Origin of the sequence: Actinomadura macra NBRC 14102, from assembly GCF_001552215.1 — a bacterium.
In the GTDB taxonomy this organism is placed as follows: domain Bacteria; phylum Actinomycetota; class Actinomycetes; order Streptosporangiales; family Streptosporangiaceae; genus Spirillospora; species Spirillospora macra.
In genome coordinates this window covers 171,339-228,120 of the sequence record NZ_BCQT01000015.1, presented here as the reverse complement: position 1 = coordinate 228,120, position 56,782 = coordinate 171,339, and the positions used below count along the sequence as shown (strand labels likewise).

Genomic DNA, 56,782 nt, shown 5'->3' with positions numbered 1-56,782 from the left:
TCTGGACGACGGCGCGCGGGAACCCGGCGTCGGCGACGGCGGAGCGGGCGGCGTCGATGTCCACCGGACGGGTCGTGGAGTACTCGACGAGCCGTCCGCCGGTGAACTCCACGCCGTAGTCGAGGCCGCGCGAGAAGATCCCCGCCACGGCGAGGATGACCGCGAGGGCCGAGACGCCGAGCCAGAGCCGGCGTCGTCTCATCAGGTCGGGCTCGCGTTCCTCCAGCCATCGGCGGATCCGGCCGGACGTTCCGAGCCCGCCCGCCCTCGATCGGCCCAGCCCGGGCATCCGCGCGAGGGCGGCGTCGGTGAGGACGCGGCTGAGCAGCATCGCGGACACGAGGGAGGCGAGGACGCCGATGGTCAGCGTGACGCCGAAGCCCCGCACGGGCCCGGAGGCCAGGAAGAACAGCAGCCCGCCCGCCAGCAGCGTCGTGACGGCGGAGTCCGCGATGGCCGACCACGCCTTCGTGAACCCGGTCGACAGGGCCGCCCGCGGGCCGCGTCCCGGTGCTGCGGCGCGTTCCTCCCGGGCACGTTCGAAGGCCAGCACGTTCGCATCGATCGCCATTCCGACGGCCAGCACGAATCCGGCGAGACCGGGCAGGGTCAGCGTCGCACCGACCACGACGAGCGCGGCGTAGGAGATGAGGGCGTAGCCGGCGAGCGCCACCGTGGCCAGCAGGCCGACGAGCCGGTACACGGCGACGATGAACAGCCCGGTCAGCAGCACGCCGATGACCGCGGCCCGCGCGCTCGCGTCGATCGCGGCGTCGCCGAGCGTCGGCCCCACCACCCGCTGCTCGATGATCTTCACCGGTACCGGCAGGGAACCGCCCTCCACCAGCGCGGCGAGGTCCTTGGCCTCCTGCGGCCCGAAGTCCCCGGTGATCTGCGTGGACCCGCCGGTGATGCCGATCCCGCAGGCCACACCGGTGGTGACCTGCGGCGAAGAGATCACTTCGCCGTCCAGGACGATCGCGATGCGCCGCTCGTTCCCGGTGGCGCAGGCCGCCTTGGCGGTGAGCCGCTCCCAGATCTTGCCGCCGTCGCCCCGGAACCGGATATCGACGGCCCAGCCGCCGAGGCCCTGCGGGTCGTAGGAGGCGGACGCGGAGCCGACGCCGTCTCCGGTGAGCGCGGCCGGGCCGATCGTGATCGGGCGGCCGGACTCGTCCGGAACCGTCCGTTCTGCGACGGTTCGACCTCCGCCGGAGGTGCTGCCAGAAACGCTGCGGGAAGCGCCGCCGGAAGCGGTGACGGGGTGGGCGGTGAGCTGGGCTGTCTTGTCGATCACCGCGGCGGCGCGGGCCGGATCCTGAACGTCGGGCAGTTCGAGGATCAGGCGGCGGTCGCCGGACCGGGTGATCGACGATTCGGCGACGCCCAGCGCGTCGACGCGGCGGTACAGCACCTCCCGTGCGCGGTCGGTGGACTGCCTGCCGGCCTTCACGGTGGGCGAATCCTGCGTTTCCAGGACGATCTGGGTGCCGCCGCGCAGGTCGAGGCCGAGGCGGGCGGGTTTGGACAGGGCGAAGTACAGCGATGCGGCGAGCACGGCGAATGCCAGTACCGCCCGCACCACGTTGGCGCGAGACAAAGGGAGGACCTCCACACGGAATCCGGCGCCGCCGCCTCCGGGCGCGCGGCACCGCGAACAGGAACGTCAGATCCGTGTGGAAAGGGGCGGGGCGCGCCCGCGTGGCACGGCCCGCGGCGCGACGACGGGCGGTGCGGGGGCCATGACCGGACGGACGATCCGCCCGGCCGGCGGCCGAATCGGACTGCCAGACTCTGGCAGCGCCGCCTGCGGGACCTGCGCGGGCGTTCCCGTGATCTGGCGAGCCGCGGCGACCACGCCGGCGGCCGTTTCGAGGCGGGGATCCGGTCGCGGGCTCGACACCCGACCCCGGACGGGCGCGTTCTGGGCCGTCCCCGCCCGTACGCCGATCCCCGCGCTCGCCGTCGCCGCCGAGGCGGTCGTGGCGGCGGGCGTGACCATGAAGCCGACCAGCCCGAATGCGACGACCAGCAACCGGGCCAGCCGCCCGGCGGGCACCGTCGGACGGTCCGGGGCGCGCAGGTCAACCACGCGGAGCCCTCCCGTCGGTGATCGTCACTGATCGTCGCTGTCCGGGTTCACCCTCGCTGGAGCGAGGGTGCCCGTCCGGCCAACCTACGCGCAAAGCGCCGCGCGTCAAGGAAAAGGCGGGCCGCCCCCCTCGGGGACGGCCTGCCACAGGCGCGGGGTGCGGTCAGCAGCCGACGAGCTGAGCCGCCAGGAAGGACTCGACCTGGCCGATCGAGATGCGCTCCTGGCTCATCGAGTCGCGCTCCCGGACGGTCACCGCGTCGTCCTCCAGGGTGTCGAAGTCGACCGTGACGCAGAACGGGGTGCCGATCTCGTCCTGGCGGCGGTAGCGGCGGCCGATGGCCCCGGCGTCGTCGAAGTCGACGTTCCAGTTGCGGCGCAGCCGGGCGGCCAGGTCGCGGGCCTTCGGGGACAGGTCGGCGTTGCGCGACAGCGGCAGCACCGCGACCTTGACCGGGGCGAGGCGCCGGTCCAGCCGCATGACGGTGCGCTTCTCCAGCTTGCCCTTGGCGTTGGGCGCCTCGTCCTCGGCGTAGGCGTCCATCATGAACGTGAGGGTGCAGCGGTCGACGCCGGCGGCCGGTTCGATCACGTACGGGGTGAACCGCTCCCCCGACTCCTGGTCGAAGAACGACAGATCGGTGCCGGACGCCTTGGAGTGGGTCGTCAGGTCGAAGTCGGTACGGTTGGCGACGCCCTCCAGCTCGCCCCATTCGGTGCCGACGAAGTCGAAGCGGTACTCCACGTCGACGGTGCGCTTGGAGTAGTGGGACAGCTTGTCGGCGGGGTGCTCGTACAGCCGCAGGTTCTCCTTGCGGATGCCGAGGTCGACGTACCACTGGAGGCGCTCGTCGATCCAGTACTGGTGCCATTCCTCGTCGCTGCCGGGCTTGACGAAGAACTCCATCTCCATCTGCTCGAACTCGCGGGTCCGGAAGATGAAGTTGCCGGGCGTGATCTCGTTGCGGAACGACTTGCCGACCTGCCCGATGCCGAACGGCACCTTGCGGCGCGCGGACTGCTGGACGTTCAGGTAGTTGATGAAGATGCCCTGCGCCGTCTCGGGGCGCAGGTAGGCCAGCCCCGACTCGTCCTCGACGGGGCCGAGGTAGGTCTTGAGCAGGCCGTTGAACATCTTCGGCTCGGTGAAGGAGCCCTTGACGCCGCAGTTGGGACAGGAGATGTCAGCGAGCCCGTTCGCCGGCGGGCGGCCGTGCTTCTCCTCGTACGCCTCCGCCAGGTGGTCGGCCCGGAAGCGCTTGTGGCACGACTGGCACTCGGTCAGCGGGTCGACGAAGGCCTGGACGTGGCCGCTGGCCTCCCAGACCTCACGCGCGAGGATCACGCACGAGTCGAGTCCGACCACGTCGTCGCGGCCCTGCACCATGGACTTCCACCACTGGCGCTTGACGTTGTTCTTCAGCTCGACTCCGAGCGGGCCGTAGTCCCAGGAGGCGCGGAGCCCGCCATAGATCTCGCTCGACGGGTAGACCAGGCCCCGGCGCTTGGCGAGGTTGACGATCGTGTCGAGCACATCGGAACGGCGTGCCATGAATCTTCTCCATCCGGCTGGCGGTCGGCGGGACAGTGAGTGCGCCTCCGGTCCCCGCGAAAGCGGCGCGCGGCGGCGAATGCGATCCCCGGTGATGACGCATCACGGCAGTTCGGCGCCATGATGCCGCCGTGGGGCGCGGTCATCGCCGGCGCCCCCCAGGCATTCCCCAGCTTAGGGCACCGTGCCGGGTCAGTAGACGCTGCCGTCGGCGATGTTGCTGTCGATGTTGAGCGTCACGCCGCCGTGCCGCTCCTTGTGCCCTCCGCGGTACTGCTTGATCCGCCGGTGTGGGGGCCACCAGTCGTCCGGCAGGTGCGGGTCACCGTAGACGCGCGCCCTGCCATCCCAGTTGGCGAACCAGATGCACCCGGGCTTGCTGTACCCGTCCGCCCGGCCCACGTCGCGGATGCCGGATTGGGCGCTGCTGTACAGGCACGGCTTGTATTCCTGTTCTCTCAGCCCGCGGACCCACGCGTCGACGAACCTCAGCACGGCCTTCCTACAGGAGGCGTTCTTACCGCCGTAGGCCTCCATGTCGAAGTAGATCGGCCTGTACCGCGGGATCCCGAGCCTTGCGGCCCGGCGGGCGGCGTCCACGGCGGCCTTACCGCCTTCGGAGGCGGCGTTCCTGGCGGTGAAGCGCTGCCGTCGGTGGCCGCAAGGTGCCTGGAGGCCGACGTAGGTGGGCGTGATGCGGTAGCCCATCTGGCGCACCTCCCTCACCCAGCCCCTGGTCAGGTTGGGCTGCGCGCAACCGCGCGCCGCGCCGCCGATGTAGATGTTGGTGACCTTGAACGAGGGCCGCCACGCCCTCATCGAGGCGAGCGCGGGCGCCGTGCAGGTGTCGAAGCCCTTGCCGGAGACCCACGCCCCTTCGGTCTCCTCCACGCCGTCGGGGGCATCCGGCGTGTCGACGGGCGGGCCGATGAGCGACGGCAGGTTGAGGGAAGGCCCGTCTGTCGGCTCGTCTGTCGGGCCCGGCCCCGCCCCTCGCCGGGTGGGCCGACGGTCCGGAGACGCGGGCTGGCCGGGCCGGCCAGGCTCCTCGGGCCACGCCGAGGTCAGCCGGGCTCCCCTGAGGATCCGCTGAAGCCGCGCCGGGTCCGTCCCGTACACGCCGGTGATGCTGACACCGGCCTCGGGCAGCGTGAGCCGTGTCTCATGGCCCGTGGTCGGCCGGACCGTGACCGAGGCGAGTTTGTCGCCTTTCACGACCGTCCGGGAGGCCCTACCGCCGCCCAGGGGCGCGACGTGAACGGCCTCGGTGCGGCCGACCAGACGGGCCGGGCAGTCAGGCTGCGGCCCGGGACGGCCGAGGTAGACGGCCTGCCGGTCGTAGCGGACGCAGCGGGACGGGTCGCGGTCGAGCCGGTGGACCGTCCAGCCCGCCGGGACGGGCACGCGCACCCCCCGGTACTGGACGACCCGGGCCCGGCCGGAGTCCGCCTCGGCGGCACGGCTCAGCGCGGCGGCCTCGTCTGCCGGGGCCCCCGCGGCGGCCGGCCAGAGGCAGGCGACGAGGGGAGCGATGGCCGCCACCCCGAAGACTCCGCCGAGCAGCACGGCATGGCGCATCACATCTCCCCCGAAGACTCCCCCGGCCGGCCGGCGATCCTGTCCCCGCGGCACGGCATGATCGTGATGCGGCAAAGATGACCATGGACGGGTAGGGCGAAACCGGGCCCGGCCGCTTCTTGCCCGGCGGTTGCCCTTATCTGGACCGGCCGGTCCCGGACGGGCCGGATCCGGACGCACCGGACACCGGCAGGGGCGCGGGCAGAGACACACCGGCAGGGACCGGGGCAGGGGTCGAGGACCGTACGCCGGGGCGCCGGTCACCCACCCGGGGCGCCGCTCAGGCGGAGCTGACGATCTCGTACGCGCCGGGCTCGTCCACCGCCAGCGCGGCGAGCGGAATGAACTCCAGGCGCACCTCGTAGGTGCCGAGGGCGCGCCGGTAATAGCCCGCGCCGTCCCACTCGGTGACGAGCGCCCAGAGGCTCGGGTCGTCCACCGTCCTGGCGAGCCGTCCGGAGCGGAAGCCGGGGCTCGCCGACAGCGTCCCGAGCACCGCCGTCATGCGTGCGGCGAAGCCGTCGGCGTCCTCACCAGGCACGCGGTACCGGGTTATCGCGATCATCGGTCCATCCTGGCAGTACCTTGGGCGCGTGAGCACACGAGGCGAGCGGCCGGGGCCGCCGGCATCGCGCAGGAGATCCGGTACGGCATCAAGCAAGGCGTCGGGCACGGCGTCGGGCACGGCGTCGGGGGTGCGGGCGGCGGTCGAGCGCTGGAGCGCCGCGCCGGTGGTCTACCTGCACCGGATGCCACGCGGCCTGCTGCTGGCGGTGGTGTTCGTCCTGCTGGCGATCGGCATGGTCGGGACCGGCTGGGTGGCGGCCGCCGGGCTGCTGGTGCTCGCGGTCGCGCTGGGCTGGTTCGCCTACCTCAACTGGCCCGCGCTGGAAGTCCCGGGACGGGTGTTGCGCATGGTGGCTCTGGCGGCTCTAGCCGGGTTTGCCCTGGCCCGAGGCATTGGCCGGTTTTGACAATCATTTTCATCTTCATCCATAATTAGTGTGTGCTGACCTCCCGGAATACCGCTCCACGCCCGCTGTCCACCACGACCGCCGCACTCGCCGTCGCGGGTCTCATCGGTCTCACCGGACTGACCGCCTGCGGCGGCGCCGACGCCGACGGCTCCGGCAAGGCGGAGGTCGTCGCGTCCTTCTACCCGGTCGCCTGGCTGGCGCGGGAGATCGGCGGCAACGACGCCACGGTCCGCACGCTCACCAAGCCCGGGTCCGAGCCGCACGACCTGGAGCTGACGCCCCGGCAGATCGCCGACGTGGGGAAAGCCGACTTCGCCGTCTACGTCAAGGGCGTCCAGCCGGCCGTTGACGAGGCCGTCGCCAAGCACGCGAAAGACAAGTCGCTGGACGCCGCGAGCGTGGTGAAGACGCTCCCGCCGCCCGCCGAGGGCGAGGAGGAGCACGAGGGCGACCAGGGGCACGCCGATGTTGAGTACGATCCGCACGTCTGGCTGGACCCGAGCCGCATGGCCACCATCGCCACCGCGCTCGGCGACAGGCTCGGCGCCGCGGACTCCGCGCACGCCTCCGCGTACAAGGAGCGCGCCCAGGCCGTCACGGCCAAGCTGACCGCACTCGACCAACAGTTCCGGGACGGCCTGAAGACCTGCAAGCACAAGTCGATCGTCACCGCACACGCCGCCTTCGGCTACCTGTCCGAACGCTACGGCCTCCAGCAGGTCTCCATCGCCGGCGTGGACCCGACCAACGAGCCCTCGCCCAAACGTCTGGCGGAGCTGACCGGGCAGATCAGGTCGGCGGGCGCGACGACGGTCTTCACCGAGACGCTGGTCAGCCCCAAGATCGGGCAGACCCTCGCGCGGGAAGCCGGGGTGAAGACGGCCGTCCTGGATCCGGTGGAGGGCGTCGCGGACGGCTCGTCGGACAACTACCTGACGATCATGCAGAAGAACCTGGGGACCCTGCGCCCCGCGCTGGAGTGCTCATGACGACATCCGCACCACCGTTCGCGATGACGGCCGGTCTCGTCCGACGGGACAGCCGCGCGGTGCTCGCGGGTGTCGACCTGCGGGTCGACTCCGGCGACGTGCTCGCCGTGCTGGGTCCGAACGGCGCCGGAAAGTCCACGCTGGTCAAAGCGCTGCTGGGGCTGATACCACTCGCCGCGGGCAGCACCGAGATCTACGGGGCGCCACCCGCCCGATTCCGCGGCTGGGAGCGGATCGGGTACGTACCGCAGCGGCTGCCGATGGGCGGCGGCGTCCCCGCCACCGTCCGGGAGGTCGTCGCGTCGGGGCGCGTCGCCCGGCAGTCCCGCTGGCGGCCCACCTCCTCCGCCGACCGTGCCGCCGTCGACCGCGCGCTGGAGGCGACCGGCCTCACGGGCCTGGCCCGCGACTCGGCGCACCTGCTGTCGGGCGGCCAGCAGCAGCGGGTGCTGATCGCCCGCGCGCTGGCCGGCGAGCCCGACGTGTTCGTCATGGACGAGCCGACCGCGGGCGTGGACGTCGGCAGCCAGGCGGCGCTCGCCGAGACGCTGCGCGAGCTGGCCGGGTCAGGCCGCACCGTGGTCCTCGTGGCGCACGAGCTCGGCCCGATGGAGCCGCTCATCACCCGCACCGTCGAGCTGGAGCACGGCCGGATCGTCCGCGAGACCGCGCTCGACGCGACCGCGAGAAAGACGGCATGAGCCCCCCGCACGGGCATGGCAGGCACACCGCGGACCGAACGGGGAACACGGCATGATCGAGATGCTGCAGTACGACTTCATGCGGATCGCGCTGCTCATGGCGGTGCTGATCGGGCTGACCGCCCCGGCCGTGGGCACGTTCATCGTGCAGCGCAGGCTGTCGCTGCTCGGCGACGGCATCGGCCACATCGCGCTGACCGGGATCGGGATCGGGCTGCTGACCAGCACCTCGCCCGTCCTCGGAGCGCTGGTGGTGTCGGTGCTGGGCGCGGTGACCATCGAGGTGCTGCGGGAACGCAGCCGCAGCGGCGCCGACGTCGCGCTGGCGCTGCTGTTCTACGGCGGGCTCGCGGGCGGTGTGCTGCTGACCAACGCCCAGGGCGGCGGGACGAGCCTGCAGTCCTACCTGTTCGGCTCGATCAGCAGCGTGGCGGTCGGCGACCTGTACGTCGTGGTGGGACTGGCCGTCGTGGTGCTCGGGATCGTCGCGCTGTTCGGACGCGAGCTGTTCCTGCTGTGCCAGGACGAGGAGGTTGCGCGGGCCGCGGGACTGCCCGTCCGGTTCCTCAGCGTGCTGATCGCCGTCACGGCGGCGGTCACCGTCGTGATCGCGATGCGCGCGATCGGGCTGCTGCTGGTCAGCGCGCTGATGATCGTGCCGGTCGCGGCGGCGCAGCAGCTGACGCGCGGTTTCCGGAGCACGATGCTGCTGGCGATGGGAGTCGGTGTACTGTCGGCCGTATCGGGACTGGCGGGCTCCTTCCAGTACGATCTTCCCCCGGGACCCTCGATCGTGCTGCTCGCGCTGGTCCTGTTCGTCGTCGCCGTCGCCGGGGGGACACTGGTGCGGCGCAGACGTGCACGGGCTGCTGCGGCAGGGGGGAGGATCCCCGCCGTACGGCCCGGAGTGGACGCCGAAGCGGAGGTGCTGAGGGGATGACGACGGCGCGCCGGGACGCGGTGCGGGAGATGCTGGCAGGCTGCGACGGTTTCCGCAGCGCGCAGGACATCTACGCCGACCTGCGCGCGGACGGTTCCAAAATCGGCCTCACCACGGTCTACCGGGCGCTCCAGGCGCTCAGCGACTCCGGTGAGGTCGACGTGCTGCGCACCGACGAGGGCGAAGCCGTGTACCGGGCCTGCCGCACCGAGGAGCACCACCACCATCTCGTCTGCCGCGACTGCGGCCGGACGGTCGAGGTCGAGGGTCCCGCCGTGGAGCGCTGGGCCGAAGCGATCGGCGCCGAGCACGGGTTCGTGAACATCACGCACACTGTCGAGGTCTTCGGCACCTGCGCCGACTGCGCGACACGCTCTGTTTAACGCAACCCGGCCCAAGGGCTCGCCTGGCGGCTCACCCTTGACCGTGCTTGTGCGGTGGCTGAGGCGTCCTGTGTACAGGGCCCGTACACAGGACGGGGCTGAGGCCGTTTAGGCGGCCGGTGATCCGTCCACCCGCGCGATGGGGAAGAATCGGGGCCATGGCTACGACACGTACCGCTAACGCGCACTGGGAAGGGCCGCTCCTCAGCGGCCAGGGCACGGTCTCCCTGGACTCTTCGAAGACCGGCACGTTCGACGTCACCTGGGCGTCGCGCGCCGAGGAGCCGAGCGGCCGGACGAGCCCCGAGGAGCTCATCGCCGCCGCCCACTCCACCTGCTACTCGATGGCCCTCTCCCACGGCCTCGCCGGCGCCGGGACGCCCCCGGAGAAGGTCGACACCAAGGCCGAGGTCACCTTCCAGCCCGGCGAGGGCATCACCGGCATCCACCTGACGGTCCGGGCGACCGTACCGGGCCTGTCCGCGGCCGACTTCGAGAAGGCCGCCCAGGCCGCCAAGGAAGGCTGCCCCGTGAGCCAGGCCCTCACCGGCACCACCATCACCTTGGACGCCGCGCTGGTCTGACCCCAGAACCGCTGCGATCGCTGCGATCGCGTGCGAAGCCGGTTGGCGAGCCTGCGAGCAACTGATCGCACAGCGAGCCCCTGGGCGAGCCGGACCGATGCAGCGATCGCCGCGGTGCCCGTTGAAGGAAGACCCCCAGGGCCCGACGCCAACGGCAGCGATTCAAACAACAGCTCCGCCGTAGCGGCGGTCGCGGGAGGCGTACAGTTCGCAGGCTTGCCACAGATGGCGGCGGTCGAAGTCGGGCCAGAGCGTGTCCAGGAAGACCATCTCCGCGTACGCCGACTGCCACAGCAGGAAGTTGGACGTGCGCTGCTCCCCCGAGGAGCGCAGGAAGAGGTCCACATCCGGGATGCCGGGCTCGTCGAGGTAGCGGGCGAACACCTTCTCGTTGATCTTGTCGGGGTTGAGGCGGCCGTCGCGGACGTCGCGGGCGATGGCCGCCGCCGCGTCCGCGATCTCGGCGCGACCGCCGTAGTTCACGCAGAACTGCAACGTGAGGACGTCGTTGTCGCGCGTCATCTCCTCGGCGGTCTCCAGTTCCTTGATGACGCTGCGCCACAGCTTCGGTCGCCGGCCGGCCCACCGGACGCGGACGCCCATCGAGTCGAGCTGGTCGCGGCGGCGGCGGATCACGTCCCGGTTGAAGCCCATGAGGAAGCGGACCTCGTCCGGCGAGCGCTTCCAGTTCTCCGTCGAGAACGCGTACGCCGACAGGTACGGGACGCCGAGCTCGATCGCACCCATGATCACGTCGAAGAGCGAGTCCTCGCCGCGTTTGTGCCCCTCGGTGCGCGGCAGCCCGCGCCCCTTGGCCCAGCGGCCGTTGCCGTCCATGACGATGGCGACGTGCCGCGGTACCAGGTCCGCGGGGATCGGGGGCGGCTTGGCGCCGTCCCGATGCGGTTCCGGAGGCAGAACGGCCCTTCTCAAACTCTCTCCCTGTTGGTGTCGTCGTTGTCGCGCTCCACATGGCGCAAGGAGCGGATTCCGTGCTCCAGGTGCCACTGGAGATAGGCGGCCACAAGGCCGCTGCACTCCACACGGTGGCGCGACTCGCTGTCGTCGGCGTACTCCCAGTCGCCGCGCAGCAGCGCCAGCATCAGCGCGAACGTCGGCGGCGCCGGGGTGGCGGCGCCCGGCTGACGGCAGCCCGCGCAGACCGCGCCGCCCGCCGCGATGGCGAACCCGCGCAGGCCGCCACGGGTGCCGCAGCGGCAGCATTCGTCCAGCGCCGGGGCCCACCCGGCGACCGACAGCGAGCGCAGCAGGTAGGCGTCCAGGACGAGCCGGGGGTCGTGGTCGCGCTCCACCAGCGTCCGCAGCCCGCCCACGATCAGCAGGAACTGCCGCAGCGCGGGCTCGCCCTCCTCGCTGGTGAGCCGCTCGGCGGTCTCCAGCATCGCCGTCCCCGCCGTGTAGCGCGGATAGTCGGAGACCAGCGCCTCCCCGTAGGGGCGAATCGTCTCGGCCTGGGTGATCAGATCGAGCGAGCGCCGCTCGTACAACTGAAGGTCAACATGGGTGAAGGGCTCCAGCCGCGCCCCGAAACGGGACTTGGTCTTGCGGACCCCCTTCGCCGCGGCGCGGATCCGGCCGGTGCGCCGGGTCAGCACCGTCACGATGCGGTCGGCCTCGCCCAGCTTCTGGGTGCGCAGGACGATGCCTTCGTCGCGGTAGAGGGTCACCCGTTCATTCTCGCGCACTCCGCCACGTGCCTCGATGCCCGTCCCCGGCATCTCCGCAGGATCTTCACATGTCACCCGAGAGCTCTCCCTCCGCTCTGTTGCCATTACGTAACGTGACCGGATTCGGCCGCCACAGCGCCCCCGAAAACTGTGGTCTGGCTCACGTCAAACTGGCAACGTTGAGACATGAGATGCCACATCGTGCCGCCGCACATGCTGGAACGGATCGCCGGCGGCGCCGGAGACCCGGCCCTTCGTGACCGGGCCCGCCGTACCCTGGCCCTCTCGTCCGCCGCGCGCTCCGAGCGGCGGACGCTCCTGGTCACACCGCCCTCTCCCAACGAGGACTTCGTCCCCAACCGGACCATCCGGGACGCAGGGAACCGCGAGGAACTTCCCGGCAAAGCCGTCCGCGCCGAGGGCGCCCCCGCCACCGGCGACAAGGTCGTCGACCAGTCCTACGACTGGCTGGGCGCGACCTTCGACTTCTTCGAGGCCGCCTACCGCCGCAACTCCATCGACGGCGCGGGGCTGCCGTTGATCTCCACCGTCCACTACGGCGACAGGTACGACAACGCCTTCTGGAACGGCGAGCAGATGGTCTACGGCGACGGCGACGGCACCCTCTTCACCGAGTTCACCGGCCCCCTCGACGTCACCGGTCACGAGCTCACCCACGGGATCACCCAGTACACCGCCAACCTGGAGTACTACAGCCAACCGGGTGCGCTCAACGAGTCGGTCTCGGACGTGTTCGGCTCCCTGATCAAACAGTGGCATCTCGGCCAGACCGCCGACCAGGCCGATTGGCTCATCGGCCAGGGTCTGCTCGCCGAGGGAGTCAACGGCGTGGCGCTGCGCTCGATGAAGGAACCCGGCACCGCCTACGACGACCCCCAGCTCGGCAAGGATCCCCAACCAGGCCACATGGACCACTACGTCGAGACCTACCGCGACAACGGCGGCGTCCACATCAACTCTGGTATCCCCAACCACGCCTTCTACCTGGCGGCGACCGCCATCGGCGGCAATGCCTGGGAGAAGGCCGGCCGCGTCTGGTACGACACGCTGACCGGTGGCACTCTGAAGACCGACACCGATTTCAAGGGCTTCGCGGCCGCCACCCTCGAGACCGCGGCCCGCCTCTACGGTGCGGACGGCGCCGAGACCAGCGCGGTACGCCAGGCGTGGACGGGGGTAGGCGTCTCACCGTGAGTGGGCCGGAACGGAAACAGCAGTGAAGGTGACAGTCGTCCGCAGCGGAGGCTTCGCCGGCATCGAACAGCGGGCCGAGTCCGACAGCGCCCACGACCCCGTGCTGGCCCGGCTCGTCGACCGGGTTGATCTCGAACGCGTCCCACCGCCCGGCCGGATCCCCGACCAGTTCCTGTACGAGATAGCCATCGACGGGGAGCGCACCACCGTAGGAGAGGCCCAGCTCAACGGCCCCCTACGTGAACTGGTCCACCACGTCCTGGGCCGCGCCCGCTGAACCGGGGGCGGCCCCGCCCGACCGGGGCCGCCCCCTCTAGATCACGAGACCCTGTTGACGGCGGACAGGATTGCCTTGAGGGAGGCGGTGACGATGTTGCCGTCTATACCCACACCCCAGACCGTGGTGCCGTTGACGTCGCATTCCACATAAGCAGCGGCGCGGGCGTCGCCGCCGGCGCTCATGGCGTGCTCGGCGTAGTCGAGGACGCGGACGTTGACGCCGACCGAGGTGAGGGCGTCCTCGAAGGCCGAGACGGGGCCGTTGCCGACGCCCTCGATCTCGCGGATCTCGCCGTCCACACGGATGTCGCAGCTGAGCGCGTCCTTCTCGTCCACGCGGGAGGTCGCGCGGTGCGCCAGGAGGCCCACGCGGGGGCCGTTGTTCAGGAACTCGGCCTGGAAGATCTCCCACATGCGCTCGGCGGTGACCTCGCCGCCCTCGCTGTCGGTGTGCTCCTGGACGACCCGGGAGAACTCGATCTGGAGGCGGCGGGGCAGTTCCAGGGAGTGCTCGGCCTTCATGATGTAGGCGACGCCGCCCTTGCCGGACTGGCTGTTGACCCTGATGACGGCCTCGTACGTGCGGCCGACGTCGTGCGGGTCGATCGGCAGGTACGGGACCTCCCAGCGGTAGGCGTCGACGGGCGTTCCGGCGGCCTGGGCGTCACGCTTGAGGTGGTCGAAGCCCTTGTTGATGGCGTCCTGGTGGGAGCCGGAGAAGGCGGTGTAGACCAGGTCGCCGCCGTAGGGATGCCGTTCGTGGACGGGCAGCTGGTTGCAGTACTCGACCGTCCGGCGGATCTCGTCGATGTCGGCGAAGCTGATCTGCGGGTCGATACCCTGGGTGAACAGGTTCAGGCCCAGGGTGACCAGGCACACGTTGCCGGTGCGCTCGCCGTTTCCGAACAGGCAGCCCTCGATGCGGTCGGCGCCCGCCATGTAGCCCAGCTCGGCGGCGGCGACGGCCGTGCCGCGGTCATTGTGCGGGTGCAGAGAGAGAATCACCGAGTCGCGGTAGGCCAGGTGCCGGTGCATCCACTCGATCTGGTCGGCGTACACGTTGGGGGTGGCCATCTCGACGGTCGCCGGCAGGTTGACGATCACCTTCCGGTCCGGGGTCGGGCGCCACACCTCGTTGACGGCGTTGCAGACCTCGACCGCGTACTCCAGTTCGGTGCCGGTGAACGACTCGGGCGAGTACTGGAAGTAGATCTCGGTGTCGCCCATGTCCTCGGCGAGCTTCGCGCACAGCTTGGCGCCCTCGACGGCGATGGCGGTGATCCCGGCCCGGTCCTGCCCGAACACCACGCGGCGCTGCAGCGTGCTGGTGGAGTTGTACAGGTGGACGATCGCCTGCTTCGCGCCGCGCACCGACTCGAAGGTCCGTTCGATCAGCTCGGGGCGCGCCTGTGTCAGCACCTGGATCACGACGTCGTCGGGGATCCGGCCCTCGTCGATGATCTGCCGGACGAAGTCGTAGTCGGTCTGGCTGGCCGCCGGGAACCCGACCTCGATCTCCTTGTAGCCCATCTGTACCAGCAGCTCGAACATCTTGAGCTTGCGGTGGGAATCCATCGGGTCGATCAGTGCCTGGTTGCCGTCGCGCAGATCGACCGCGCACCAGCGGGGGGCCTCGGTGATGACGCGGTCGGGCCAGGTGCGGTCGGTCAGCCGGACCGGCTCGAACGGGCGGTAGCGCTGGAAGGGCATGCCAGAGGGCTGCTGTTGCGGATACATCCGTGGTGATCTCTCTGCTTCGATCCTGCGGCCGACGTCCGACACGTCAAAGCCCCGCAGCGAGGGAGCCGACCGGTTACAGGCCCCCGCTGCGGCCGCTAAGGAGGAGCAGCTCACGCAACACGCCTGCCAAGTTAACAGATCCCATCCGGGTTTCGGAAACGACGTCCCGCATCATGAGACACTCGGGCCGCGGATCAGCGGACGAGCACGGACAGGCAGGTCACGCACCCTTCGAGGGCCTCGAACTCGCTGATGTCGACGCTGGTGACGTGCAGGCCGTCCGCGGCGAGCTGGGCGGCGGTGCGGGGCGCGGACGCCGACAGCAGGACGTGCCCCGGTCCGAGGACGACCACGTGCGCGCCGGCCGGTTCCGGGACGACCCGCATGCAGGGCAGCACCGAGGTGTCCACCAGGTCCGGGACGCCGATGATCGTGCCGTCGGGCAGTGCGGTGATCGCCGACTTCAGGTGCAGGCAGCCGCTGGTGTCGACCGGGACGACCTTCCGCCCGCCCAGCAGGTGGGCGAGCTGGCAGATGCCCTCCTCGTTGGTGCGGGCGCCGCGCCCGACGTAGACGGTGTCGCCGACGCGCAGGACGTCCCCGCCGTCCAGGGTGCCGGGTTCCTTGATCCGTTCGATCCGCAGGCCCAGTTCGCGGACGACCTGCTCGGCGCCGCAGATCTCGCCGCGGCGGCGTGTCTCACCGGACCGGCCGAGGACCGCGAGGTCTCCGCAGACGACCACGGCGTCCTCGACGAACACGGCGTCGGGGTGGGCGTCGGCGGGCGCGACGGCGCGGACCCGCCAGTCCGCCGCGCGCAGCGCCGCGACGTAGGCGCCGTGCTGGCGCGCCGCGAGCGCGGTGTCCACCGGGCGGCGGCCGATATGGGTGACGATGCCGTCGGCCAGCCGCGGGCCGGGGCCGCGTACGAGCGCCGTGCCGGCGCCCCCGCTCACCGTGCGGCCCCCTCGGTCGTGACGATCACGCCCAGCGCGTAGGCGCGGGACATGCCCAGCAGCTCGGCGATCCGGTGCAGGACCCGGCGCTCCCTCTCGCCGAGCGGCCCGTCCGCCAGCCCGATCCGGACGGCCTGCGCGAGGAACCACTCCTTGGCCTCGACCGCGAGCTGGGAACCCGCCTGAGCGACCTCCCGCTCCAGGAACTCCGGTCCCAACCCGAGGTCGGCGTCCACGTCGGCGTCGCCATAGCCGGGCTCGCCGTAGCCGAGGACGGTCTCGACGGCGCGGGCGCGGGCGGTGCCGTCGGACGGGTCGTCCGCTCGCAGCACCAGGGTGGCGGCCGCCCGCATGCCCGCCGGCAGCGCGGCCGCCATCTGCTGTGCGGTGGGCGTTCGCAGCGCCGAGACGGGGAAGCGGCGCCGGCAGGTGCGGCATTCGGCGGCCTGGCCGAGGCGCCACAGCGGGACCAGCGGGACGAAGAAGAAAGTGAACCAGCGCCGCCCCGCCCGCCTCCGGTAGGCACGGTCACCGCCACACTGCGGGCAGTGAAACGTCCCCTCGCTGACCGTGCGGAACACCGCTGTCAGGCCGAAAACGAGCAACACCGGGCCTCTCCTCCCATACCGGACTCTCTCCAAACTACCGACCCACGCGCTCCGACGTGGCCGACCCGGGCAATGCAGACCCTCCCCTTACGCTGGGTCCATGACCGGTGACCTGGGATCCGACGCGGAGGACGCGCGGTCGCGCCCGACCTTTCTGCCGCCCGACGACGGCTACCCGCCGCAGGATCCGCCCGCCGGCGACCTGGTGGGTGGATCTCCGCCCGCCGCCTTCGGTGGACGGCGCGGCATCGTCTGGGACCTCGCGATGATCATCCTCGCGTCGGTGCTGCTGGTCGCGGCGTTCCTGCCCTGGGCGCGGGCCCAGATGGTCGTCGACCTGCTCGGCCGCCCACTGTCACGCGACCTCGGCAGCGTCGCGGGCATCGACGCCGATGACCTGGTCGTCGCGGTGCCGGTGCTGGCGGTGCTGGCGATCGTCCTGGCGTTCTGGGACCTGGTGGCGCGGGACCCGCGGATCGGCGGCCTCGCGACCGTTCCCGCCGTGCTGGCGCTCCTCACCTGCGGAGTCTTCGTCCTCCGCCTCAGCGACGTGCGCGACGACCTCCCCGGCGACGGGCTGCCGGAGGACGGTCTGGACGTCGGCTACGAGATCTCCGTCCGGTACGGCTGGTATCTGGCCGTCGCCGCGTGCCTGCTGCTGATCGGTGTCAGCCTGGCCCGTCCCCTCACCGAGCGGCTCCTGCCGTCACGGCGGGACGGGCAACACCCGCAACAGCCCTACGCGGATCCGTTCTTTGGCGAGCAGCCCTGGCCGGAGGCGTCCGCTGCCGCCTGGCCGGAGGAGGAGCCGCCCTCCGCCTGGCCGCACGAGGAGAGGGAACCGCAGCCGGACGAGGAACCGGAGCTTCGTAAGGATCAGTCGTAGAAACCCAGCCTGCGGAGCTGCTTGGGGTCGCGCTGCCAGTCCTTGAGGACGCTGACGCGCAGGTCGAGGAAGACCTTGGTGCCGAGCAGCGCCTCGATCTGACGGCGGGCGGCGGCACCGACCTCGCGGAGCCGGGCGCCCTTGTGGCCGATGATGATCCCCTTCTGGCTGGGGCGCTCGACGAACAGGTGTGCGTAGACGTCGACAAGGTCGTCGCGGCCCTCGCGCGGCGCCATCTCGTCCACGACGACGGCGATGGAGTGGGGCAACTCCTCGCGGACGCCCTCCAGCGCGGCCTCGCGGATCAGTTCGGCGACGAGGACCTGCTCGGGTTCGTCGGTGAGGTCTCCCTCGGGGTAGAGCGGCATGCCCTCCGGCAGGTGGCCGATCAGCAGGTCGGCGGCCAGAGCGACCTGGAAGCCGCTCTCGGCCGAGCAGGGCACGATGTCGGCGAACTCGCCGAGCCGCCCGACCGCGAGGAGCTGCTCGGCGATCCGCTCGGGGGCGGCCAGGTCGGTCTTGGTGACGATCGCGACGACCGGTGTCTTCTTCACGGCGGCCAGCTCGCGGGCGATGTACTTGTCGCCGGGGCCGACGGGCTGGTCGGCGGGCACGCAGAACCCGATCACGTCCACCTCGGTGAGGGTGGAGCGGACCAGGCTGTCGAGCCGCTCGCCGAGCAGCGTGCGGGGCTTGTGCAGGCCGGGGGTGTCGACGACGACGAGCTGCGCGGCGGGCCGGTGCACGATGCCGCGGATGGCGCGGCGGGTGGTCTGCGGGCGGCTGCTGGTGATCGCCACCTTGGTGCCGACCAGCGCGTTCATCAGCGTGGACTTGCCCACGTTCGGGCGCCCGATGAAGCAGGCGAATCCGGCACGGTACTCCCCGTCCGGACGTTCGGTCGTCGTGTCTCCCAGCGTCGTCACCCCCCAATTGTCGCCCACCCGGCGGCGAGCCCCGTCCATCTTCAGGCCGCGGGGGTGCCCAGGCGGGTCCGGGCGGCCTCGGCCTTCTCCGCCCACAGGACGGCACCGAGGCGGCCCGCGACCTCGGCCGCCCTGCGATAGTGGCCGGCGGCGACGGGGGTGGGGTGCTCAAGGAACAGCGCAAGGTCGCCGAGAATGTGCGCGACCGGGCCGATGGTGGCGATGGCGGTGGCGCCGCCGGTGACGTGGCCCTCGTACGGCACGAGCGCGGCGTAGACCTCCCCGGCCAGCTCGCGATCGCCGAGAGCGATGGCGCGCAGGCCCCGCGCCGCCATGGTGAGGTCGAAGAAGTAGTCGAGCCGGACGGGCCCCGCCCCGGCCACGACCCGCCTGGCCTCGGCGTCGCGTCCGGCGGAGACCAGCGCGAGGGCGTGGATGTCGGCGGTCGCCTCGACGTGCGACCACTGCCGGTGCAGCCAGGCGGCCTCGTCCACCATCTCCCCCGCCCTGCCCTGGGTGAGCCGCAGGCAGAACGCACCGAGGAACAGCATGCCGCGTTCGGTGAACCAGATCTTGGTCCGGCCGATGGCGCCGCCGACCTCCTGGTAGGCGCGCTCGGCGACGTCGAAGCGGGCGGTGAAGGCGAGCACGAGGCCGCTGTACCAGGAGGCGATCTGTGCGAGCAGCGGCAGCCCGTACTGGTCGGCGAGCCGGCTGCCCTCGGCCAGGTGACGCTTCGCGGTCGGCAGGTCCAGCGCGGCGACGGCGATCTGCTGTAGTTGCAGGTGGGCCAGGACGAGGTAGGTGGCGAGGTCGTGCTCTTCGGCGAGCCCGAGCAGCTCGGTGGCGAGCCGCCGCCGCTGGTCGAGGCCGTCCGCGGTGCGGTAGGCGTTGATGTAGCAGCCGTTCAGCGCGACGGCGATCAGCTCGGGGTCACCGAGGGCGCGGGCCATCCCGATCGCCTCGTCGGACGCGGTGACGCCGCGGTCGTGCTGCTCCCCCTCCAGCTCCAGCGCCAGGGTGGTGAGGAGGCGCACGCGCAGCTCCCTTTCCCGCGCGGGCAGCCGGGCGAGCGCCTCGTCGGTGGCGTCGACCACGGCCTGGTCGAGCGATCCGTACTCGCGGCTGGTCCAGAGCGTGGGGACGTCGAAACCGACGATGATCCGGGCCAGCAGCCGGACGTCGCCGAGGGCGCGAGCGTCGGCGATGGCGGCCAGCCGGCGGCGCCGGGCGGCGACGACGTCCCCGGCGAGGGCGGTCGCGCGGATCGCGGCGACCTCGGTCTCCAGCCGGTCGCGGGTCGCGTCCGGGCCCTGCGCGCGCAGCGTCTCGACGGCACGGACCCACAGGGCGGCGGCGGCGCCGTGCGCGAAGCGGGCCTCGGCGGCCTCGGCGGCGAGCCGCGCGTAGCGGACGGCCTTGCCGGGGTCGGCGCCGGACTCCAGGTAGTGGTGGGCGATGGCGGCGACCTCGTCGGGGCTGTGCCGTTCCAGCGCGGCGGCGACGCGGCCGTGCAGCCGGGTGCGGCGGGCCCGCGAGATCCCGTTGTAGAGCGTGTCGCGGACGAGCGCGTGCGCGAACCGTATCCGGCCTGGCCCCGGCTCGGTGACCAGCCCTGCCGCCAGCCCCGCCTCGATGGCGTCCAGGACGGTGTCCTCGTCGCCGGCGAGGTCGCCGAGGACACCGAGGCCGGCGCCTCGCCCGACCACGGCCGCGTCCCGCAGGACGGACTGGGCGGATTCGGGGAGCCGGGCGATCCGGCGGCGCAGCACGTCCCCGACTCCGGCCGGTACTCGGCGGGTCGCGGCGGGCATCCCCTCGGCGTCCAGCAGCCGGGCGGTCTCGCGGGTGAAGAAGGGGTTGCCGCCGGTCCGCTCGGCGATGGCCGACAGCTCGTCATCGTCGAGGCGGGCACCGCAGGTGTCGCGGACGAGCGCGGCGACCTCGGCGGTGGAGAGCCCGCCGAGATCGATCCGCAGCGGCTCGCAGCGGGCGAGCGCGGCGAGCGCGGCGGCGAGCCCGTCGGGTACCTCCGTCTGCCGGAACGTCGCCATCAGCAGGACGGGACGGCCGCGGAGCCGGCCGGTGAGCCGGACCAGCAGGGCGAGGGTCTCCTCGTCGGCCCAGTGCAGGTCTTCCAGGACGAGTAGCAGCGGCGCCTCGTCGGCGACACCGTCGAGGTAGTCGCCGACGGCCAGGTGCAGCCGAAACCGGCCGCTGCCCGCGTCGGCGCCCGCCTCCGCATGTCCAGAGCCAGGGACGTGTCCGGTGACTGCGAGGCGTCCGGTGACGGTGTCGTCCAGGAGCGGGCCGAGGCGTCCGGCGAGTTCGGGCTTGGGCGGCGCGGCGGCGGTGAGCTCGCGCAGCAGTTCGGCCCAGGGCCAGGCCGCCGGGGCGCCACCGGTCTCGGCGGCGCGCCCCCAGGCGCACGTCCAGCCCCGCGTTCCGAGCGTGATCGCGAACCGTTCGGCGAGGGCGGTCTTGCCCATGCCCGCCTCCCCGCCGACGAGGATCACGCCGCTGCGGCCCGCCGCCACGGACCGGGCCGCCTCGTCCAGCCGCGCCAGTTCGCGCTCCCGCCCGACGAAGGCGACGCCCCGGATCACGGGTTCCCGGGGCTCATGCTCGGCGGGGTCGGGCGCCAGCCGCAGCGGTGGGCGGCGCGCCGGGTCCCGGGGCGGGCGCTCGGCGGGCGCCGAGGTTGCTGCGGAGTCCAGGGACGGGGCCTGGGCGAAGATGTCGGATTCCAGGCGGCGCAGCGCGGGCCCGGGGTCGACGCCCAGTTCCTCGGTCAGGGTGGCGCGGGCACGGCGGAGCGCGGCGAGGGCGTCGCCCTGGCGTCCCGCCCGGTAGAGCGCGAGGGCCAGCAGCCGCCACGCGTCCTCGCGCAGCGGGTTGGCGGCGGTGTGGGCCTCCAGGTCCGGGACGGCCTCGGTGGCGGCCCCGAGCCGGAGCATGGCGTCGGCCCGGCGCTCGACCGCGATGCGACGGCGTTCGTCCAGCCGGGTGGCCTCGGAGGCGGCCCACGGCAGGCCGGCGAACTCGGCGTAGGCGGGCCCACGCCACCGCGCCAACGCCGCCTCGGCGCGCCCCCGGGCGGCGGCGGGGTCGCCGCTGTCCAGCAGCGCGGCGGCCTCGTCGATCAGCGCGTCGAACCGCCAGGCGTCGACGTCGCCGTCCGGCAGCCGCAGCGCGTACCCGGGCGGTTCGGTGACGAGGATCCGCGCCGGCGTGCGGGGTGGACGGTCCGGTTCGAGCGCGCGCCGCAGATGCGACACGAACGACTGCAGTCCCGCCGCCGCACGCGGCGGTGCCGTCCCGGCCCACAGGTCCTCGACGAGCCGCTCCGCCGGCACCATCCGACCGTGCGCGGCGACGAGACGCGCGAGGACCGAGCGCTGGCGGGGACCGCCGAGATCGGCGGGCGCGCCGTCCACCGCCGCGCCGAAGGCGCCGAGCACGCGCACAGCAGTCGTCATGTCCCGCTCAGCCTAAACCGGGACATGACGGACCGCCGTGCAACCCCTGCTACGCGCCGGTCACGCGGGGCTGGGCTGCGGCTCCTTCGCCGCACCCGCCGCGGGCTCGCCGCCACCGTGCAGGTCGATCTCCGGCAGGACGCGGGCCAGCGGCTTCGGCAGCCACCAGTTCGCCCGTCCGAGCAGCGCCATCGTGGCGGGCACCAGCACCAGCCGGACGACGGTCGCGTCCAGTGCCACCGCGACCGCCAGCCCGACGCCCATCTGCTTGATCACCACACCCGGGTCCATGGCGAAGCCGAGGAACACCGCCACCATGATGAGCGCCGCACTGGTGATCACCCGGCCGGTGGCGGCGAGCCCGGTGGACACCGACCCGCGTGCGTCGCCACCGGCCAGCCACTCCTCCCGCACCCGCGACAGCAGGAACACCTCGTAGTCCATCGACACCCCGAACAGCACCGCGAACATCAGCAGCAGGATGAAGCTGGAGACCGGCACGGCGTGCGGCAGGCCGAGCAGCTCGGCGCCCCACCCCCACTGGAACACCGCGGTGAGCACCCCGTACGCGGCGCCGATCGACAGCAGGTTCATCGCGGCGGCCTTCAGCGGCGCCAGCACCGACCTGAACACGATCATCAGCATGATGAACGAGGTGGCGACGACCACGCCGATGACCGGCCACAGACGTTCGGACAGCACCCGGGACAGGTCCACGTAGATGGCCGTCAGCCCGGTGATCTCGGTGCCCGGAGGCAGCACGTCCGCGCGGACGCGGTCCACGAGCCCGGTCACCCGCTCGTCCTGCGGGCCGTACCGCGGGGTGACGACGATCACCGCGGCGCTGCGGTCCGGGGACAGCTGGGGCGGCGCGACGGCCATGACGCCCTCCACCCGGGAGAGCCGCGCGCTCAACCCGTCCAGCGACGCCGGATCCACCTTCCGCAGGTCGGCGGCGACGAGGAACGTACCGTTGGCGCCGGGCCCGTATCCGTCCGCGACGAGGTCGTACGCCTGCCGGACGGTGTTGGACGACGGCTCGCTGCTGGCGTCGCTCGGCCAGGTCCGCATACCGAGCATCGGCGCGGCCAGCGTCAGCATCAGCAGGACCCCGGCGAGCAGCCACGGCCACGGACGGCGCCCGACATGCTCGGCCCACCGGCGGACCAGCGGGGACCCGGCGGAGATCTTCGCGCCGGGCGCCCGGTCGCGGCGGCGCAGCACCCGCCGTCCCGCCAGCCCCAGCACGGCGGGCAGCAGCGTGACGGCGCTCAGCACCGTCGCCGCGACCACCAGCCCGGTCGCGAACCCCATGGTCATGAACACCGGGATCCGGGACAGCACCAGCCCGCACAGCGCCAGCAGCACCGTGAACCCGGCGAAGATCACCGACAGGCCGGCGGTCGCGATGGCCCGGCCCACCGACTCTGGGACGTCCAGGCCGCCCGCGAGGCCCTCGCGGTGCCGCGTGAGGATGAACAGCGCGTAGTCGATGCCGACGCCGAGGCCGACCATCATCGCCAGCGTCGGCGCGGTGGTCGCCACGTTCGTGAACGAGGCCAGCAGCGTGATCCCCGACACGCCGACGCCGAGCCCCGCGAGCGCCACGGCCAGCGGCAGCCCCGCCGCCACGACCGACCCGAACGCCAGTAGCAGGATCACCAGGGCCGCCACGATCCCGACCGCCTCGGCGACGCCGCCGGGCGCCGTCACGTTCTCCGGCACCTGCCCGCCGAACTCCACCTGGTATCCGGCCTTCTCAAGGTCCCTCGTGGCGGTGCGCAGCAGGTCGAGCGTCGGCTTGGGCGCGAGGTCGGTGACCGGCACCGAGTACCGGACGGTCATCAGCGCGGTCGCGCCGTCCCGGGACGGCCGCGGCGGGTCCACCGCGCTGACGTGCGGCAGTTTGCGCAGCTCGGCGCTCGCCGCGCCGAGCGCCGCCTGGTCGACCCTGCCCGACTTCGCGTGCACCACGACCCGCGCGTCGGCGCCCGACAGCGCCGGGAACCGCTCCTTCAGCAAGTCCGTGGCCTGCTGCGACCCGGACCCCGACAGTGTGTAGTTGTCGTGCAGCGAGCCGCCCGCGACCCCGGCGAGGCCGGCCATCGCGCCGACGAGCACCAGCCACACCACGACGAACCGCCAAGGCCGCAGCGCAGCGGCCTTTCCGAGGCGGTAGAGCAGACGGGACATCAGATTCCCCCAGAACATCGTCATTGACGTTCCGAGGGTCGCCCGCAGCCCTTGCCGCCCACTTGGCGGCGACTTGCAACGCCGGCCTGGGCGCATGCGGGCCGGCGCCGCCCCGTACGCTGGGGGCGTGAGCGAGCTGAACCCCGAGGACGCGAAGATCATCACCCTGGCCCGGTCGTCCAGGGCCCGCACGGGCGCCGCCGAGGGCGCCGCCGTCCGGGACGAGACCGGCCGTACCTACGCGGCGACCAGCGTGGACCTGCCGTCCCTGAAGCTGTCGGCCCTCAAGGTCGCCGTCGCGATGGCGGTGTCAAGCGGCGCCGAGGACCTGGAAGCGGCCGCCCTGGTCACCACCGCCGACACCGCCTCTCCGGACGATGTGACCGCCGTCCGCGACCTGGGCCCCAAGGCCGCCCTCCTCCTAGCCGCACCCGACGGCACCCTACGCACCACCCTGTAGAACCACCCCCCGGCGTGCGATCGCGAGCGAAGCCAGGTGCGAGCGAAGCGAGAACCTGATCGCGAAGCGAGCCCTCTAAGGCGAGTCGAAAGCGATGCAGCGATCGCCGCAGTGCCCGCCGAAGCAAGGGCCCCCAGGCCCGACCGCCAAGGGCGCTGCAATCAACACAGCGTGCGATCGCGAGCGAAGCCAGGTGCGAGCGAAGCGAGAACCTGATCGCGAAGCGAGCCCTCCAGGGCGAGTCGAAAGCGATGCAGCGATCGCCGCGGACCCGTTGAAGGAGGGCGTTCAACGCCCGACGCCAAGGGTCCGCCTAACAAGCACAGTGCCGATGCGGTTGCGGCGGCCGGCGATGGTCTCGGCCTTGAGGGAGAGGACGGTTCCGTTGCCCGCGGAGCCGACCTCGGCGGTGGAGCCCTCGATGGGGACGCGGCCGAGGGCGTGGGCGAGCAGTCCGCCGACGGTTTCGACCTCTTCGACGTCGATCTCCGCGTCGAACAGCTCGGCGAGGTCCTCGACCGGGAGCCTTGCGGTCACGCGGGCGGCGCCGTCCCCGAGCCAGGTGACCGGCGGGGTCTCCCGGTCGTACTCGTCGGTGATCTCGCCGACGATCTCCTCCAGGATGTCCTCGATGGTGACGAGGCCGGCGGTGCCGCCGTACTCGTCGATCACGATGGCGAGGTGGATCTGCCGGGCCTGCATCTCGCGCAGCAACTCGTCGATGGGCTTGCTGTCGGGCACGTAGGTTGCGTCCCGCATGACCGAGTCGACGGTCTCGACGGCCTCGCCCTCGTGATGTTCCTGGCTGCGGCGGACGACGTCCTTGAGATAGGCGATGCCGACGACGTCGTCCTCGTTCTCGCCGACGACGGGGATGCGGGAGAAGCCACTGCGCAGCGCCAGCGACATCGCCTGCCGCAGTGTCTTGCCGCGCTCGATGAACACGATGTCGGTGCGCGGCACCATCACCTCGCGGACGAGGGTGTCGCCCAGCTCGAACACCGAGTGGATCATCTCGCGTTCGTCCGGCTCGATGAGGCTGCGCTGTTCGGCGAGGTCGACCAGGTCGCGCAGTTCGGCCTCGGACGCGAAGGGGCCCTCCCGGAATCCCTTGCCCGGCGTCAGGGCGTTGCCGAGCAGGATCAGCAGCCGGGGCAGTGGCCCGAACACCCGCGTCACCGGGTGGATCACCGCGGCGCCGGCGAGCGCGATCCGGTCGGCGTGCTGGATGCCGAGCGTGCGGGGTCCCACCCCGATCACGACATAGCTGACCACGATCATGATCGCGGCAGCCACGACGTAGGCGCGCCACGTCTCGTCCAGCCAGGAGATGCACAGGTCGGCCACGATCACGGTGGCGACCAGTTCGCAGCCGATGCGCAGTAGCAGCACCATGTTGACGTAGCGGGCGGGGTCGGCGACGACCTCGGCCAGCCGGCGGGCGCCGCGTCGCCCGTCCCGGACGATCTCCTCGACGGTGACCCGCGACACCCGTGCCAGCGCCGTCTCGGCGCCGGCCAGCAGCCCGGCCAGCAGCACCAGGACCACCGCCAGGGCGGACAGCCATCCCTGCGTGGTGCTCATGATCGGGTCGCGGCGGTCATGACCGGCCGCGTTTCTCCTGCCAGGAGGTGAGCAGGTCGGCCTGGAGGCCGAACATCTCCTTGTGCTCCTCCGGCTCGGCGTGGTCGTACCCGAGAAGGTGCAGGATGCCGTGCGTGCACAGCAGCTCCAGCTCGTCTCCGGGGCTGTGCCCGGCCTCGCGCGCCTGCCGCTCGGCGACCGCCGGGCAGAGGACGACGTCGCCGAGCAGCCCCGGGTCGGCGTCGCCGTCCTCGTCGGCGCCGCCCGACATGTGGCCGGGGCGCAGCTCGTCCATGGGGAAGGACAGCACGTCGGTCGGGCCGGGCTCGTCCATCCACTTCTCGTGCAGCTCGGTCATGGCCGCCTCGTCGACCAGCAGCACCGACAGCTCGGCGAGCGGGTGTACGCGCATACCGTCCAGGACGTGGCGGGCCAGGGCGGCGAGGTCCTTCACGGCGACCTCGACGCCCGACTCGTTCAACACCTCGATGCTCACTAGCGCCCCCGTTTGCGGGATCCGCCGCGCCCCGCCGCCCCCTGTTTGATCGCCGGCACCCGCGCCTCGTCGTAGCGGTTGTAGGCGTCGACGATGTCGGTGACCAGCTTGTGCCGGACGACGTCGCGGCTGTCCAGGCGGCAGAAGTCGATGTCCCCGACGCCGTCGAGGATGTCCTGGACGACACGAAGGCCGCTCAGATGCCCGTTGGGCAGGTCGACCTGCGTGACGTCGCCGGTCACCACGACCTTGGAGCCGAACCCGAGCCGGGTGAGGAACATCTTCATCTGCTCGGGCGAGGTGTTCTGCGCCTCGTCCAGGATGATGAACGAGTCGTTGAGCGTCCGGCCGCGCATGTAGGCCAGCGGGGCGACCTCGATGGTGCCGGCGGCCATCAGGCGGGGGATCGAGTCGGGGTCGACCATGTCGTGCAGCGCGTCGTACAGGGGCCGCAGGTACGGGTCGATCTTCTCGTAGAGCGTTCCCGGCAGGAAGCCGAGCCGCTCCCCCGCCTCGACCGCGGGCCGGGTCAGGATGATCCGGTTGACCTTCTTGTCCTGAAGGGCGCGGACGGCCTTGGCCATCGCCAGGTACGTCTTGCCGGTGCCCGCGGGACCGATCCCGAACACGATCGTGTGCTTGTCGATCGCGTCGACGTAGCGGCGCTGGTTCAGCGTCTTCGGGCGGATCGTGCGGCCCCGGCTGGACAGCACGTCCAGGGTGAGGACCTCCGCCGGGCGCGCGCCGCCCTCGGCGCGCAGCATCGCCAGGCTCCGCTCGACCGCGTCGGGGGTGAGCTGCGTACCGCCCTTGAGCAGGTCGAGCAGTTCGGTGAAGAGGCGGGAGACCAGCCCGGTCTCGTTCTCGGAACCGGTCACGGTGATCTCGTTGCCACGGACGTGGATGTCGAGGTCGCTGCCGAACGCGCGCTCGATCGCGTGGAGCGACTCGTCCCGGGAGCCGAGCAGGCTCACCATCGAATGGTCGTCCGGCACCACGATCTTGATCTGGGTGCGCGGGCCTGCGCGGCCGTCGCGCCTCGCGTGAGTTGATTCGACCATCAGCCGGGCCTTGCGGCCTCTCGGACCTGCTTTCTGTCTGCCTCGGTGTCCAGCATGTGTCGCATCCATGGTACTGGCGACCCGCCCAGGAACGCCGCTCTATTTATCTGGGGGAGAACCCCGCCGGGCGGTGCGGATCAGCCTGGCGGCCAGTTCAGGCCACGGCCGCCGAGGACGTGGGCGTGGACGTGGAAGACGGTCTGGCCCGCCTGGGCTCCGGTGTTGAACACGAGTCGGTAGCCGGAGTCGGCGATGCCCTCGTCCTGCGCGACCCGGTGGGCCTCTGCCACGACCTCGCTGAGGAGGCCGGGGTCGGCGGCGGCCACCTCGGCGACCGTCGGATGGTGCTCCCTGGGGATGACCAGCACATGCGTGGGCGCCTGCGGGTTGATGTCGCGGAACGCGATCACCCTGGCGTCGGAGCGGACGATCTCCGCGGGCACATCCCCGGAAACGATCTTGCAAAAAAGGCAGTCGGTCATCGATCTCCTTCCACACGGCCGCGACGGCCTCGGAATCCTATCGAGACGGTCACAGGCATGGCCCACGCGGCCACGTCCTGTATAGGCTCGCGATGATCGACCTCCGGCTGTCGGGCCGCATCTCGACCGGCCGCTCGTTAGGGTTGTCAGCTCAAGGCGTACCCCCCGGATCGCAGGCATCGCGGCGCGCCTCCCCGGACGGGAAAGCCCGATAAATGCCGTTGCGGAGGAACCGTCCGAATGGATGGCCGGGGGACGGCAAAGGCGGCGGATAGGTGACCGAGGCAGACCAAGAGATGCCCTTTCGTAAACCCGACGAGGAGGGCGCGCGTCCCACTGACGTGACCGAGACCCTCGTGGCCAGGGGCACGGCGGCGGCCGCTGTCGTCGTCGCCTGGGATGCCGATCAAGCGGTGACCGCGCTCTACAGCGCGAACTACCGCTCGCTCGTCCGTCTCGCCGCCATGCTCGTACGGGACTCCGGGACGGCCGAGGAGGTCGTCCAGGACGCGTTCGTCGCGATGCACGGCGGCTGGCGGCGGCTACGCGACCCCGACAAGGCTCTGTCGTACCTGCGCCAGTCGGTGGTCAACCGGTCCCGATCGGTGCTGCGGCACCGCGCCGTCGTGGAGAAGTACGCCCCGAAGGGGCTGCCGGACGCGCCGAGCGCGGAAGCCGGAGCCATCGGGGAACTCGAGCGCTCGGCCGTGATCGACGCGCTGTCCGGCCTCCCCGCCCGCCAACGGGAGGCGCTCGTCCTGCGCTACTACGCCGATCTTTCCGAAGCGGAGATCGCCCACACGATGGGGATCTCCCGCGGCGCTGTGAAGAGCCATACGGCGCGCGGCATGACCGCGCTACGCAACGTCCTGGAGCAGTTCTCATGACCACCGAGCCCCACGACGAGCACGGCGAGATCCTCCGCCGTGCCCTGCACGCGGAGGCGGACTCGGTCACCCCCGCGGAGGACGGCCTGGAACGCATCCGGGCCCGGATCGCCGACGGCGGTGGCCGCCGCCGCTTCGGCCTCGACCGGTTCGGACCGGCCTGGTTCGGGCCGAACTGGTTCTCCGTGAACTGGGCACGGCCTGTCCTCGCCGTCGCCGCCGCCGTGGCGATCGCCGGGATCGGCGTGACCGCCCCGCAGACGATCGACCTCATCCAGCAGTCGGTGAGCGGCAACGGCCCCTCCGGCGACGGCGGCGTCGACACCGACGGCGACCGCACCGACGCGCAGGGCCGGCCGCTACCGCCCGGCGACCCCGCCGCGCCCGATCCCAGCGCTTCCGGCTCCCCCAGCGTGCCCGGCTCGCCCTCGGCCTCCGGTTCGCCCGGGTCCTCGTCCTGCGCGGTCCCGCCGGCCGTGCCGCCCTCGGTCCCCGCCACGCCGACGAAGCCGAAGGACAAGGAGAACGAGAAGGAGACCGAGCCGAAGCCGTCCACGACGCAGTGCCCGGGAGGCGGCAGCCCGGCTCCCCCGGCGAGCCCCACGCCGACGCCGCCGACGTCCAGCAACCCGACCGAGCCGGTGCCGACCGACAAGCCGACGTCGCCGACCTCCGGCGAGCCCTCCACGACGGCCGACCAGGGATCCGCGGACACCCCCTGAGGGCTTCTCCACGGCTCTGAAGACCCCAGAGCGCCTTCCTTGCTTCTCGGGGGTCCGGGCGGGCTTCGGCAGGGCCGTGGAGGGGCTACCAGCGCCCGGTGGCCGCCAGCAGGACGGCCGCCGCCGCGACGCCCGCCGTGGACGTCCGCAGTACCGTGGGCCCCAGCCTGACCGGACGGCCTCCCGCCGCCCCCAACCGCTCCAACTCCTCGCCGGTGATACCGCCCTCGGGGCCGACCACGAGCACGATCTCGCCGTCGGCGGGCGCCTCGACCGCGCTGAGCGGCGCGTCGGCCTCCTCGTGCAGGACGAGCGCCAGCGACGCCTCCGTGAGCCGCTCGGCGACCCGCGCCGTGGACGCCAGGTCCGTGACGTCGGGCAGGCGGCTCCGGCGGGCCTGTTTCCCCGCCTCGCGGGCGGTGGCGCGCCAGCGGCCGAGGGCCTTCGCACGGCGTTCCGGGCGCCACTGGGTGACGCAGCGGGCCGCCGACCACGGGACGATCTCGTCCACGCCGACCTCGGTCATGGTCTCCACGGCCAGCTCGCCCCGGTCGCCCTTCGGGAGGGCCTGGACGACGACGAGCCGCGGCCGGGGCGGCGGCGCCCGGTGCCGGGCCACCACGTCGAGCGTGAGGGACACGCGGTCCGCCGCGGCGACGACGCACTCGGCCAGCAGGCCCGCGCCGTCGGTCAGGTCGACGCGCTCGCCGGGACGCAGCCGCCGCACGGTGGCGGCGTGCCGCCCCTCCGGCCCGTCCAGCAGCACCCGGCCGTTCTGCAGCGCCTCGGTCGCGGCGAGGAAGACCGGCGGGCTCACCGGCCCTCCCGGTGCGGGGGCCCCGCCGGGCGGCGGGATCCGGTCGGGGCCATCTCTAGCCGGGGTGCTGGTTGAAGACGTCGCGGAGCCGGGAGAAGACGCTCCGCTGACCCGGCGCGAACTTGCCGGGCGGGCGCTCCTCGCCGCGGAGCTTGGCCAGCCGCCGCAGCAGGTCCTCCTGCTCCTCGTCCAGCTTGCCGGGCGTCTCCACGTTGACGTGGATCATCAGGTCGCCGCGGCCGCTCTCGTTGAGGTGCCGGACGCCCCGCCCGTACAGGGTGATGACCTGACCGGACTGCGTGCCCGGCTTGATGTCGACGCCCTCGGCGGCGTCCAGGGTCTCGATGGTGACGCTGGTGCCGAGCGCGGCGGCCGTCATCGGGATCTCGACCGTGCAGTGCAGGTCGTCGCCCTCCCGCTCGTAGATCTCGTGCGGCTTCTCCACGATCTCCAGGAACAGGTCGCCGGGCGGGCCGCCGCCCGGGCCGACCTCGCCCTCGCCCGCGAGCTGGATGTGGATGCCGTTCTCCACCCCCGCCGGGATCTTGACCTTGACGGTGCGGCGGGTGCGGACCCGGCCGTCCCCCGAGCACTCGGCGCACGGGTTGCGGATCACCGACCCGAAACCGCCGCACGCCGGGCAGGGGCGGGCCGTCATGACCTGGCCGAGGAACGAGCGCTGCACCTGCTGCACCTCGCCGCGGCCGTGGCACGTCTCGCACGTGTCCGGATGCGTGCCGGGGGCGCAGCCCGAACCCTCGCAGCTCGTGCAGGCGACCGCGGTGTCGATGGACAGCTCGCGGGTCGTGCCGAACGCCGTCTCGGACAGGTCGAGCTCGACCCGCATCGTCGCGTTGCGGCCGCGCCTGGCCCGGGACCGGGGCCCCCGGGACGCGGCGGTGCCGAAGAAGGCGTCCATGATGTCGCTGAACGGGAACCCGGCGCCGCCGAACCCGCCGGCACCCGCCCCGGCCCCCGTCGTCGCGAACGGATCGGCGCCCAGGTCGTACATCTCGCGCTTCTTGGGGTCGGAGAGCACCTCGTACGCCTGGGTGATCTCCTTGAACTTCTCCTGGGTCTCCGGATCGGGGTTGACGTCCGGGTGGAGCTCGCGCGCGAGCCGGCGGTAGGCCTTCTTGACCTCGTCGGCGCTGGCGTCCCGACGGACGCCCAGGGTCGCGTAATAGTCGTTGGCCACTTACGATCCCGCCAGGATCTGTCCCACGTAGCGTGCCACTGCCCGTACCGCTCCCATCGTGCCGGGGTAATCCATGCGTGTCGGCCCGAGCACTCCCAGCCGGGCCAGCGTGAGGTCGCCCACGCCGTAGTCGGCGGCGACGACCGAGGTCGATCGGAGCCCCTCATCGGGGTTCTCGGTGCCGATCCGCACCGTAAGAGTAGAGGAATCGCCGGTCTCGCCGAGCAGGCGCATGAGGACCACCTGTTCCTCCAACGCCACCAGCACGTCCCGCAGGCTCTGCGAGAAGTCCACGGCGGCCAGGTTCGCCGCCCCGGCGAAAACGATCTTCTCTTCGTGCTTCTCCACGAGCGTCTCCAGCAGCACCGACAGCACGGCCGCGGCGATCGGCCGGTCGTCGGCCCCCACCTTGTCGGGCAGGTCCGCGACGGCGATCGGCACGTCGCCGAGTCCGAGCCCGTCCAGGCACGTGTTGAGCAACGCCCGCAGGTGCCCGATCGATTCCTCGGAGACCGCGCCGTGGGTCTCGATGACGCGCTGCTCCACCCGGCCGGTGTTGGTGATCAGGACGAGCAGCAGCCGGCCCTCGGCGACCGGGACCAGTTCCACGTGCCGCACCGACGAGCGGGTCAGTGAGGGGTACTGCACCACCGCGACCTGCCGGGTGAGCTGCGCCAGCAGCCGCACGGTGCGGCCGACCACATCGTCGAGGTCGTACGCGCCGGACAGGAAGGTCTCGATCGCGCGACGCTCGGCGACCGACAGCGGCTTGATCGTGGACAGCCGGTCGACGAACAGGCGGTAGCCCTTGTCGGTGGGGACGCGGCCCGCGCTGGTGTGCGGCTGGGCGATGTACCCCTGCTCTTCCAGCACGGCCATGTCGTTGCGGATGGTGGCCGAGGACACGCCGAGGTTGTGCCGGTCCACCAGGGCCTTGGAGCCCACCGGCTCGTTGGTGGAGACGTAGTCCTCGACTATGGCGCGTAGGACCGCGAGTTTCCGGTCGTCCAGCACGTGGTCACCTCCTTCATCCCCTGCCACGGGCCCCCCACCGGTCCGGGCCATCGGCGCGGCGCCGCTGGCACTCCGTACTCCCGAGTGCCAAGTGTACGGCCCGCGGACCCGGTTCTGGAGTGCCCGCGGCGTTCGCGCCGCCCCGGCGCCCCGACGAGACGCCCGGCGGGACGTGCGTGCGGCGCGCTTCCGGACGGCTGCGCGATCTTATCCTTCCGGTTAATGTGCGGGCTGTGCGGAGCAAGAAGTACGGAAACGACGTGCTGGCCGGTGACTGGCGACGCCCCCTGAAAGGCCGGATACCCGAGATCGCGGCCGAACCCGGCCTCGTGGCGGAGGATCCCGACAGCGGATTCTGCGGTGCCGTGGTCGGCTGCGACAAGTTCGGCGTCACCCTGGAGGACCGGTTCGGCAAACGGCGGGTCTTCCCGCTCACGAAATCGGGTTTCCTGATCGACGGCAAGCCGGTCACCCTCGTCCGGCCGGACGCCGCGCCGGGCGCCGCCGCGAACACTCCGGCCCGTTCGGCGTCCGGCTCGATCGCCGTCAAGGGGCTGCGCGCCCAGGTCGCCAAGGAGAGCCGCATCTATGTGGAGGGCGTCCACGACGCCGAGTTGGTGGAGAAGATCTGGGGCCACGATCTGCGCGTCGAGGGCGTCGTCGTGGAGTACCTGGAGGGCGTGGACGACCTGCCCGCCATCGTCGAGGAGTTCGGCCCGGACGAGGGGCGGCGGCTCGGCGTCCTCGTCGACCATCTCGTCGACGGCTCCAAGGAGAGCCGGATCGCCGCCCAGGTCACGTCTCCGCACGTGCTCGTCACCGGGCACCCGTTCATCGACATCTGGGAGGCGGTGAAACCGTCGGCCGTGGGAATCCGTGCCTGGCCCCGCATCCCCCGCGGCGTACCCTGGAAGGAAGGGGTTCTCGCCGAGCTCGGTTGGGGGGACGATGTGGGTGCGAGCTGGAAGCGGATCCTGCGCTCGGTGAACACCTACACCGATCTCGAACCCGCCCTTCTGGGACGCGTCGAGGAGCTCATCGACTTCGTGACCGCACCCGCACCCTGACACCGGCCCGCCCGGTGGCGGCGCCGAGAAGGAGCACCGCGATGACGCATGGGCAGTCGGATCCGCAAGGCCAGGAGAACCCGTCCGGCCACGGCCAGGGAGAACAGCAGGGCTACGGTCAGCAGCCCGGATACCCAGGTGGCGCGCAGCCCGGATACGGACAGCCGGAGTATGGCCAGCCGGGATACGGGCAACCGGGATACGGACAGCAGCCGGGATACGGTCAGGGCGGCTATTCCCAGCCGGGGTATGGGCAGCCTGGACAGCCGGGCTACGGGCAGCCCGCATACGGGCAGCCGGGCTACGAACAACAGCCCGGGTACGGGCAGCAGGCGCCGGGATATGGCGGGCAAGTGCAGCCGTACGGGCCGCAGGGCGCGCACAGCATGACGACCTCCGACGAGCGCACCTGGGCGATGATGGCCCATCTCGGGCAGTTCCTCCTGGGTGTCATCGCCCCGCTGCTGGTCTACCTGATCAAGAAGGACGAATCGCCGTACCTGCGCCACCACGGCGCCCAGGGCCTCAACTTCGCGATCACCCAGTTCGTCTACTTCATCATCAACATCATCCTGCTCTTCGTGCTCATCGGCTTCGTCACGATCATCGCGACCGCCATCGCCTCCATCGTCTTCCTGATCATCGCGGGGCTGGCCGCCAACCGAGGCGAGTGGTATCGCTATCCCGCGTTCATGGCATGGCCGATGCTCAACTGAGGTCGGCCCGAGCCCACAGGCCCGAGTCCGGCGGAGAAGTCAGGTCAGGTCGCGGACGACGGCGTCGGCGAGCAGACGCCCGCGCAGGGTGAGCACGGCGCGCCCGTCCTCGTAGGGGCCCGCCTCGACCAGCCCGTCGGCGATGGCCCGGCGGACGGACGCCTCGTCCAGCAGCCCGACCGGGCAGCCGTCCGCGAGCCGCAGTTCGAGCATGATCCGTTCGATGCGGCGGTCCTCGGCGTCCAGGACCTCGCGGGCGTGCGCCGGGGTGGTCCCCTCGGCGAGGCGGGCGGCGTAGGCGGCGGGATGCTTGACGTTCCACCACCGCGTCCCACCGACATGGCTGTGGGCCCCGGGTCCGATGCCCCACCAGTCCGCGCCCGTCCAGTAGAGGACGTTGTGGCGGCAGGCGGCGGTGGGACCGGTGGCCCAGTTGGAGATCTCGTACCAGCGCAGCCCGTGCGCGCCCAGCAGTTCGTCCGCGATCAGATAGCGGTCTGCCATGGCGTCGTCGTCGGGTGGGGTCAGTTCGCCGCGGCGCACCTGTGCCGCCAGGCGGGTTCCCTCTTCGACGATGAGCGCGTAGGCCGATACGTGGTCGGGTTCGGCCTCCAGGGCTGCTTCCAGGGATGCGCGCCAGTCGTCGTCGGTCTCCCCCGGTGTCCCGTAGATGAGGTCTAGGTTGATGTGCTCAAAACCCGCCCTACGCGTCCAGTCCACGATCTGTGGGACACGTCCAGGTGTGTGGGTCCTTTCCAACACGGCTAGTACGTGCTCGCGCGCGCTCTGCATGCCGTACGAAACGCGTGTGAAGCCGGCCTCGCGGAGCTTGCCGAGGTACGGCTCGTCAACGGATTCCGGATTGGCCTCGGTGGTGACCTCCGCGCCCGGGGCGAGTCCAAACTCGGCGTTGACGGCGGCCAGGACACGGCCGAGATCGTCCGGCGGCAGGAGGGTCGGGGTCCCTCCGCCCACGAACACCGTCTCCACCGGCAGATCGACGTCGCCCAGCACCCGCCGCGCCAGCCGTACCTCGGCGATGGCGGTGTCGGCGTAGGAATCCCGGCTCGCACCGGGGCCCAGCTCCGTCGCCGTATAGGTGTTGAAATCGCAGTAGCCGCACCGGGTCACGCAGAACGGGACGTGGATGTAGAACGCGAACGGCCGCGTCCCCAGCCCCTCATGTGCGCTCGTGGGCAGCGCGCCGTCGGCGGGTACGGGGTCACCATCGGGCAAGGTAGCGGGCACACCCCAAGTCTGCCCTCACCCGGACGGTGTTCCGGCCGCATGATCCTGGTCAGGCGTCTGGGCGCCGGGTCACGCCTCGTTGAGCTTCTGGCGGAGCCAGTCGGGGATGTGCTCGTCAGTGCGGGGGAACTGGTCAAGGTCCAGGGCGTAGGCGGACGGCGTCAGCGGCGGAACGAAGTCGGGTTCGCCCTCGTAGTCGAACTCGGCGCTGAACCGGCCCGAGCGCTCGATCTCCAGGCGGGCGGTGAACCAGGCGCCCTTGCCGCGCCGGTACATGACGCGGCGCAGCTCGTCCATCCGTCCGACGGCCTGACCTGGGGGCATGGCCTTGCGCCGCGACCCGTCGGCGCCCTGGACCTCGAAGGAGGCGCTGTCGATCCCGACCGTCGCGCGGAACTCGAAACCGAGCCGCTCCCAGCCCGCGGGCGCGGCCGACCGCAGCGCGCGGACGGCGCCGTTCACCACCTCCCGCTCCGCCGGGGAGCGCAAGACCTGCTCGGAGTGGGTCACGCTGGAACCTCCGGAGGTCGGATCTGCCGGTCGACTGGGCCGAAAGGCACGGTACCCCGTCACGGCCGCTGCCCTCCGACCGTACCGACATCTCGGGTCAGGCCAAGCAGCGCCGCCGTGTCGCGGCGAAACCGCCCGGCCGGGTGCGGACGCTCGCGGGACGATCTTGGTCGAGACGGGCGCGCACCCCCGCGGACGGCCACGAAGATGTGCCGGTCACGGGGGTGTTCGCCGGAGGCGCGCCGGGACACGCCCGAATGGAATGTGCTGCGCCTCTTGGGCGGATAGGGTCGTCCGAATGCGGAATGAGGAGGCGGAACGGGGGCGGGTGCCCGCTCGTGTCCTGCTGCGCGGCGAGCCGGACGGCTGGCACTGCGTGGTCGTGGCCGACTCCGGCGCGGTACGGCGCTGGGATCTTGCAGGGGTCGGTACCCGCTGGCAGACCGGCACGGGGTCCGGCCCGGAGCCGCCGTGGTGGCACCGGCGGCTGTGCGAGACGGCGGACGGGTTGCGCGAGACGATCGGCGAACGGCTGACCGACGCGACGTTCCGCGAACTCGCCGCCGAAGCCGCGATCACCTGGTTCGCCGTCGACGAGCCCGTCGAGTGGGAGGGCCTGGTCACGCTCCAGGAGCCCGACCCCGCGCGTTTCCCTGGCCGCGTCCCCCCGTTCGTCATCACCCTCGACCCCGGGCGCGGCGCCCTGCTACCGGACGCCGACCTGCTGTTCTCCACGCAGCCCCCGGACGCCTGGAGCGCCCTGGCCGCCATCGCCGAGCGCTGCGGTACCCCGCCGCCCAAGGCGTCGTCGCTGTGCGGCTGGGCCGACCACCGCAGCATCCGGGTCGGGCGCGGGCGGCTCGCGCTGTCCACCGAGCGCGGCGAGGACGGCGCCGAACAGCTCGCCGACATCTTCGGGACGCGCGGCCCCGGCTGGAGCGGCAACCCCGAGATGAGATTCCGGCTGGACGGCATCGACCTGCTCGACGAGCCCGCCGCGCACGTCGTCGCGCTCCTGCGCGACCTCGGCCACGACGCGGTCCGGCGGGGACGGACGGTACGGCTACCCGCGATCGGGCTCACCCTCTACGAGCCGGAGTCACCCGCGTCTCCCGAGCGGTTCACGGGTGTGTCGCTCCAACTCCCCAGCGCGCTGGCGGCCCTCCGCACCATCGTCTAGGAGAAGCGTGCCGCGGGAGAACAGGGCGGCCACGGTCCCGACACTCACGGGGGATCAGGCTGTCACCCGAACGCAACCCCACCGGCCTAGGTTCGCCGATCATGAGAAGCCGTGCGCGTCACGCCGTCCTCGCCCTGACCGGAACAGCCCTTCTGGGCATCCCGCCCGCCGTCTCCCCCGCCCACGCCGCATCGGCGCCGGGCAGCATCGACCTTCGCCGGGGCGGCCCGGCCCGGTCGCTGTCGTTCACCGCCCGGCACGACGGCGAGGCCGTCATCGGCTTCGGCGCCGCCGCGCCCGGCGTCTCCTGGGAACGCAAGGGCGCCGAGTCGGCCGTGGTATCCCTCGCGGTGGACGGCCGCCACGTGAGCGACCTCGTCGTCCCCTCGTCCGACCCGACGCCGCGCGGCCTCGGCCTCGGGCACGTCCGTCACGGCCGGCACAAGGTGACGTTGTGGTTCGCGCGAGGAAGCGCGCCGGCCGCCCGGCACGTGCGGCTCACGCGCCCCCGCGTCCGGATGCCGCGGGCGGACCAGCTCGCCCTGCGGCACGCCCCCGTCGTCATCGGCCGGACGACGGGGCCGCTGAACGACCCCTACCAGAACGCCACCACCGACACGCCGCTGATCGCCTGGCATGAGACCAGGCCCGCCACGACGTCAGGGCACCACGTCATCGAGTACTCGGTGGTGTGGAGCAACGAGGACGGCGGCACCGACTCACCGGCGCTGATGGCCCGCTGGGGCCGCACGACCGACATCGAGTGGATCTACCGCGTCGAGGTCGACGTGGCCGGAAGGCGGGTGGACGGGACGGGCGTCTACCAGGCGCCCGAGCACGCCACGTTGAAGTTCACCGGCCGCTACGAGGGCGACCATCCCCTGCTGCAGACCTGCACGCAGAACAACAACATGTGCGACGTCCTCACCCAGGAGGCGCCGCTGCGTTTCCTTCCGGACGCGTCCGCCACCCGTCCCGACGGCCGTGCCCGAGAGGTCGTGATGGACCGCGAGCCGTGGACGTACCGCGTCATGGCGCAGGAGATGGTCCGCGAGGGGAAGATCGAGAAGCCGTCGGATCCGTCCACCCGGGAGGTCGGCGACCAGCGCGCGTACCTGTTCGCCGAGTTCGCCAAGACCACCGGGAGCCCTACCGGCGTCGGTTCCGTGCCAGGCGTCGCGCTCGGCGTCCGGCTGAGGTCCGACCCTGCGCGCCTGTACCGGTCCGACCACGACCAGCCGACATGGTCGATCGAACGGGACGGGGTCGTCGCCACCACCGTCGAGCTTCCCGAGGGCACCGCGCTCTCCGACATCGCCGGCATCGAGGCGATCCGCCGTCCGGTCGGGGTCGGTGACAACGGCGCGCCCGCCACCGTCACGGCCGTCAACCGCGGCTTCTTCCTGGACGGGTCGTATCTGCCGCTGCCGTCCGGCATCGCCTGGACGGGCTCGGTCACGCTCACGAAGGAGCAGCCGTCCGTCGTCCTTTGGCGTCCCTGACGCTGCCCGGACCCGCCCTTCGCGGAGCCGGCTCGTGGCACAAAACGGCCACGAGCCGGCGAATCACAGGAACCGGGGGGAACTCGTAGTGCGTCCAAGGAGTCGTACAGGTCATACAATTCGCCAGTAGCGTCGCTCAGCGAATCGGAGAGGACACCCGCCATGGCCTACGGGCCTCCTCCGCAACCCGGTCAGGGACAGCAGCCTGGATGGCAGCAGCAGCCTCAATGGCAGCAGCAACCGCAGCAAGGGTCCCAGTGGCAGCAGCCGCAGCCCGGTTCTCAATGGCAGCAGCCGCACCAGGGGCAGCAGGCACAGCCGCCAGGGCCGGGGACGGCGCAGATGCCGGGGCACTACGGCCCCGTGAGCGATGACGACAAGACGTGGTCGCTCATGGCCTATGTGGGCCAGTTCCTCGTCGGGGCGATCGCCCCCGCCGTCGTCTTCTTCGGAAAGTCGCGGTCGCCGTTCGTCCGGCGGCATGCGGCGCAGGGCCTCAACATGGGTCTCGCGGCCATCGCTGTTTGGTTCGTCGGCGGGCTTCTGTCGCTGGCGGTGGAGGTGCTCATCTGGGCGCCGCTGCTGTTCACGGCGGTCGTGATGTTCTTCCTCGTGTACGCGGCGAGGGCGGCCAACCGCGGCGAGTTCCGCAAGGTACCGGCCGTGGTGGCCTGGCCCATCCTCAAGTAGCCTCGCGCGTGGCCGCCGGTCCCGGCTTGATCACACGTACGACCTCGGACTCGAGCAGCCCGCCCGCATCGGGCGATCCGCTGACCCCGGGCGCAGCGCCGGCCTCGGACGCGGCGCTCGCCTCGGAGGCCGCGCGGGAACTTGCCTCGGAGGTCGCGCGGGAAACCGTCTCGTTCGCGGGGGTCGGAGCGGGAAGGATCGTCATCGTGCCGGGCTCGCCCGGCGGCTGGTCCAGCCTGATCACGCGGCCCGGATAGGCGCGCTCGGCGATCTCGACGTCCCGCTCGTCCCACTGGCCGTAGAAGACCGGGCAGCCCTCCCAGAGCTCGACCTTCTCCGCGCCCGTGGGCCACCGGTGCCCGAAGACGTCGAACAGGATCGGATCCCTGGGGTAGGGCATGTCCGGGCCGGCGACAGCGGGGGCGGGCAGGTCGGGCATGACGGCTCTCCTCATCGGGACGGTCCGGCGGGGCGGCCGGAAGATCTCCTCTGGCGTGAGCACGATGGCGAACGGGTGGGACAGGCAGCGCGACGCGCCCCACGGCACCCGCTCCTGCGCGGCGTACCGTCCGCCTTCCGCGAACTCGTGGACGACCACCTCCGGCCTGCCGTCGCAGGTGTCCACCACCCAGTACGCCGGCACCCCGGACCGGGCGTACAGATCCCGCTTGGCCGACAGGTCGGCCTCACGCGACGCGGGCGACACGACCTCCACGGCCAGCACCGGAGCCCCCGTGACATGGCGGGGGTCGTCCTCCGCCCGCTCCTTGTGGAACACCATCAGGTCAGGACGCACCCAGGTAGCGCCGGCGAGGCGTGCCGCGAACCCGGTCAGGCATTCATGGCCGGGCCGCTGCGCCAACCCGACGGGCACCACCAGGTCCGAGACGAGAAACTGGTGCAGTAACGTGTGGCTCACAACTCCCAGTGTCCACGCGTGAGCGCTACGTCACCACCGGTTCGGGAAAGCCCGCCGGATTACTTTCGGCCCTTGTCCGGGGATTCCCCGCCGGTGGACAGCGCCGCGACGAAGGCCTCCTGCGGAACGTCCACCCGCCCGATGGTCTTCATCCGCTTCTTGCCCTCCTTCTGCTTCTCCAGCAGCTTGCGCTTGCGGGAGATGTCGCCGCCGTAGCACTTGGCGAGGACGTCCTTGCGGATGGCGCGGATGTTCTCCCGCGCGATGATGCGCGCGCCGATCGCCGCCTGGATCGGCACCTCGTACTGCTGCCGCGGGATCAGCTCCTTGAGCTTCGCGGTCATCATCAGGCCGTACTCGCGCGACTTCTCCCGGTGGACGATCTGGCTGAAGGCGTCCACCGACTCGCCCTGCAGGAGAATGTCGACCTTCACGAGGTCGGCCTCCTGCTCGCCGCTCGGCTCGTAGTCGAGCGAGGCGTATCCGCGCGTCCGCGACTTCAGCTGGTCGAAGAAGTCGAAGATGATCTCGGCGAGCGGCAGCGTGTAGCGGATCTCGACGCGGTCCTCCGACAGGTAGTCCATGCCGAGCAGCACCCCACGCCGTCCCTGGCACAGCTCCATGATCGCGCCGATGTGCTCGGCCGGGGACAGCAGCGTCGCCCTGACGACCGGCTCGTACACGGCACCGATCTTGCCCTCGGGGACCTCGCTGGGGTTGGTGACGGTGTGCTCGGTCCCGTCCTCCATGACCACGCGGTAGATCACGTTCGGCGCGGTCGAGATCAGCGAGAGACCGAACTCGCGTTCCAGCCGCTCCCGGACGATCTCCATGTGCAGCAGTCCGAGGAACCCGCAGCGGAACCCGAAGCCGAGCGCCGCCGACGTCTCCGGCTCGTAGATCAGCGCGGCGTCGTTCAGCCGCAGCTTGTCGAGCGCGTCGCGCAGGTCGGGGTACTGGTCGCCGTCCATCGGGTACAGCCCGGAGAACACCATGGGCTTCGGGTCCTGGTAGCCGCCGAGCGCCTCGGGCGCCGGACGGCCCGCGACGGTGACGGTGTCGCCCACCCGCGCCTGCCGCACGTCCTTCACGCCGGTGATCAGGTAGCCGACCTCCCCGACGCCGAGGCCCTGCACGGGCTTGGGCTCCGGCGAGATCACCCCGACCTCCAGGGTCTCGTGGGCGGCCCCCGTCGACATCATCAGGCTCTTCTCGCGGCGCGAGAGGTGCCCGTCGATGATCCGGACGTAGGTGACGACACCGCGGTAGGTGTCGTACACCGAGTCGAAGATCAGTGCCCGCGCCGGGCCGTCCGGGTCGCCGACCGGCCCCGGCACCTCCCTGACGATCTTGTCGAGCAGTTCCCGGACGCCCTCGCCGGTCTTGCCCGACACCCGCAGCACGTCGGACGGCTCGCAGCCGATGATCCCGGCCAGTTCCTCGGCGTACTTCTCCGGCTGCGCGGCGGGAAGGTCGATCTTGTTGAGAACGGGGATCAGGTGCAGGTCCGCCTCAAGCGCGAGGTAGAGGTTGGCGAGCGTCTGCGCCTCGATGCCCTGCGCGGCGTCCACCAGCAGAACCGCGCCTTCGCACGCCGCCAGCGACCGCGACACCTCGTAGGAGAAGTCGACGTGCCCCGGTGTGTCGATCAGGTTGAGCACGTAGTCGCGGCCCTCGGACGCCCACGGCAGCCGCACCGCCTGGCTCTTGATCGTGATGCCGCGCTCGCGCTCGATGTCCATGCGGTCGAGGTACTGGGCACGCATCTGCCGCTCCTCGACCACTCCGGTCAGCTGGAGCATCCGGTCGGCGAGCGTCGACTTGCCATGGTCGATGTGCGCGATGATGCAGAAATTGCGGATGATCGCGGGATCGGTCTTGTCAGGCGCGGGCACCGGGGTCCGTTCGAAACTCACTGGTGGACAGGGAACTGTGTCTCCCATAGTCCCATGCCGCGCGCGATGCTCCGTGCAGGCTTCGGTTTGGGGAGGGCGCCCGCGGTTGGTAGGCTGTGCGACTGCGTGTGGCGTAGCGTCGTGCCCTGGGGCACCGTCCGCCCCCGTCAGACATTTCGTTGGGCCTGCCAATCGAGGGCAGGCGCGGATCGCAACCAAGCTGAGGCACTACGACGTGGCTAACATCAAGTCCCAGATCAAGCGCAACAAGCAGAACGAGAAGGCCCGCCTGCGCAACAAGGCCGTCAAGTCCGAGCTGAAGACGGCGATCCGCAAGTTCCGCGAGGCCGCCGAGGCCGGGAACGCGGACGAGGCCGCCGCCGCGCAGCGCCACGCCGCCCGCAAGCTGGACAAGGCCGTCAGCAAGGGCGTCATCCACAAGAACCAGGCCGCCAACCGCAAGTCGGCCATCGCCAAGCAGGCCGCCGCCCTTCAGGCCAAGTAGGGCGCGACCGGGTAGGACGCGTACGCCCGGGGCCGGCCGCCTGCGCCGGCCCCGACGCATATCCATGGACCAGCGCCGCGTGGTGAAGATCTCCAAGTATCTCGCCAAGCACCTCCGGCACCGCCCCGAGCGGATCGGCCTCTCGCTCGACACCGAGGGCTGGGCGGAGATCCCCGAACTCCTGGACGCCGCCGCACGCCACCACTTCCCCTTCAGCAGGGCGGAGCTGGAGCACGTCGTCGCCGTCAACGACAAGCGGCGCTACGCCCTGGACGGCGACCGGGTCCGTGCCGTCCAGGGCCATTCGATCAAGGTCGAGCTGAACCTTCCCGAGGCCGCGCCTCCGGACCTCCTCTACCACGGGACCGTGCAGGGCACGGTGGCCGCGATCCGGCGCGAGGGCCTGCGGCCCATGGGCCGCCACGCCGTCCACCTCTCCCCCGACCGCGAAACGGCGCGCCGCGTGGGCGCCCGTCGCGGAGAACCCGTCATCCTGACCGTGCTCTCCGGACGGATGTCGGCCGACGGGCACCGGTTCCACCTGAGCCCGAACGGCGTCTGGCTGACCGAGCAGGTCCCACCCGAGTACCTCTCAGGGCAGTACAGCTAGCGGATGTCCTCACCGATCTCGGCGGCCGCCGCCCAGTCGGGGACATGCCGCACCCACTCAGGCGCCTCCTGCGGCCCGAACAGGTACCGATGGGCGACGACGTCGCGGATCGCCTGGTGCACGTCCAGCCGATCGTCGATCATGTGCGTGATCCCGAGTTCCACGCAATGGCGCGCCTTCTCGGCGCGCTTGCGGCAGAACCGGACGTTCCCGCGTGGCAGACCGGCTCGCGCGTAGAAGTCATGGTGATCGAGCCAGGCCAGCGTGCGCTTCTGCACCCGCTCCCCGCACTTGGAGATGATCCAGGCCCGCCGGCCGAACGCCTCGATCAGTCCTGGCAGGACGTCCCACATCCCCTCCGTCGCAGGCGAGGCGAGCGCCTCCTCGAAACTGCCGCCGAGGAACACGGTGTCGGCGTTCCCGGGCGCGAGCGGCCCCCCGTGGATGACGCGACCGAAATCGATGCCCAGCCGGGCTTCAGCGTTCATGCACTCCACGATGAACGCAAGATTCCTAAAGCAGAACTATTAACCGATCGCATCACTATAGTTTGAGGCTATGGATCTCGGTCGCCTGTCAGCGGACGCCCTCGCGTCCTTCGCCGTCTTCGCCGACCATCTCAACTTCACGCGCGCCGCCGAGGCCCTCCGCATCTCCCAGCCCGCGCTCCACGTCAAGGTGCAGAAACTCGCCGAGACCCTTGGCCGTCCCCTCTATCTGCGTCAGGGCCGCCGCCTCGTCCTCACCCCCGAGGGCGAGGCCGTCGCGCGCTTCGCCCGCGACCTCGACACCCGTGTCACGGCCTTCCTCGCCGAGATCCACGGCCGCTCCGCCGCCCGGACGCCCACCCTCGCCGCCGGCGAGGGTGCCTACCTCTACCTGCTGGGCGACATCGTCCGCCCGGGAATCCGCCTGATCAACGGCAACCGTGCCCACACCCTCACGGCCGTCCGCACCCGTCGCGCCGACCTGGGCGTGGCGGTCCTGGACGTGCTCCCCACCGACGTCGACGCCGTCCTCCTGGCCTCCTACCCCCAGACGCTCGTCATGCCGGAGGACCACCCCCTGAGTGCTCTCCCCTCACTCACTCTCGCGGATCTGGCGGGCAGCCCCTTGGTCGTTCCACCCCCGACAGGTCCCCACCGGATCGCTCTCGAACGCGCTCTCCGCGCCGCCGAGATCCCCTGGTCACTCGCCGTCGAGGCCGAGGGCTGGCCTCTCCTGCTGCACTTCGTGGCCCTGCGTATCGGCCTCGCGGTCGTGAACGGCTGTGTCACTCCACCAGCGGGGCTGATCCAACGTGAGATCACGGACCTCCCCGCCGTCCCGTACTACGCCCTTCACCTCCGCGACCGCGCCGACGACCCCTTGGTCACCGGTCTCCTGACCGAAATCCAGGCCACGCTGAGCACATAGCCCGCCCTCGTAGGAGTTCCCCCGACCGCCGGAGAACACCTCGATCGACCTCACGTTTCCTTCTGGCGACCCCACACGGACGCCAGCGAACGTCGGCTACCAACTCATCCCCGGTTCCGGACGCAAAAGGGCCAACGCAACTCAGACCGGCTCGCAGGACGATTTTCGCGAGAACACCGAGCAGACCGCCCAGCACAAGAGAGCCGAATACGAAGGTGGCTCTGTAACAGCAATGACAAATCATGCCACAAGAACGCCAGTGAGACAGAGCACAACAAATGCCCCACATGGCACACGAAGACCACCGACAGAGAACGTCCACGGGGCAGATCGTGCGGCGTGAAGAACCTCAGCCGCGAGCGGCGACGATATCGGCGATCGTCTTCTCCAGGGCGTACGCGGGGTCCGCCGCGCCACCTTTGACCTGCGCGTCGGCCTCGGCGACCGCGGCCAGCGCACGCGCCACCCCATCACCCGACCAGGCACGAAGCTGCTTCTGCACGCGCTCGATCTTCCACGGGGGCATGCCCAGATCCTTGGCGAGCGCCGCCCCTCGTGCGCCGCGAGGCGCACCCCCGACCCGGGCCAGCCCCCGAACGCCCTGGGCGAGCGCACTGACGATCAGCACCGGCGCCACCCCCGTCGCGAGCGCCCAGCGGAGCTGCTCCAGGGCTTCTGCCAGCCGGCCCTCGATGGCCTTGTCCGCCACCGCGAACCCGCTGACCTCGGCACGGCCCCGGTAGTACCGCGCGACGGCGGCGTCATCGACCTTGCCGCCGGTGTCGGCGACCAGCTGGCTGCACGCCGCGGCCAACTCCCGCAGGTCGTTTCCGACGGCGTCCAGCAGCCCCCGGGCTCCGTCCGCGGAGATCTTCCCGCCCGCTCTGCGGATCTCGGCCCGGACGAAGTCGACGCGCTCCCCCATCTTGGTGACCTTCGGGCACGAGACCTTGCGTGCCTTGAGCTTGGTCAAACCGTCCACGAGCGCCTTGCCCTTGGCACCGCCGTGATGGGTGGCCACAAGCGCCACATCGTCCGCCGGCGACTTGGCGTACTTGAGCACCTCGGCGGTCAGATCCTTACCCAGATCCTGGGCCGACCTCAGCACGAGGACCTTCCCGCCGCCGAACAGCGAGGGCGACGTCAACTCCGCCAGCCGCCCCTGCTCCAGCCCGCCCGGCGCCAGGTCGACCACCTCGGCTTCCGGGTCCTTCGCCCGCACGGATGCGACGACATCGCCGATCGCCCGTTCCACGAGCAGTTCCTCGTCCCCCACGATCAGGGTGATGGCCTCAACTGACACCTCTGCAGCATGCCACGCCTGCACCCTCGCCCGTGCCGCCCGGCCATCCTTCGTCAGCCCCCTCCACCCCGCCCGCGCTCCCCTCTCTCGCCGAAGGGGCGCCATCGGCTGAGGCCCAGGACGTGCGCGCGACCGTGCGACCAGGGTCAACTCATTGATCACTTGTTCCTCAGCAAGATCGCTTTCCGCACCTGGAGAGATTCCTCCGAGACACCTCCGAGAGTTCCTTCTTCATTGATCTCAGGTGCGGGCGATGGCTGCGAGACCGGCGGTGGTGCGGACTATGGCGATGTCACCCTCCTGGTCGGTGCGGTGGACCTGAGTGCGCGCTCGCCTGAGGAGCTCAAGGGTGGAGGAGGAGGGGTGGCCGTAGTCGTTCTCCTTCCCTACGGAGATAAGCGAGATCGACGCTTGGGCAGCCATGATGAAGGCGGGGTCCTGGCTTCGGGAACCGTGGTGCGGGACCTTCAGGACGTGGACGTGAGGGACCATCGCCGCCAGGGCACGCTGGGCTTCGATCTCGATATCACCGGCGAGGAGGGCGCTGAAGCCTGGTCGCCGGGCGACCAGGACGATGCTCGCATTGTTGATGGTGGTGCCGTCGTCGTCCAGGGTGAGGGCGGGTGCCATGGCCAGGGGACCGAGGACCGAGAGAGTGAGATCCCCGACCGTCCATTGCTGGTGGGTCAGAGCGAGCCGGGGGCGTAGCCAGGGAACGTGCCGTGCCTCTCGTCCAGACGTTCGCGGGGTCGTGAGGACCTCATGGACGGTCCGGTCGTGACGTACGCCTGATGTGCCGTTGATGTGGTCGGCGTGGGGATGGGTCAGGACGAGCAGGGGCACATCACGAATGCCCAGGCGTCGCAGGCAACCGTCGACCGGTGCGGGCGTTGGCCCGGCGTCCACGACCACGGCCTGGCCGGGACCGGCGGCCAGCACCAGGGCGTCGCCTTGGCCCACGTCGCAGGCGACCATCTGCCAGCCCGGTGGCGGCCACCCCGGGGCGATGACTCGCAAGGAGACGACGGCCACCAGCACGCCGGCCATGATCGCGACCGCGACCATGCGCAGCCGGGGACTGCGCAGGATCAGGACGGCGATCCCTCCCGCGAGCAGGACCGTCACGGCACCGAGCCCGCCGGCCGTCCACGGGATCGTGGCGTACGGGAGGGCGGCGGCGGTTCGGGCGACCCAGGCGATCCAGCCCACGGCGAGCCCGGCCGGCAAGACCAGGATCCGGGCGGCCGGTAGGCAGACGATTGCGGTGATGGCCCCGAGGGCGCCGAGCAGGGTGGCGGGAGCCACCATGGGGGCGGCCAGCAGGTTCGCGAACACCGAGACCACGCCCAGTTCTCCCGAGAGCATCACCAGGACGGGAGCCACGGCCACTTCCGCGGCGGCCGTGACGGCGAGGGCGTCCGCCAGCGGGCCGGGCAGCCGGCGGGCAAGCCGTTCGCGCCAGGGCGGGGCCAGGACCAGCAGACCACCGGTGGCCAGCACCGAAAGCGCGAAGCCGTAGGAGCGCGCCAGGGCGGGATCGATGAGGAGCAGCAGCAGGACGGCTGCTCCCAGTGCGGGGAGCCCCTGGCGCTGCCGTCCGGTGAGCAGCGCGAGCAGTCCGATCAGCCCCATCGCCGCTGCTCGCAGAACGCTCGGCTCAGGCCGTGCGATGACGACGAAGCAGAGCACCGCGAGCACCGCCACGGGTGGGGCGCGTCGCCGTCCAAGCCCCATCAGGCGGCACAGGCCGAGGACGGCGCCGATGACGATCGCCAGGTTCGCGCCCGAGACCACCAGGAGGTGGGTGAGCCCGGCGGTCGTGAAGTCCTCGGCGAGCTCCGGATCCAGCCGGGAGGTGTCTCCGACGACGAGGCCCGGCAGGACGGCACGCTGATCGGACGGGAGGTGTTCGACCGCCGCCCGCAGTCTGGCGCGCACGCGCTCGGCGGCGCGTTGCACGGCCGACGGTGCCCCGAGCACGGTGGGCGGGCCCCGGACGATCACGACGGCGGCCAGGAGTTCGGCCTTGTGCGGTGTGCGGAACCTGCCGACAAGTCGCACATGCTGGCTGGGCACGAGATGGAGCCAGTGAGGATGCCCGGCGATCAGCAGCACGGGAACCCGCACCCGCGCTCGGGCTACCACCTCCACACGAGCCCGCAAAATGATCATTTGTCCGCGGTCTCCGGGCTTGGCCTGCGGGTCACCGGTCACGACCGCCTCCGCCGTGGCGGCGCGGCCGGCCCGGGCCAGTTCCCGCACCGGCCCGGTGCCGACCGCGGTCGCGCGGAGCGCCACACCGCCGGCGGAGGCGGCGGCACAGGTGAGGACCACCCCGACGAGCGCCTGTCGTCCTTTTGAGCCGTCTGTTCTCGACACTCGGGTTGTCAGGCAGTAGAGGGCTGCCACGGCTGCCGAGACGGCCAGTGTGTAGGTGAGGGTCGGGGGCAGGCCGAGGGTCAAGGCGGCTGATAGCCAGGTGGCCAGGGCCGGGGCGATCAGGCGAAGGTCTGCTCTCATACGCGGACCTTCGGCCTGAGGTCGGCGAAGCGTCGCGCGCCAATGCCGTTGACCTCCTGGAGCTGGTCGACTGAACGGAAGCCGCCGTTCTGCACGCGGTAGTCGAGGATGCGCTGGGCGAGGACGGGGCCGACCCCGGGCAACTGGTTCAGTTGTTCGACGGTCGCCGCGTTGAGATCGATCGGCGCTCCGGCCGATGCGCCCTGTGAGGACGGCGGAGAAGCGCCGGGTGAGGAAGGTGTGGCGGCGCCGGGAGCCGAGGGTGCCGGGCGGACGCCGACCGGGATCTGCTCGCCGTCCACGACCTTGCGGGCGAGGTTGAGTGATCCCGTTCCGGCCCCTGGACGGACACCGCCGGCCGCTTTGATCGCCTCGGCGACCCGGGAGCCGGACGAGAGCGTGACCACTCCGGGATGGCGGACCTTGCCGAGGACATGCACGACGACGGTGGAGGCGGCCACCGACGTCACGGAGGCGGTGGAGGGTGAATCGCGCGACAGGGAGGCGCTCGCGACCGGAGCCGGAGCCGGCTGGGGGCGCGGACGGGCCAGCAGCATGTAGCCCGCGGCCACGAGGACCGCGACCGCTCCGATGACGATGAGGACGCGGACGTTGGAGCGGTCGGGGCTCGCGCGTAACCGGGCTGAGGGCGGCTCCCGTGGCGGGGCTGCGGGGATCTTCAGCCGGTCCGCCAGTGTCTGTCCACGGTCTTGATCATTGATTCTCATGCGTTCGACGCTATGCGTGGCCGTTCGGACACGGAAGGTGGACGCGAGAATGTGGATAACTCGGCTTCGTGTGGCGGGTCAGGGAAGTAGCGGCGCCACGACCACACCGAGCATGCCCGGGCCTACGTGGGCGCCGATGACGGGGCCGACCTCGCCGACATAGACGTCTTCGACGCGCGGGATCCGGTCGCGTAGCCGGGACGCCAGGAGCTCGGCCCGGGCGGCGGCGGCCAGGTGCTGGATACCCAGGTCGACCTTGCGGTCGCCCGCTTCGGTGACGGCGATCTCCTCCAGCCGGGCCAGCGCGCGTGAGGATGTGCGGACCTTCTCCAATGGGGCGATCTCGCCGTCCGCGATTCCGAGCAGCGGTTTGACCAGGAGTGCCGAGCCCAGCAGGGCCGCGGCGGCACCGATGCGCCCGCCCTGGTGCAAATGTTCGAGGGTGTCCACACAGAAGAGGGAACGGGTGAGCCGCGCACGCTGGATGGCGGCAGCGGCGACTTCTTCCGCGCCCGCGCCGGCCAGAGCAGCGGCTGCGGCCGAGAGGGCCGCGAAGCCCAGACCCATGCCGACGCTTCCGCTGTCGACGACCCGCACGGGGATGGGCGCGTCCTCGGCGGCGAGTCGTGCCGCGTCGATCGTCCCGGACATGGCGGCGGAGAGGTGGACGGAGACCACGTCCGTCGCGCCCGCCGACGCGGCGGCCTTGTAGGCGTGGGCGAACCGTTCCGGTGCCGGCCGGGACGTGGTAACGGGGTGCCGTTCCTTCAGAGCTTGGGCGGCTTCCGCGGTGCTGACCTCGCCTTCGTCCCGCATGGCGCCGCCGACGGCGATCTGCAGCGGGACGATGGTGAGTCCGTGTCGTTCGGCGAGTCCGGGCGGGAGGTAGGCGGTTGAATCCGTGACGACCACGACCGCGCTGCCCATGAAAAGGACATTACTCCCCCGGCCCGGTGATGGAATGTCCGTGATATGTCACCGTGTAACGACCACTTGACATTCGTGGCACCGGCCGGCACGCGTAGGCGAATCGTTGGAAGGTGCGGGACGGAGCGTGGCGTGTTCTCAGGTCTGGACGGGGGTGCCGCCCCGCCAGACACGCAGGGCCCGGAGGCCGAACGCCCAGGCGAAGGCGCCTTCGTGGTCGGCGTCCCAGAGGACGATGTCGGCGAGCATGCCCGGGGCGAGGGAGCCCCGGTCGCCGACGCGCATGGCGGCGGCTCCGCCCAGGGTCGCGGCGCGGAGGGCCTCGGTGACGCTGAGGCCGAACATGGCGACGGACAGGCCGATGACCAGTGGCATGGAGGTGATGCCGCACTGCCCGGGGTTGTGGTCGGTGCCGAGGGCGACGGTGACGCCGCGGTCGAGCATCTGCCGGACGGGCGCCGGGGGACGGCTGCTGTTGAGGGCGCTGCCGGGGCAGACGGTGGCGGTGACGCCGGCGTGGGCGAGTGCCTTGATGTCGTCGTCGTTGGCCTGGGTGAGCAGGTCGGCGGACGCGCAGCCGACTTCGGCGGCGACCTGCGCGGCGCCGATGCGCTCGTTGGCGCAGGCGTGCATGCGGGCCTTGAGCCCGGCGCGCTTGCCGGTGAGCAACAGGGCGCGGGCCTCCTCGGCGGTGAAGTGGCCCTCGTCGCAGTAGACGTCGATGCTGTCGGCGCCCGCGACGGCGGCGTCGTTCGCCCAGAGGCGGACCGCCTCGATGTAGTCGCGGCGGCGGCCGAAGAACTCCGGCGGGAGGATGTGGGCCGCGAGGAACGTCGCGTGGATGCGCGGCATGGACGGTTCGCCCTCAAGGGAGCGGAGCATCCGGATGTCGGCGAGTTCACCGTCGCGGGTGAGGTGGTAGCCGGTCTTGGCCTCGACGGTGGTCGTCCCGGCGAGGATCCATTGGCGGAGGCGTTCGCGGACGCCGTTGCACAGCGTCCAGGGGTCGGTTCCGCGAGTAACGGTCACGGTGGAGTTGACGCCTCCGCCCGCCGCGGCGATGGCCGAGTGGGACGAGCCGCTGGTGCGCATGGCCAGTTCGGCCCAGCGGTTGCCCGCGTAGACCGGGTGGGAGTGCGCGTCGATGAGACCTGGTGTGACCAAGCCGCCGCCGAGGTTCTCCACGTGGTCGACGTCGACGATGTCGTCGATGATGCCGGGGACGCTCTGGGGCAGGTCGGACGCGGGTCCGGCCCACACGATCCGGTCGTCGTGGATGAGTACGGCGGCGTTGCTGCAAACGTCGGTACCGGTCCAGAGCCTGCCGATGTTCGTCAACAACCGTACCGTCATAGGGTCACCGACCTGGGTGGAACTTCGCGCCCGCGGGCGCGGCACCGGGTGCCGTGGAGAGGTGGGGTGGGCCGCCCACCCTCGTGACGATGTGCGGATCTGACATGGAGTGGGCCACCTGCTCTCGATCCGAAACACCGACTGGCGGCCGGCGATTCACCGTTGGAGGGAAGGGTGATCGGGTGACCACCATTGGCAACGAGACCGGAGATATCGGTTTCGTCACGGTAGTGCACTGAAGGTCCGCCCGACAACCTCTGGTCGAAACGCATCGACAGTCATCACCCCAGCCCCTTAGCTCTACGACCGTACGGAATTCAACGGAACCGTCAAGCCAAATGGAGAAGCTGTCACCGTTCAGCGACCAGGTTCAGGTGCGATACCGCTTTCGGACGCACCCGAAAGAGGTTTCCGGACCTGGGGTCGGTGACCGTCAGACGGTCGGGGCCAGCACCTCGTACCCGGACAGTTCCCCGGCGAGATCGCCCGGCACCCGGGCATGGAGCATAGTGCCCTCGGCAACGTGCTCCTGCTTGAGCACCTCGCCGCGCTCGTGTATCCGCGCGACCAGATCGCCCCGGTCGTAGGGCACCAGGACGTGGAGCTCGCTCTCCAGCCCGGGCAGGTCGGCCTCGATCGCCGCGCGCAAGTCCTCGATGCCGAGGCCGGTGCGGGCGGACACGACGACACTGTGCGGCTCGCGGCGCTGGAGGCGGGCCAGGGAGAGGTCGTCGGCGGCGTCGGCCTTGTTGATGACGACCAGCTCGGGGATCTTGTCTGCGCCGATCTCGCGCAGCACCTCGCGGACGGCGTCGAGCTGGGCCTCGGGATCTGGGTCGGAGCCGTCCACGACGTGCAGGACGAGCCCTGCGTCGGTGACCTCCTCCAGCGTCGAGCGGAAGGCCTCGACGAGCTGGTGCGGGAGGTGCCGGACGAAACCGACCGTGTCGGCCAGGGTGTAGGCGCGTCCGCTGGGCGTCTCGGCGCGCCGGACGGTGGGGTCGAGGGTGGCGAACAGCGCGTTCTCCACCAGCACCCCGGCACCGGTGAGCCGGTTGAGCAGGGACGACTTGCCGGCGTTGGTGTAGCCGGCGATGGCGACGGCGGGGACCGCGTTGCGGCGGCGCTCGCCGCGCTTGGTGTCGCGCGCCTTGGACATCTCGGCGATCTGGCGGCGCAGCTTGGCCATCCGGGTGCGGATGCGGCGCCGGTCCAGCTCGATCTTGGTCTCGCCGGGCCCGCGGCCGCCGATGCCGATACCACCGGCGGCGCGTCCGCCTACCTGCCGGGACAGGTTGCCGCCCCAGCCGCGCAGGCGCGGCAGCAGGTAGTTGAGCTGGGCGAGTTCGACCTGGGCCTTGCCCTCACGGCTCTTGGCGTGCTGGGCGAAGATGTCCAGGATCAGCGCGGTCCGGTCGATCACCTTGACCTGGACGGTCTCCTCCAGGTGGCGCAGCTGGCTCGGCGCCAGCTCGCCATCGCAGATGACGGTGTCGGCGCCGGTGGCGATGACGATGTCGCGCAGCTCGGCGGCCTTGCCGGAGCCGATGTAGGTGGCCGGGTCGGGACGTGACCTGCGCTGGACGAGACCTTCGAGCACCTCGGAGCCCGCGGTCTCGGCGAGCAGGGCGAGCTCGCGCAGCGAGTTCTCGGCCATGTCGGAGGTGCCCTCGGTCCACACGCCGACGAGGACGACCCGCTCCAGCCGCAGCGCGCGGTACTCGACCTCGGTGACGTCGGTCAGTTCGGTGGACAGGCCCGCGACACGGCGCAAGGCCCGCCGCTCCTCCAGGTCGAGCTCTCCCGTCAGGGGCTCGATCTCGAACTCGTCCGGGGTCTGGTCTGCAGAGAAAGGTTCAGTCATATGTCCTCAGTCGAACGCCGCGGCGCGGCCTTTTCTTCCCGTCGATCGTCTCACGGCCGTCCGGCGTGGTCACGCGAATATCACGAGGTTGACATGGGCGCGCGGGGGGACACCGCCGACGTGGCAGGACGGCCCGAGGGCGGCAGGACGGCGCCGGGGGCGGGCGACGGGATCGCGCTCCATCCGGGCGACCCCGCTTTGACCGGCCTCGAAACCGAAGAGTAGCGTTCTCCACGAGACAGAAGTGGAATTTCGCTATACGAAAGGTCGGCAGGCTGATGGCTGAACGCGACGGCATCGAGGTGACCGGGCCGCTCGGCGAGCGGTACGAGGAGATCTTGACCCCCGAGGCGCTCGATCTCCTCGCGCTCCTGCAGCGGGAGTTCGGCGCGCGCCGGAAGGAGCTGCTGGCGGCCAGGGCCGAGCGGCAGCGGCGGCTCTCGGAGGGCGGGACGCTGGACTTCCTGCCCGAGACCGCTGATGTTCGCAACGACGGCGCCTGGCGTGTCGCCGAGCCCGCGCCCGGCCTGGAGGACCGCCGCGTCGAGATCACCGGCCCGACGGACCGGAAGATGACCATCAACGCCCTCAACTCGGGCGCCAAGGTGTGGCTGGCCGACTTCGAGGACGCCAACACCCCGCTCTGGAACAACATGGTCGAAGGTCAGCTCAACCTGCGGGACGCCCTCGACCGCACCATCGACTTCACCGACGCCAAGAGCGGCAAGTCCTACGCGCTCAAGGACGACGCCGAGCTCGCGACCATCGTCGTCCGGCCACGCGGCTGGCACATGGAGGAGAAGCACCTCCTCATCGACGGCGAGCCCATGTCCGGTTCGCTCTTCGACTTCGGGCTCTACTTCTTCCACAGCGCCCGCAGGCAGCTCGCCAAGGGCAAGGGGCCCTACTACTACCTGCCGAAGATGGAGAGCCACCTTGAGGCGCGGCTCTGGAACGACGCCTTCAACCTCGCCCAGGACACCCTGGAGATCCCGCGCGGCACCATCCGCGCGACGGTGCTGATCGAGACGATCCCGGCGGCGTTCGAGATGGAGGAGATCCTCTACGAGCTGCGCGACCACTCCGCGGGCCTGAACGCGGGCCGCTGGGACTACCTCTTCTCGGTGATCAAGAAGTTCCGGGACCGGGGCGCCGCGTTCGTCCTGCCCGAGCGGAACGCGATCACGATGACGGCGCCGTTCATGCGCGCCTACACCGAGCTGCTCGTCCGGACGTGCCACAAGCGGGGCGCGCACGCGATCGGCGGGATGGCGGCGTTCATCCCGTCCCGGCGGGACGAGGCGGTCAACAAGGTCGCGCTGGAGAAGGTGCGAGCCGACAAGGCCCGCGAGTCCGGCGACGGGTTCGACGGCTCCTGGGTGGCGCACCCCGACCTGGTCCCGGTCTGCCGCGAGGTCTTCGACGGCGTCCTCGGAAAGGAGCCCAACCAGCGCGGCCGGCTCCGCGAGGACGTGCGGGTCTCGGCGGCCGACCTGCTGAACGTCGCGGCGACGCCCGGCGACATCACCGAGGCGGGCCTGCGCAACAACATCGACGTGGCGCTGCGCTACCTCGCCACCTGGCTGGACGGCGCGGGGGCGGTCGCCATCCACAACCTGATGGAGGACGCCGCCACCGCGGAGATCTCGCGTTCCCAGGTGTGGCAGTGGATCTACAACGGCATCTCGCTCAAGGACGGCCCGAAGGTCACCAGGGAACTGGTCGAGGGGATCCTGGACGAAGAGCTGGCCGGCATCCGCGCCGAACTGGGCGAGGCGTTCAACGAACCCCGGTACAACCAGGCCGTGGCCCTCTTCAAGGAGGTCACGCTGGCCGATGACTACTCGGAGTTCCTCACCACCCCCGCCTACGAGCGCATGGAGTAGCCGTTTCAGGGGCGCCCGCCCCAACCCCTGATGGCAGGGTTGGGGCGATATTGCGAGCCTTGTGGGGTTGGGAGGAGGGTGGAGGAGATGGAAACGGAACTGTCTGGGCTGGCCCTGCGGTTCGAGGGGCTGCTCGGTGCGGACCGGGTCGTCACGGACCCGGTGCGGTTGCGGACGTATGAGTGCGATGGGTTGACCAACCATCGGGCCACGCCCGGTGTCGTCGTCCTCCCCGACACGGCCGAGCAGGTCGCGGCGATCGTCCGGGAGTGCGTTTCCAGCGGAGTCCCGTACGTGGCGCGCGGATCGGGAACCGGCCTGTCCGGTGGCGCGCTGCCGCGAACGGACGGCGTACTGATCGTCACGTCCAGGATGCGGCGGATCCTGGAGATCGACATTCCGAACCGGCGGGCCGTGGTCGAGCCCGGTGTGATCAATCTGGACGTCTCCCGCGCGACCCGGCCGCACGGGTACTACTTCGCGCCCGACCCCTCCAGCCAGCAGATCTGCTCCGTCGGGGGCAACGTCGCCGAGAACTCCGGTGGCGCGCACTGTCTGAAGTACGGATTCACCGCGCATCATGTGCTCGCCTGCGAGATCGTCACGCCCGACGGCGAGCTGGTGGAGCTGTCCGCGGACGACCCCGGATACGACCTGCTGGGCGTGTTCGTCGGGGCGGAGGGCACGCTCGGCATCACCACCAAGATCACGGTGCGGCTGACGCGGGTGCCCGAGACCGTCCAGACGCTGCTCGCGGCGTTCGGGTCGATCGAGGCGGGCGGCGCCGCGGTGTCGGCGATCATCGGGGCGGGAGTCGTTCCAGCGGCGATCGAGATGATGGACGCGCTGTCGATCGAGGCCGCCGAGGCGGCGGTGCGCTGCGAGTACCCGACCGGCGCGGGTGCGGTGCTGATCGTCGAGCTGGACGGTCCGGAGCCGGAGGTGGCGGCGCAGTTCGCCGAGGTGGAGCGGCTCTGCCGGGACGCGGGGGCCTTCGAGGTCCGGATCGCCGCCGACGACGCCGAGCGGGCGCTCATCTGGACCGGGCGCAAGTCCGCATTCGCGGCCGTGGGCCGGATCAGCCCCGCCTATCTCGTCCAGGACGGCGTGATCCCGAGGACGTCACTGCCGCGGGTGCTGGCGCGGATCGACGCGCTGTCGGCGGAGTCGGGGGTGCGGGTGGCGAACGTCTTCCACGCGGGGGACGGCAACCTGCATCCGCTGGTGCTGTTCGACGACGCCGAGCCGGGCGCGGCGGAACGTGCCGAGGAGGTGTCCGGGGCGATCCTCGATCTGTGCATCGAGCACGGCGGGTCCATCACCGGCGAACACGGTGTCGGCGTGGACAAGTCCCGCTACATGCCGCGCATGTTCACGGACGCCGATCTGGACACGATGCAGATGGTGCGTTGCGGATTCGATCCGGGTGGACTCTGCAATCCGGGCAAGGTCTTTC

The 56,782-nt window shown here is 71.2% G+C and carries 54 protein-coding genes (2 of these 54 only partly in view); 23 read left to right on the top strand and 31 right to left on the bottom strand.

Going from position 1 to position 56,782, the window contains the following annotated elements:
- The 5 genes from secD to AMA02S_RS24945 all read right to left on the bottom strand — a co-directional run.
- A protein-coding gene (gene secD / locus AMA02S_RS24965; RefSeq protein WP_067462064.1) for a protein translocase subunit SecD crosses the window boundary here: on the bottom strand, window positions 1-1,600 show its 5' portion. It extends 707 nt beyond the left edge of the window; 1,600 of the gene's 2,307 nt are visible here — the first part of the coding sequence; the start codon lies at window positions 1,598-1,600; its stop codon lies off the left edge, out of view.
- 66 nt (window positions 1,601-1,666) lie between these two features.
- Window positions 1,667-2,092 (bottom strand): hypothetical protein, encoded by a 426-nt coding sequence (locus AMA02S_RS24960; RefSeq protein ID WP_067461812.1) that lies wholly within the window; start codon window positions 2,090-2,092, stop codon window positions 1,667-1,669.
- Between the two features lie 163 nt (window positions 2,093-2,255).
- Window positions 2,256-3,644: a glycine--tRNA ligase gene (locus AMA02S_RS24955; protein WP_067461811.1), complete on the bottom strand. Its 1,389-nt coding sequence runs from the start codon at window positions 3,642-3,644 to the stop codon at window positions 2,256-2,258.
- A 192-nt stretch (window positions 3,645-3,836) separates the two neighbouring features.
- The gene (locus AMA02S_RS24950; protein WP_157430822.1) at window positions 3,837-5,222 is read right to left on the bottom strand and encodes a glycoside hydrolase domain-containing protein; all 1,386 of its coding nucleotides are present in this window, start codon (window positions 5,220-5,222) and stop codon (window positions 3,837-3,839) included.
- A 280-nt stretch (window positions 5,223-5,502) separates the two neighbouring features.
- Window positions 5,503-5,787: an antibiotic biosynthesis monooxygenase family protein gene (locus AMA02S_RS24945; protein WP_067461809.1), complete on the bottom strand. Its 285-nt coding sequence runs from the start codon at window positions 5,785-5,787 to the stop codon at window positions 5,503-5,505.
- Between the two features lie 28 nt (window positions 5,788-5,815).
- Between AMA02S_RS24945 and AMA02S_RS42135 the strand changes: the two genes are divergently transcribed.
- The 6 genes from AMA02S_RS42135 to AMA02S_RS24915 all read left to right on the top strand — a co-directional run bounded on the left by AMA02S_RS42135 (window position 5,816) and on the right by AMA02S_RS24915 (window position 9,796).
- Window positions 5,816-6,196 (top strand): DUF6703 family protein, encoded by a 381-nt coding sequence (locus tag AMA02S_RS42135; RefSeq protein WP_157430821.1) that lies wholly within the window; start codon window positions 5,816-5,818, stop codon window positions 6,194-6,196.
- Window positions 6,197-6,228: 32 nt separating this feature from the next.
- Window positions 6,229-7,188, top strand: coding sequence for a metal ABC transporter substrate-binding protein (locus AMA02S_RS24935; protein WP_084265558.1), 960 nt, complete (start codon window positions 6,229-6,231; stop codon window positions 7,186-7,188).
- Window positions 7,185-7,889: a metal ABC transporter ATP-binding protein gene (locus AMA02S_RS24930; protein WP_084265557.1), complete on the top strand. Its 705-nt coding sequence runs from the start codon at window positions 7,185-7,187 to the stop codon at window positions 7,887-7,889. Before AMA02S_RS24935 ends, AMA02S_RS24930 begins: the two co-directional genes overlap by 4 nt.
- A gap of 52 nt (window positions 7,890-7,941) precedes the next feature.
- A complete protein-coding gene (locus tag AMA02S_RS24925) occupies window positions 7,942-8,829 on the top strand; it encodes a metal ABC transporter permease (RefSeq protein WP_067461807.1) in 888 nt (295 codons plus the stop codon).
- The gene (locus AMA02S_RS24920) at window positions 8,826-9,212 is read left to right on the top strand and encodes a Fur family transcriptional regulator (protein ID WP_067461806.1); all 387 of its coding nucleotides are present in this window, start codon (window positions 8,826-8,828) and stop codon (window positions 9,210-9,212) included. The genes AMA02S_RS24925 and AMA02S_RS24920 overlap by 4 nt, the downstream gene beginning before the upstream one ends.
- 158 nt (window positions 9,213-9,370) lie before the next feature.
- Complete coding sequence (locus AMA02S_RS24915; protein ID WP_067461805.1) at window positions 9,371-9,796, top strand: OsmC family protein; 426 nt, start codon at window positions 9,371-9,373, stop codon at window positions 9,794-9,796.
- A 162-nt stretch (window positions 9,797-9,958) separates the two neighbouring features.
- Here the strand turns inward: AMA02S_RS24915 and AMA02S_RS24910 are convergent, their stop codons facing one another.
- Together AMA02S_RS24910 and recO are read right to left on the bottom strand one after the other, a co-directional pair.
- Complete coding sequence (locus tag AMA02S_RS24910) at window positions 9,959-10,729, bottom strand: isoprenyl transferase (protein WP_067461804.1); 771 nt, start codon at window positions 10,727-10,729, stop codon at window positions 9,959-9,961.
- A complete protein-coding gene (gene recO / locus AMA02S_RS24905; RefSeq protein ID WP_067462055.1) occupies window positions 10,726-11,484 on the bottom strand; it encodes a DNA repair protein RecO in 759 nt (252 codons plus the stop codon). The genes AMA02S_RS24910 and recO overlap by 4 nt, the downstream gene beginning before the upstream one ends.
- Window positions 11,485-11,670: 186 nt before the next feature.
- On the opposite strand from recO, the gene AMA02S_RS24900 reads away from it, so the two are divergent.
- A complete protein-coding gene (locus tag AMA02S_RS24900; RefSeq protein ID WP_067461803.1) occupies window positions 11,671-12,699 on the top strand; it encodes a M4 family metallopeptidase in 1,029 nt (342 codons plus the stop codon).
- A gap of 22 nt (window positions 12,700-12,721) precedes the next feature.
- On the top strand, window positions 12,722-12,976 hold the full coding sequence (locus tag AMA02S_RS24895; RefSeq protein WP_067461802.1) for a protealysin inhibitor emfourin: 255 nt from the start codon (window positions 12,722-12,724) through the stop codon (window positions 12,974-12,976).
- A gap of 41 nt (window positions 12,977-13,017) precedes the next feature.
- Here AMA02S_RS24895 and leuA read toward each other — a convergent pair whose 3' ends face one another.
- From leuA to AMA02S_RS24880, 3 genes are all read right to left on the bottom strand, one after another.
- A complete protein-coding gene (gene leuA, locus AMA02S_RS24890) occupies window positions 13,018-14,715 on the bottom strand; it encodes a 2-isopropylmalate synthase (protein WP_067461801.1) in 1,698 nt (565 codons plus the stop codon).
- 197 nt (window positions 14,716-14,912) lie between these two features.
- Entirely contained in the window at window positions 14,913-15,674 is a 762-nt protein-coding gene (gene ddaH / locus AMA02S_RS24885) for a dimethylargininase (RefSeq protein WP_067461800.1), read from the bottom strand.
- On the bottom strand, window positions 15,671-16,282 hold the full coding sequence (locus AMA02S_RS24880; protein ID WP_067461799.1) for a TerB family tellurite resistance protein: 612 nt from the start codon (window positions 16,280-16,282) through the stop codon (window positions 15,671-15,673). The genes ddaH and AMA02S_RS24880 overlap by 4 nt, the downstream gene beginning before the upstream one ends.
- Window positions 16,283-16,382: 100 nt before the next feature.
- Here AMA02S_RS24880 and AMA02S_RS24875 point away from each other — a divergent pair, with 100 nt between their 5' ends.
- Window positions 16,383-17,168: a hypothetical protein gene (locus AMA02S_RS24875; RefSeq protein ID WP_067461798.1), complete on the top strand. Its 786-nt coding sequence runs from the start codon at window positions 16,383-16,385 to the stop codon at window positions 17,166-17,168.
- Here AMA02S_RS24875 and era read toward each other — a convergent pair.
- From era to AMA02S_RS24860, 3 genes are read right to left on the bottom strand one after another with little or no spacing between them, the layout of a single operon-like run.
- A complete protein-coding gene (gene era / locus AMA02S_RS24870) occupies window positions 17,159-18,094 on the bottom strand; it encodes a GTPase Era (RefSeq protein WP_067461797.1) in 936 nt (311 codons plus the stop codon). The two genes, AMA02S_RS24875 and era, sit on opposite strands and share 10 nt — an antisense overlap.
- A gap of 41 nt (window positions 18,095-18,135) precedes the next feature.
- Window positions 18,136-21,573: an ATP-binding protein gene (locus AMA02S_RS43630; RefSeq protein ID WP_067461796.1), complete on the bottom strand. Its 3,438-nt coding sequence runs from the start codon at window positions 21,571-21,573 to the stop codon at window positions 18,136-18,138.
- A gap of 60 nt (window positions 21,574-21,633) precedes the next feature.
- On the bottom strand, window positions 21,634-23,766 hold the full coding sequence (locus tag AMA02S_RS24860) for an MMPL family transporter (protein ID WP_067462052.1): 2,133 nt from the start codon (window positions 23,764-23,766) through the stop codon (window positions 21,634-21,636).
- A gap of 127 nt (window positions 23,767-23,893) precedes the next feature.
- Here AMA02S_RS24860 and AMA02S_RS24855 point away from each other — a divergent pair, with 127 nt between their 5' ends.
- Complete coding sequence (locus AMA02S_RS24855) at window positions 23,894-24,226, top strand: cytidine deaminase-like protein (protein WP_157430820.1); 333 nt, start codon at window positions 23,894-23,896, stop codon at window positions 24,224-24,226.
- A 288-nt stretch (window positions 24,227-24,514) separates the two neighbouring features.
- Here the strand turns inward: AMA02S_RS24855 and AMA02S_RS24850 are convergent, their stop codons facing one another.
- The 4 genes from AMA02S_RS24850 to AMA02S_RS24835 form a co-directional block, all read right to left on the bottom strand.
- Window positions 24,515-25,810: a hemolysin family protein gene (locus AMA02S_RS24850; protein WP_067461794.1), complete on the bottom strand. Its 1,296-nt coding sequence runs from the start codon at window positions 25,808-25,810 to the stop codon at window positions 24,515-24,517.
- Window positions 25,811-25,826: 16 nt separating this feature from the next.
- The gene (ybeY, locus tag AMA02S_RS24845) at window positions 25,827-26,306 is read right to left on the bottom strand and encodes an rRNA maturation RNase YbeY (protein WP_067461793.1); all 480 of its coding nucleotides are present in this window, start codon (window positions 26,304-26,306) and stop codon (window positions 25,827-25,829) included.
- Window positions 26,306-27,367 carry a PhoH family protein gene (locus AMA02S_RS24840; protein ID WP_067461792.1) on the bottom strand — a complete coding sequence of 354 codons (1,062 nt, stop codon included), beginning with the start codon at window positions 27,365-27,367 and terminating at the stop codon, window positions 26,306-26,308. Before AMA02S_RS24840 ends, ybeY begins: the two co-directional genes overlap by 1 nt.
- Window positions 27,368-27,504: 137 nt before the next feature.
- Complete coding sequence (locus tag AMA02S_RS24835) at window positions 27,505-27,849, bottom strand: histidine triad nucleotide-binding protein (protein ID WP_067461791.1); 345 nt, start codon at window positions 27,847-27,849, stop codon at window positions 27,505-27,507.
- Window positions 27,850-28,190: 341 nt separating this feature from the next.
- Between AMA02S_RS24835 and AMA02S_RS24830 the strand changes: the two genes are divergently transcribed.
- A complete protein-coding gene (locus AMA02S_RS24830) occupies window positions 28,191-28,736 on the top strand; it encodes a SigE family RNA polymerase sigma factor (protein WP_067461790.1) in 546 nt (181 codons plus the stop codon).
- The gene (locus tag AMA02S_RS24825) at window positions 28,733-29,458 is read left to right on the top strand and encodes a hypothetical protein (RefSeq protein WP_067461789.1); all 726 of its coding nucleotides are present in this window, start codon (window positions 28,733-28,735) and stop codon (window positions 29,456-29,458) included. Before AMA02S_RS24830 ends, AMA02S_RS24825 begins: the two co-directional genes overlap by 4 nt.
- 85 nt (window positions 29,459-29,543) lie before the next feature.
- On the opposite strand, the gene AMA02S_RS24820 is transcribed toward AMA02S_RS24825, so the two are convergent.
- From AMA02S_RS24820 to hrcA, 3 genes are read right to left on the bottom strand one after another with little or no spacing between them, the layout of a single operon-like run.
- Window positions 29,544-30,275 (bottom strand): 16S rRNA (uracil(1498)-N(3))-methyltransferase, encoded by a 732-nt coding sequence (locus AMA02S_RS24820; RefSeq protein WP_067461788.1) that lies wholly within the window; start codon window positions 30,273-30,275, stop codon window positions 29,544-29,546.
- 55 nt (window positions 30,276-30,330) lie between these two features.
- Complete coding sequence (gene dnaJ, locus AMA02S_RS24815) at window positions 30,331-31,473, bottom strand: molecular chaperone DnaJ (RefSeq protein WP_067461787.1); 1,143 nt, start codon at window positions 31,471-31,473, stop codon at window positions 30,331-30,333.
- Window positions 31,474-32,487 (bottom strand): heat-inducible transcriptional repressor HrcA, encoded by a 1,014-nt coding sequence (hrcA, locus tag AMA02S_RS24810; RefSeq protein ID WP_067461786.1) that lies wholly within the window; start codon window positions 32,485-32,487, stop codon window positions 31,474-31,476.
- A 233-nt stretch (window positions 32,488-32,720) separates the two neighbouring features.
- On the opposite strand from hrcA, the gene AMA02S_RS24805 reads away from it, so the two are divergent.
- The gene (locus AMA02S_RS24805; RefSeq protein WP_067461785.1) at window positions 32,721-33,554 is read left to right on the top strand and encodes a DUF3097 domain-containing protein; all 834 of its coding nucleotides are present in this window, start codon (window positions 32,721-32,723) and stop codon (window positions 33,552-33,554) included.
- Between the two features lie 41 nt (window positions 33,555-33,595).
- Entirely contained in the window at window positions 33,596-34,270 is a 675-nt protein-coding gene (locus AMA02S_RS24800) for a DUF4870 domain-containing protein (RefSeq protein ID WP_067461784.1), read from the top strand.
- A 39-nt stretch (window positions 34,271-34,309) separates the two neighbouring features.
- Here AMA02S_RS24800 and hemW read toward each other — a convergent pair whose 3' ends face one another.
- Together hemW and AMA02S_RS24790 are read right to left on the bottom strand one after the other, a co-directional pair.
- Entirely contained in the window at window positions 34,310-35,518 is a 1,209-nt protein-coding gene (gene hemW, locus AMA02S_RS24795) for a radical SAM family heme chaperone HemW (RefSeq protein WP_067461783.1), read from the bottom strand.
- Between the two features lie 69 nt (window positions 35,519-35,587).
- Complete coding sequence (locus tag AMA02S_RS24790; protein ID WP_067461782.1) at window positions 35,588-36,028, bottom strand: antitoxin YezG family protein; 441 nt, start codon at window positions 36,026-36,028, stop codon at window positions 35,588-35,590.
- 298 nt (window positions 36,029-36,326) lie between these two features.
- Here AMA02S_RS24790 and AMA02S_RS24785 point away from each other — a divergent pair, with 298 nt between their 5' ends.
- The 3 genes from AMA02S_RS24785 to AMA02S_RS42985 all read left to right on the top strand — a co-directional run bounded on the left by AMA02S_RS24785 (window position 36,327) and on the right by AMA02S_RS42985 (window position 39,400).
- On the top strand, window positions 36,327-37,208 hold the full coding sequence (locus tag AMA02S_RS24785; protein ID WP_067461781.1) for a hypothetical protein: 882 nt from the start codon (window positions 36,327-36,329) through the stop codon (window positions 37,206-37,208).
- A gap of 101 nt (window positions 37,209-37,309) precedes the next feature.
- The gene (locus tag AMA02S_RS24780) at window positions 37,310-38,710 is read left to right on the top strand and encodes a hypothetical protein (protein ID WP_067461780.1); all 1,401 of its coding nucleotides are present in this window, start codon (window positions 37,310-37,312) and stop codon (window positions 38,708-38,710) included.
- A 363-nt stretch (window positions 38,711-39,073) separates the two neighbouring features.
- Complete coding sequence (locus AMA02S_RS42985) at window positions 39,074-39,400, top strand: magnetosome magnetite crystal formation protein family (RefSeq protein WP_169806883.1); 327 nt, start codon at window positions 39,074-39,076, stop codon at window positions 39,398-39,400.
- Here AMA02S_RS42985 and AMA02S_RS24770 read toward each other — a convergent pair.
- Together AMA02S_RS24770 and lepA are read right to left on the bottom strand one after the other, a co-directional pair.
- Window positions 39,393-40,319, bottom strand: a complete 927-nt coding sequence (locus AMA02S_RS24770; RefSeq protein WP_067461778.1) for a Uma2 family endonuclease — start codon at window positions 40,317-40,319, stop codon at window positions 39,393-39,395. The genes AMA02S_RS42985 and AMA02S_RS24770 overlap by 8 nt on opposite strands.
- A gap of 59 nt (window positions 40,320-40,378) precedes the next feature.
- Window positions 40,379-42,214, bottom strand: a complete 1,836-nt coding sequence (gene lepA / locus AMA02S_RS24765; RefSeq protein WP_067461777.1) for a translation elongation factor 4 — start codon at window positions 42,212-42,214, stop codon at window positions 40,379-40,381.
- A gap of 235 nt (window positions 42,215-42,449) precedes the next feature.
- Between lepA and rpsT the strand changes: the two genes are divergently transcribed.
- The gene (rpsT, locus tag AMA02S_RS24760; protein ID WP_067461776.1) at window positions 42,450-42,719 is read left to right on the top strand and encodes a 30S ribosomal protein S20; all 270 of its coding nucleotides are present in this window, start codon (window positions 42,450-42,452) and stop codon (window positions 42,717-42,719) included.
- A gap of 64 nt (window positions 42,720-42,783) precedes the next feature.
- Window positions 42,784-43,329: an RNA 2'-phosphotransferase gene (locus AMA02S_RS24755; RefSeq protein ID WP_067461775.1), complete on the top strand. Its 546-nt coding sequence runs from the start codon at window positions 42,784-42,786 to the stop codon at window positions 43,327-43,329.
- On the opposite strand, the gene AMA02S_RS24750 is transcribed toward AMA02S_RS24755, so the two are convergent.
- Entirely contained in the window at window positions 43,326-43,817 is a 492-nt protein-coding gene (locus AMA02S_RS24750) for a hypothetical protein (RefSeq protein WP_067461774.1), read from the bottom strand. The genes AMA02S_RS24755 and AMA02S_RS24750 overlap by 4 nt on opposite strands.
- Window positions 43,818-43,887: 70 nt before the next feature.
- On the opposite strand from AMA02S_RS24750, the gene AMA02S_RS24745 reads away from it, so the two are divergent.
- Window positions 43,888-44,745, top strand: a complete 858-nt coding sequence (locus AMA02S_RS24745) for a LysR family transcriptional regulator (RefSeq protein WP_067461773.1) — start codon at window positions 43,888-43,890, stop codon at window positions 44,743-44,745.
- 349 nt (window positions 44,746-45,094) lie between these two features.
- Here AMA02S_RS24745 and holA read toward each other — a convergent pair whose 3' ends face one another.
- The 6 genes from holA to hflX form a co-directional block, all read right to left on the bottom strand.
- Window positions 45,095-46,048, bottom strand: coding sequence for a DNA polymerase III subunit delta (holA, locus tag AMA02S_RS24740; RefSeq protein WP_245667810.1), 954 nt, complete (start codon window positions 46,046-46,048; stop codon window positions 45,095-45,097).
- A 240-nt stretch (window positions 46,049-46,288) separates the two neighbouring features.
- Window positions 46,289-48,568 (bottom strand): ComEC/Rec2 family competence protein, encoded by a 2,280-nt coding sequence (locus tag AMA02S_RS24735; protein ID WP_067461772.1) that lies wholly within the window; start codon window positions 48,566-48,568, stop codon window positions 46,289-46,291.
- Window positions 48,565-49,296 carry a ComEA family DNA-binding protein gene (locus tag AMA02S_RS24730; protein ID WP_084265554.1) on the bottom strand — a complete coding sequence of 244 codons (732 nt, stop codon included), beginning with the start codon at window positions 49,294-49,296 and terminating at the stop codon, window positions 48,565-48,567. The genes AMA02S_RS24735 and AMA02S_RS24730 overlap by 4 nt, the downstream gene beginning before the upstream one ends.
- 78 nt (window positions 49,297-49,374) lie before the next feature.
- A complete protein-coding gene (locus tag AMA02S_RS24725) occupies window positions 49,375-50,223 on the bottom strand; it encodes a DegV family protein (RefSeq protein ID WP_067461771.1) in 849 nt (282 codons plus the stop codon).
- Between the two features lie 138 nt (window positions 50,224-50,361).
- Entirely contained in the window at window positions 50,362-51,576 is a 1,215-nt protein-coding gene (gene hutI / locus AMA02S_RS24720; protein WP_067461770.1) for an imidazolonepropionase, read from the bottom strand.
- Window positions 51,577-52,009: 433 nt separating this feature from the next.
- Window positions 52,010-53,440, bottom strand: a complete 1,431-nt coding sequence (gene hflX / locus AMA02S_RS24715) for a GTPase HflX (RefSeq protein ID WP_067461769.1) — start codon at window positions 53,438-53,440, stop codon at window positions 52,010-52,012.
- Window positions 53,441-53,533: 93 nt separating this feature from the next.
- Here hflX and AMA02S_RS44745 point away from each other — a divergent pair, with 93 nt between their 5' ends.
- From AMA02S_RS44745 to AMA02S_RS24705, 3 genes are all read left to right on the top strand, one after another.
- On the top strand, window positions 53,534-53,665 hold the full coding sequence (locus AMA02S_RS44745) for a hypothetical protein (protein ID WP_281181913.1): 132 nt from the start codon (window positions 53,534-53,536) through the stop codon (window positions 53,663-53,665).
- A 53-nt stretch (window positions 53,666-53,718) separates the two neighbouring features.
- Window positions 53,719-55,326 carry a malate synthase A gene (gene aceB, locus AMA02S_RS24710; RefSeq protein ID WP_067461768.1) on the top strand — a complete coding sequence of 536 codons (1,608 nt, stop codon included), beginning with the start codon at window positions 53,719-53,721 and terminating at the stop codon, window positions 55,324-55,326.
- An 87-nt stretch (window positions 55,327-55,413) separates the two neighbouring features.
- Window positions 55,414-56,782, top strand: partial view of an FAD-linked oxidase C-terminal domain-containing protein gene (locus tag AMA02S_RS24705; protein WP_067462043.1) — the 5' portion only. The gene runs 80 nt beyond the window's last position; only the first 1,369 of its 1,449 coding nucleotides appear in the window; the start codon lies at window positions 55,414-55,416; the stop codon falls past the right edge of the window.

Excerpts from the sequence above, each read along its gene's own strand:
- hflX (WP_067461769.1), bottom strand. The coding sequence starts at position 53,440 with ATGACTGAACCTTTCTCTGCAGACCAGACCCCGGACGAGTTCGAGATC.
- AMA02S_RS24825 (WP_067461789.1), top strand. The coding sequence starts at position 28,733 with ATGACCACCGAGCCCCACGACGAGCACGGCGAGATCCTCCGCCGTGCC.
- AMA02S_RS43630 (WP_067461796.1), bottom strand. The coding sequence starts at position 21,573 with ATGACGACTGCTGTGCGCGTGCTCGGCGCCTTCGGCGCGGCGGTGGAC.
- AMA02S_RS24860 (WP_067462052.1), bottom strand. The coding sequence starts at position 23,766 with ATGTCCCGTCTGCTCTACCGCCTCGGAAAGGCCGCTGCGCTGCGGCCT.
- AMA02S_RS24955 (WP_067461811.1), bottom strand. The coding sequence starts at position 3,644 with ATGGCACGCCGTTCCGATGTGCTCGACACGATCGTCAACCTCGCCAAG.
- AMA02S_RS24850 (WP_067461794.1), bottom strand. The coding sequence starts at position 25,810 with ATGAGCACCACGCAGGGATGGCTGTCCGCCCTGGCGGTGGTCCTGGTG.
- aceB (WP_067461768.1), top strand. The coding sequence starts at position 53,719 with ATGGCTGAACGCGACGGCATCGAGGTGACCGGGCCGCTCGGCGAGCGG.
- AMA02S_RS24800 (WP_067461784.1), top strand. The coding sequence starts at position 33,596 with ATGACGCATGGGCAGTCGGATCCGCAAGGCCAGGAGAACCCGTCCGGC.
- AMA02S_RS24840 (WP_067461792.1), bottom strand. The coding sequence starts at position 27,367 with ATGGTCGAATCAACTCACGCGAGGCGCGACGGCCGCGCAGGCCCGCGC.
- AMA02S_RS24725 (WP_067461771.1), bottom strand. The coding sequence starts at position 50,223 with ATGGGCAGCGCGGTCGTGGTCGTCACGGATTCAACCGCCTACCTCCCG.
- AMA02S_RS24945 (WP_067461809.1), bottom strand. The coding sequence starts at position 5,787 with ATGATCGCGATAACCCGGTACCGCGTGCCTGGTGAGGACGCCGACGGC.
- AMA02S_RS24735 (WP_067461772.1), bottom strand. The coding sequence starts at position 48,568 with ATGAGAGCAGACCTTCGCCTGATCGCCCCGGCCCTGGCCACCTGGCTA.
- AMA02S_RS24785 (WP_067461781.1), top strand. The coding sequence starts at position 36,327 with ATGCGGAATGAGGAGGCGGAACGGGGGCGGGTGCCCGCTCGTGTCCTG.
- hutI (WP_067461770.1), bottom strand. The coding sequence starts at position 51,576 with ATGACGGTACGGTTGTTGACGAACATCGGCAGGCTCTGGACCGGTACC.
- AMA02S_RS24875 (WP_067461798.1), top strand. The coding sequence starts at position 16,383 with ATGACCGGTGACCTGGGATCCGACGCGGAGGACGCGCGGTCGCGCCCG.
- AMA02S_RS24925 (WP_067461807.1), top strand. The coding sequence starts at position 7,942 with ATGATCGAGATGCTGCAGTACGACTTCATGCGGATCGCGCTGCTCATG.
- AMA02S_RS24730 (WP_084265554.1), bottom strand. The coding sequence starts at position 49,296 with ATGAGAATCAATGATCAAGACCGTGGACAGACACTGGCGGACCGGCTG.
- AMA02S_RS24920 (WP_067461806.1), top strand. The coding sequence starts at position 8,826 with ATGACGACGGCGCGCCGGGACGCGGTGCGGGAGATGCTGGCAGGCTGC.
- AMA02S_RS24915 (WP_067461805.1), top strand. The coding sequence starts at position 9,371 with ATGGCTACGACACGTACCGCTAACGCGCACTGGGAAGGGCCGCTCCTC.
- AMA02S_RS24930 (WP_084265557.1), top strand. The coding sequence starts at position 7,185 with ATGACGACATCCGCACCACCGTTCGCGATGACGGCCGGTCTCGTCCGA.
- AMA02S_RS24900 (WP_067461803.1), top strand. The coding sequence starts at position 11,671 with ATGAGATGCCACATCGTGCCGCCGCACATGCTGGAACGGATCGCCGGC.
- AMA02S_RS24780 (WP_067461780.1), top strand. The coding sequence starts at position 37,310 with ATGAGAAGCCGTGCGCGTCACGCCGTCCTCGCCCTGACCGGAACAGCC.
- AMA02S_RS24755 (WP_067461775.1), top strand. The coding sequence starts at position 42,784 with ATGGACCAGCGCCGCGTGGTGAAGATCTCCAAGTATCTCGCCAAGCAC.
- leuA (WP_067461801.1), bottom strand. The coding sequence starts at position 14,715 with ATGTATCCGCAACAGCAGCCCTCTGGCATGCCCTTCCAGCGCTACCGC.
- AMA02S_RS24835 (WP_067461791.1), bottom strand. The coding sequence starts at position 27,849 with ATGACCGACTGCCTTTTTTGCAAGATCGTTTCCGGGGATGTGCCCGCG.
- AMA02S_RS24950 (WP_157430822.1), bottom strand. The coding sequence starts at position 5,222 with ATGCGCCATGCCGTGCTGCTCGGCGGAGTCTTCGGGGTGGCGGCCATC.
- AMA02S_RS24750 (WP_067461774.1), bottom strand. The coding sequence starts at position 43,817 with ATGAACGCTGAAGCCCGGCTGGGCATCGATTTCGGTCGCGTCATCCAC.
- AMA02S_RS44745 (WP_281181913.1), top strand. The coding sequence starts at position 53,534 with ATGGGCGCGCGGGGGGACACCGCCGACGTGGCAGGACGGCCCGAGGGC.
- AMA02S_RS24745 (WP_067461773.1), top strand. The coding sequence starts at position 43,888 with ATGGATCTCGGTCGCCTGTCAGCGGACGCCCTCGCGTCCTTCGCCGTC.